This is a genomic window from Spirillospora sp. CA-108201 (genome assembly GCF_050936235.1).
GTDB lineage: Bacteria > Actinomycetota > Actinomycetes > Streptosporangiales > Streptosporangiaceae > Spirillospora.
Genome location: NZ_JBNJNE010000001.1, coordinates 1,843,725 through 1,899,498 on the forward strand (window position 1 = coordinate 1,843,725; position 55,774 = coordinate 1,899,498).

Annotated in this window: 51 protein-coding genes and 4 pseudogenes (2 of these 55 only partly in view); 16 read left to right on the forward strand and 39 right to left on the reverse strand. The window is 74.7% G+C overall.

Translation table 11 applies throughout. The features are described from left to right. From ACQEU6_RS09210 to ACQEU6_RS09220, 3 genes are all read right to left on the reverse strand, one after another. Positions 1-669: the 5' portion of an MIP/aquaporin family protein gene (locus ACQEU6_RS09210; protein WP_499330613.1), read on the reverse strand. It extends 174 nt beyond the left edge of the window; 669 of the gene's 843 nt are visible here — the first part of the coding sequence; it begins with the start codon at positions 667-669; its stop codon lies off the left edge, out of view. Between the two features lie 83 nt (positions 670-752). Continuing rightward, on the reverse strand, positions 753-2,432 hold the full coding sequence (locus ACQEU6_RS09215) for a thiamine pyrophosphate-binding protein (RefSeq protein ID WP_499330615.1): 1,680 nt from the start codon (positions 2,430-2,432) through the stop codon (positions 753-755). Next, entirely contained in the window at positions 2,429-3,202 is a 774-nt protein-coding gene (locus ACQEU6_RS09220; RefSeq protein WP_499330617.1) for a cyclase family protein, read from the reverse strand. Before ACQEU6_RS09220 ends, ACQEU6_RS09215 begins: the two co-directional genes overlap by 4 nt. Before the next feature lie 219 nt (positions 3,203-3,421). On the opposite strand from ACQEU6_RS09220, the gene ACQEU6_RS09225 reads away from it, so the two are divergent. Beyond that, positions 3,422-4,552 (forward strand): serine hydrolase domain-containing protein, encoded by a 1,131-nt coding sequence (locus ACQEU6_RS09225; protein WP_499330619.1) that lies wholly within the window; start codon positions 3,422-3,424, stop codon positions 4,550-4,552. An 86-nt stretch (positions 4,553-4,638) separates the two neighbouring features. After that, positions 4,639-5,484, forward strand: coding sequence for a siderophore-interacting protein (locus ACQEU6_RS09230; RefSeq protein ID WP_499330621.1), 846 nt, complete (start codon positions 4,639-4,641; stop codon positions 5,482-5,484). A gap of 12 nt (positions 5,485-5,496) precedes the next feature. Here the strand turns inward: ACQEU6_RS09230 and ACQEU6_RS09235 are convergent, their stop codons facing one another. Continuing rightward, a complete protein-coding gene (locus tag ACQEU6_RS09235) occupies positions 5,497-6,855 on the reverse strand; it encodes an ABC1 kinase family protein (RefSeq protein ID WP_499330622.1) in 1,359 nt (452 codons plus the stop codon). An 82-nt stretch (positions 6,856-6,937) separates the two neighbouring features. After that, complete coding sequence (locus tag ACQEU6_RS09240) at positions 6,938-7,588, reverse strand: TetR/AcrR family transcriptional regulator (protein ID WP_499330624.1); 651 nt, start codon at positions 7,586-7,588, stop codon at positions 6,938-6,940. A gap of 90 nt (positions 7,589-7,678) precedes the next feature. Between ACQEU6_RS09240 and ACQEU6_RS09245 the strand changes: the two genes are divergently transcribed. Further along, positions 7,679-8,512: a cyanophycinase gene (locus ACQEU6_RS09245; protein ID WP_499330626.1), complete on the forward strand. Its 834-nt coding sequence runs from the start codon at positions 7,679-7,681 to the stop codon at positions 8,510-8,512. Between the two features lie 2 nt (positions 8,513-8,514). Continuing rightward, positions 8,515-11,154 (forward strand): cyanophycin synthetase, encoded by a 2,640-nt coding sequence (gene cphA, locus ACQEU6_RS09250; RefSeq protein WP_499330628.1) that lies wholly within the window; start codon positions 8,515-8,517, stop codon positions 11,152-11,154. Here cphA and ACQEU6_RS09255 read toward each other — a convergent pair. From ACQEU6_RS09255 to ACQEU6_RS09330, 16 genes and pseudogenes are all read right to left on the reverse strand, one after another. Further along, a pseudogene (locus ACQEU6_RS09255) lies at positions 11,151-11,321 on the reverse strand (integrase core domain-containing protein); the annotation flags it as partial. The gene cphA and the pseudogene ACQEU6_RS09255 sit on opposite strands and share 4 nt — an antisense overlap. Before the next feature lie 110 nt (positions 11,322-11,431). Beyond that, a complete protein-coding gene (locus ACQEU6_RS09260; RefSeq protein ID WP_499330630.1) occupies positions 11,432-13,231 on the reverse strand; it encodes a reverse transcriptase/maturase family protein in 1,800 nt (599 codons plus the stop codon). 448 nt (positions 13,232-13,679) lie between these two features. Then, positions 13,680-14,600 (reverse strand): annotated as a pseudogene (locus ACQEU6_RS09265) (IS481 family transposase); the annotation flags it as partial. Between the two features lie 118 nt (positions 14,601-14,718). Then, positions 14,719-15,504 carry a phosphatase PAP2 family protein gene (locus ACQEU6_RS09270; protein WP_499330632.1) on the reverse strand — a complete coding sequence of 262 codons (786 nt, stop codon included), beginning with the start codon at positions 15,502-15,504 and terminating at the stop codon, positions 14,719-14,721. 274 nt (positions 15,505-15,778) lie between these two features. Next, the gene (locus ACQEU6_RS09275) at positions 15,779-16,936 is read right to left on the reverse strand and encodes a 4-hydroxybenzoate 3-monooxygenase (RefSeq protein WP_499330633.1); all 1,158 of its coding nucleotides are present in this window, start codon (positions 16,934-16,936) and stop codon (positions 15,779-15,781) included. A gap of 54 nt (positions 16,937-16,990) precedes the next feature. Beyond that, on the reverse strand, positions 16,991-17,833 hold the full coding sequence (locus ACQEU6_RS09280) for an IclR family transcriptional regulator (RefSeq protein WP_499330636.1): 843 nt from the start codon (positions 17,831-17,833) through the stop codon (positions 16,991-16,993). Between the two features lie 28 nt (positions 17,834-17,861). Further along, positions 17,862-18,251 carry a 4-carboxymuconolactone decarboxylase gene (gene pcaC, locus ACQEU6_RS09285; RefSeq protein WP_499330637.1) on the reverse strand — a complete coding sequence of 130 codons (390 nt, stop codon included), beginning with the start codon at positions 18,249-18,251 and terminating at the stop codon, positions 17,862-17,864. Continuing rightward, entirely contained in the window at positions 18,248-19,021 is a 774-nt protein-coding gene (pcaD, locus tag ACQEU6_RS09290; RefSeq protein ID WP_499330638.1) for a 3-oxoadipate enol-lactonase, read from the reverse strand. The genes pcaC and pcaD overlap by 4 nt, the downstream gene beginning before the upstream one ends. Continuing rightward, on the reverse strand, positions 19,018-20,238 hold the full coding sequence (pcaB, locus tag ACQEU6_RS09295; protein ID WP_499330640.1) for a 3-carboxy-cis,cis-muconate cycloisomerase: 1,221 nt from the start codon (positions 20,236-20,238) through the stop codon (positions 19,018-19,020). Before pcaB ends, pcaD begins: the two co-directional genes overlap by 4 nt. Further along, complete coding sequence (gene pcaG, locus ACQEU6_RS09300; RefSeq protein ID WP_499330642.1) at positions 20,228-20,791, reverse strand: protocatechuate 3,4-dioxygenase subunit alpha; 564 nt, start codon at positions 20,789-20,791, stop codon at positions 20,228-20,230. Before pcaG ends, pcaB begins: the two co-directional genes overlap by 11 nt. Next, positions 20,791-21,456, reverse strand: coding sequence for a protocatechuate 3,4-dioxygenase subunit beta (pcaH, locus tag ACQEU6_RS09305; RefSeq protein ID WP_499330645.1), 666 nt, complete (start codon positions 21,454-21,456; stop codon positions 20,791-20,793). Before pcaH ends, pcaG begins: the two co-directional genes overlap by 1 nt. After that, on the reverse strand, positions 21,453-22,121 hold the full coding sequence (locus ACQEU6_RS09310; protein WP_499330648.1) for a CoA transferase subunit B: 669 nt from the start codon (positions 22,119-22,121) through the stop codon (positions 21,453-21,455). Before ACQEU6_RS09310 ends, pcaH begins: the two co-directional genes overlap by 4 nt. Beyond that, entirely contained in the window at positions 22,121-22,888 is a 768-nt protein-coding gene (locus ACQEU6_RS09315; protein WP_499330649.1) for a CoA transferase subunit A, read from the reverse strand. The genes ACQEU6_RS09310 and ACQEU6_RS09315 overlap by 1 nt, the downstream gene beginning before the upstream one ends. Before the next feature lie 121 nt (positions 22,889-23,009). Then, positions 23,010-23,996 carry a sigma-70 family RNA polymerase sigma factor gene (locus ACQEU6_RS09320; protein ID WP_499330651.1) on the reverse strand — a complete coding sequence of 329 codons (987 nt, stop codon included), beginning with the start codon at positions 23,994-23,996 and terminating at the stop codon, positions 23,010-23,012. Positions 23,997-24,107: 111 nt separating this feature from the next. Then, a complete protein-coding gene (locus ACQEU6_RS09325) occupies positions 24,108-25,202 on the reverse strand; it encodes a zinc-binding dehydrogenase (protein ID WP_499330653.1) in 1,095 nt (364 codons plus the stop codon). Next, positions 25,202-25,699: an XdhC family protein gene (locus tag ACQEU6_RS09330; RefSeq protein WP_499330654.1), complete on the reverse strand. Its 498-nt coding sequence runs from the start codon at positions 25,697-25,699 to the stop codon at positions 25,202-25,204. Before ACQEU6_RS09330 ends, ACQEU6_RS09325 begins: the two co-directional genes overlap by 1 nt. Positions 25,700-25,856: 157 nt before the next feature. On the opposite strand from ACQEU6_RS09330, the gene ACQEU6_RS09335 reads away from it, so the two are divergent. Genes ACQEU6_RS09335 through ACQEU6_RS09345 form a run of 3 tightly spaced genes read left to right on the forward strand, consistent with a single transcriptional unit; the run spans position 25,857 to position 27,949 of the window. Next, complete coding sequence (locus ACQEU6_RS09335) at positions 25,857-26,411, forward strand: universal stress protein (protein WP_499330656.1); 555 nt, start codon at positions 25,857-25,859, stop codon at positions 26,409-26,411. Between the two features lie 27 nt (positions 26,412-26,438). Continuing rightward, positions 26,439-27,080 carry an adenylate kinase family protein gene (locus tag ACQEU6_RS09340; protein WP_499330658.1) on the forward strand — a complete coding sequence of 214 codons (642 nt, stop codon included), beginning with the start codon at positions 26,439-26,441 and terminating at the stop codon, positions 27,078-27,080. 41 nt (positions 27,081-27,121) lie between these two features. Beyond that, entirely contained in the window at positions 27,122-27,949 is an 828-nt protein-coding gene (locus ACQEU6_RS09345; RefSeq protein ID WP_499330660.1) for a 1-aminocyclopropane-1-carboxylate deaminase/D-cysteine desulfhydrase, read from the forward strand. A gap of 33 nt (positions 27,950-27,982) precedes the next feature. On the opposite strand, the gene ACQEU6_RS09350 is transcribed toward ACQEU6_RS09345, so the two are convergent. From ACQEU6_RS09350 to ACQEU6_RS09365, 4 genes are all read right to left on the reverse strand, one after another. After that, positions 27,983-29,056, reverse strand: a complete 1,074-nt coding sequence (locus ACQEU6_RS09350; RefSeq protein WP_499330662.1) for an acyl-CoA dehydrogenase family protein — start codon at positions 29,054-29,056, stop codon at positions 27,983-27,985. Then, positions 29,053-30,246: an acyl-CoA dehydrogenase family protein gene (locus tag ACQEU6_RS09355; RefSeq protein ID WP_499330664.1), complete on the reverse strand. Its 1,194-nt coding sequence runs from the start codon at positions 30,244-30,246 to the stop codon at positions 29,053-29,055. Before ACQEU6_RS09355 ends, ACQEU6_RS09350 begins: the two co-directional genes overlap by 4 nt. 139 nt (positions 30,247-30,385) lie before the next feature. Beyond that, positions 30,386-30,802: a nuclear transport factor 2 family protein gene (locus tag ACQEU6_RS09360; RefSeq protein ID WP_499330665.1), complete on the reverse strand. Its 417-nt coding sequence runs from the start codon at positions 30,800-30,802 to the stop codon at positions 30,386-30,388. After that, the gene (locus ACQEU6_RS09365; RefSeq protein WP_499330667.1) at positions 30,799-31,197 is read right to left on the reverse strand and encodes a nuclear transport factor 2 family protein; all 399 of its coding nucleotides are present in this window, start codon (positions 31,195-31,197) and stop codon (positions 30,799-30,801) included. Before ACQEU6_RS09365 ends, ACQEU6_RS09360 begins: the two co-directional genes overlap by 4 nt. Positions 31,198-31,278: 81 nt before the next feature. On the opposite strand from ACQEU6_RS09365, the gene ACQEU6_RS09370 reads away from it, so the two are divergent. After that, the gene (locus ACQEU6_RS09370) at positions 31,279-31,860 is read left to right on the forward strand and encodes a TetR/AcrR family transcriptional regulator (protein WP_499330668.1); all 582 of its coding nucleotides are present in this window, start codon (positions 31,279-31,281) and stop codon (positions 31,858-31,860) included. A gap of 8 nt (positions 31,861-31,868) precedes the next feature. Here the strand turns inward: ACQEU6_RS09370 and ACQEU6_RS09375 are convergent, their stop codons facing one another. Continuing rightward, positions 31,869-33,902 (reverse strand): HelD family protein, encoded by a 2,034-nt coding sequence (locus ACQEU6_RS09375; RefSeq protein ID WP_499330670.1) that lies wholly within the window; start codon positions 33,900-33,902, stop codon positions 31,869-31,871. A gap of 154 nt (positions 33,903-34,056) precedes the next feature. Here ACQEU6_RS09375 and ACQEU6_RS09380 point away from each other — a divergent pair, with 154 nt between their 5' ends. Both ACQEU6_RS09380 and ACQEU6_RS09385 read left to right on the forward strand, forming a co-directional pair. Further along, positions 34,057-34,863: an SDR family NAD(P)-dependent oxidoreductase gene (locus ACQEU6_RS09380; RefSeq protein WP_499330672.1), complete on the forward strand. Its 807-nt coding sequence runs from the start codon at positions 34,057-34,059 to the stop codon at positions 34,861-34,863. A 104-nt stretch (positions 34,864-34,967) separates the two neighbouring features. Continuing rightward, positions 34,968-35,813 (forward strand): ATP-binding cassette domain-containing protein, encoded by an 846-nt coding sequence (locus tag ACQEU6_RS09385; RefSeq protein WP_499330674.1) that lies wholly within the window; start codon positions 34,968-34,970, stop codon positions 35,811-35,813. Here ACQEU6_RS09385 and ACQEU6_RS09390 read toward each other — a convergent pair. The 6 genes and pseudogenes from ACQEU6_RS09390 to ACQEU6_RS09415 all read right to left on the reverse strand — a co-directional run bounded on the left by ACQEU6_RS09390 (position 35,746) and on the right by ACQEU6_RS09415 (position 43,600). After that, positions 35,746-38,961: an acetyl-CoA carboxylase family protein gene (locus ACQEU6_RS09390; RefSeq protein ID WP_499330676.1), complete on the reverse strand. Its 3,216-nt coding sequence runs from the start codon at positions 38,959-38,961 to the stop codon at positions 35,746-35,748. The genes ACQEU6_RS09385 and ACQEU6_RS09390 overlap by 68 nt on opposite strands. Positions 38,962-38,995: 34 nt before the next feature. Next, positions 38,996-40,375 carry a GH1 family beta-glucosidase gene (locus ACQEU6_RS09395; protein WP_499330678.1) on the reverse strand — a complete coding sequence of 460 codons (1,380 nt, stop codon included), beginning with the start codon at positions 40,373-40,375 and terminating at the stop codon, positions 38,996-38,998. A 28-nt stretch (positions 40,376-40,403) separates the two neighbouring features. Then, positions 40,404-41,069, reverse strand: a complete 666-nt coding sequence (locus ACQEU6_RS09400) for a carbohydrate ABC transporter permease (protein ID WP_499330680.1) — start codon at positions 41,067-41,069, stop codon at positions 40,404-40,406. Positions 41,070-41,075: 6 nt separating this feature from the next. After that, positions 41,076-41,282 (reverse strand): hypothetical protein, encoded by a 207-nt coding sequence (locus ACQEU6_RS09405; RefSeq protein WP_499330683.1) that lies wholly within the window; start codon positions 41,280-41,282, stop codon positions 41,076-41,078. After that, positions 41,275-42,285 carry a carbohydrate ABC transporter permease gene (locus ACQEU6_RS09410; protein ID WP_499330687.1) on the reverse strand — a complete coding sequence of 337 codons (1,011 nt, stop codon included), beginning with the start codon at positions 42,283-42,285 and terminating at the stop codon, positions 41,275-41,277. The genes ACQEU6_RS09405 and ACQEU6_RS09410 overlap by 8 nt, the downstream gene beginning before the upstream one ends. 4 nt (positions 42,286-42,289) lie before the next feature. Further along, positions 42,290-43,600: pseudogene (locus ACQEU6_RS09415) on the reverse strand (ABC transporter substrate-binding protein). A 156-nt stretch (positions 43,601-43,756) separates the two neighbouring features. On the opposite strand from ACQEU6_RS09415, the gene ACQEU6_RS09420 reads away from it, so the two are divergent. Further along, positions 43,757-44,992, forward strand: a complete 1,236-nt coding sequence (locus tag ACQEU6_RS09420; RefSeq protein WP_499330691.1) for an ROK family transcriptional regulator — start codon at positions 43,757-43,759, stop codon at positions 44,990-44,992. Between the two features lie 25 nt (positions 44,993-45,017). Continuing rightward, positions 45,018-45,611 carry a TetR/AcrR family transcriptional regulator gene (locus tag ACQEU6_RS09425; RefSeq protein WP_499330694.1) on the forward strand — a complete coding sequence of 198 codons (594 nt, stop codon included), beginning with the start codon at positions 45,018-45,020 and terminating at the stop codon, positions 45,609-45,611. A 3-nt stretch (positions 45,612-45,614) separates the two neighbouring features. Here ACQEU6_RS09425 and ACQEU6_RS09430 read toward each other — a convergent pair. Further along, positions 45,615-46,969: pseudogene (locus ACQEU6_RS09430) on the reverse strand (aldehyde dehydrogenase family protein). A 77-nt stretch (positions 46,970-47,046) separates the two neighbouring features. Here ACQEU6_RS09430 and ACQEU6_RS09435 point away from each other — a divergent pair. Then, on the forward strand, positions 47,047-48,228 hold the full coding sequence (locus ACQEU6_RS09435) for an acyl-CoA dehydrogenase family protein (RefSeq protein ID WP_499330697.1): 1,182 nt from the start codon (positions 47,047-47,049) through the stop codon (positions 48,226-48,228). A gap of 44 nt (positions 48,229-48,272) precedes the next feature. Here ACQEU6_RS09435 and ACQEU6_RS09440 read toward each other — a convergent pair whose 3' ends face one another. The 3 genes from ACQEU6_RS09440 to ACQEU6_RS09450 form a co-directional block, all read right to left on the reverse strand. Beyond that, positions 48,273-49,064 carry an enoyl-CoA hydratase/isomerase family protein gene (locus tag ACQEU6_RS09440; RefSeq protein ID WP_499330700.1) on the reverse strand — a complete coding sequence of 264 codons (792 nt, stop codon included), beginning with the start codon at positions 49,062-49,064 and terminating at the stop codon, positions 48,273-48,275. Further along, complete coding sequence (locus tag ACQEU6_RS09445) at positions 49,061-50,026, reverse strand: alpha/beta hydrolase (protein ID WP_499330702.1); 966 nt, start codon at positions 50,024-50,026, stop codon at positions 49,061-49,063. Before ACQEU6_RS09445 ends, ACQEU6_RS09440 begins: the two co-directional genes overlap by 4 nt. Before the next feature lie 77 nt (positions 50,027-50,103). Continuing rightward, positions 50,104-50,853, reverse strand: a complete 750-nt coding sequence (locus ACQEU6_RS09450; protein WP_499330703.1) for a gamma-glutamyl-gamma-aminobutyrate hydrolase family protein — start codon at positions 50,851-50,853, stop codon at positions 50,104-50,106. A 611-nt stretch (positions 50,854-51,464) separates the two neighbouring features. On the opposite strand from ACQEU6_RS09450, the gene ACQEU6_RS09455 reads away from it, so the two are divergent. After that, positions 51,465-52,520, forward strand: a complete 1,056-nt coding sequence (locus ACQEU6_RS09455; protein ID WP_499330706.1) for a globin domain-containing protein — start codon at positions 51,465-51,467, stop codon at positions 52,518-52,520. Positions 52,521-52,526: 6 nt separating this feature from the next. On the opposite strand, the gene ACQEU6_RS09460 is transcribed toward ACQEU6_RS09455, so the two are convergent. Then, a complete protein-coding gene (locus tag ACQEU6_RS09460) occupies positions 52,527-53,339 on the reverse strand; it encodes a helix-turn-helix domain-containing protein (RefSeq protein ID WP_499340118.1) in 813 nt (270 codons plus the stop codon). Positions 53,340-53,462: 123 nt separating this feature from the next. On the opposite strand from ACQEU6_RS09460, the gene ACQEU6_RS09465 reads away from it, so the two are divergent. Continuing rightward, positions 53,463-53,876 (forward strand): PaaI family thioesterase, encoded by a 414-nt coding sequence (locus tag ACQEU6_RS09465; RefSeq protein ID WP_499330708.1) that lies wholly within the window; start codon positions 53,463-53,465, stop codon positions 53,874-53,876. A 14-nt stretch (positions 53,877-53,890) separates the two neighbouring features. Here ACQEU6_RS09465 and ACQEU6_RS09470 read toward each other — a convergent pair whose 3' ends face one another. Beyond that, positions 53,891-54,613, reverse strand: a complete 723-nt coding sequence (locus tag ACQEU6_RS09470; protein WP_499330710.1) for a dienelactone hydrolase family protein — start codon at positions 54,611-54,613, stop codon at positions 53,891-53,893. 61 nt (positions 54,614-54,674) lie between these two features. Next, positions 54,675-55,472, reverse strand: a complete 798-nt coding sequence (gene thyX, locus ACQEU6_RS09475) for an FAD-dependent thymidylate synthase (protein WP_499330714.1) — start codon at positions 55,470-55,472, stop codon at positions 54,675-54,677. Between the two features lie 159 nt (positions 55,473-55,631). Between thyX and ACQEU6_RS09480 the strand changes: the two genes are divergently transcribed. Beyond that, positions 55,632-55,774: the beginning of a molybdopterin-containing oxidoreductase family protein gene (locus ACQEU6_RS09480; RefSeq protein WP_499330718.1), read on the forward strand. Its footprint extends 1,969 nt past the window's final position; the window shows 143 of its 2,112 coding nt (coding positions 1-143); it begins with the start codon at positions 55,632-55,634; its stop codon lies off the right edge, out of view.

A 55,774-nucleotide genomic window follows, 5' to 3' on the forward strand; every position in this document is an offset into this window, starting at 1 on the left:
GTATCCGGTGATGTACTGGGCGAGCCGCGGCCCGAAGTCGCGGGCCGGGTTGATCGCGTAGCCGGCGTCGGAGCCGAACGACATCCCGATCGCCACCACCACCAGGCCGATGATGAACGGCGCCAGGTTGGCCAGCGGCGGCGCGTTGCGCACGTCGGTGAGGGCCAGGATGAGGAACAGCAGGATGGCGGTGCCGATCACCTGGTCGCGGAACGCGCCCCAGGTGCCGACCGGGAGCGAGCCGTTGCCCGGCAGGGTGGAGAACACGAACTGCGACTTGAGGGTGTGGCCGGGGTCGAACTTCGCGAGGATCTCGCTGTAGTCCCACCGGACGATCAGCGCGGCCACGAAGGCGCCGAACACCTGCGCGAACCAGAACGGCAGGACCTTGCGCCAGGGAAACCCCTTGTACACCGCGAGTGCGAGCGTCACGGCGGGGTTGAGGTGCCCGCCGCTGGTCCGGGCCGCGACGTACACGCCGAGCGTGACGCCGATCCCCCAGGCCCAGGCGATGCTGTCGTGGCCGCCGAGGCTCTGCGGCGCGCCGAGCCCGCTCGCCGCCACGGCCTGGGCGACCACGCCGACGCCGAACAGGATCAGGATCAGCGTGCCGGCGAACTCCGCCGCCATCTGCCTGGCGAGTTCGGGCAGCCTCGGCCCTCGCGACATGTCTCCTCCTCGGGCGTGTGAACCGGGCCACGACGGCCGTGATCGTGATCGTTCCCAAAGAGGATTCGGCTACACAGAGTCAGCTAATGACCACGAAATGCTTCTTCCAGCCACCACGAGGGCCGGCCCCGCGTGACCTTGGCGTCCACGACCATCGGCCGGTCGCGCGGCCCCGCCAGCCAGCCGGCCACGGCCGCGAGGTCGTCCGGCGTCCGGACGGTCGCCGCCGCGCAGCCGAACCCGCGCCCGATCGCGGCCAGGTCCGCGGGCGGGAACGTGACGGCGTCCAGGGGATGCCCGTCCGGGCCGAAGTGGTGCACCTCCGCCCCGTACGCCTCGTCGTCGTAGACGAGCACGAGGAGGCCGAGCCCGAGCCGCACGGCCGTCTCCAGTTCCGCGACCGACATCAGCGCGCCGCCGTCGCCGAGCGCGGCGACGGTGAGCCGGTCCGGGCGGGCCACGGCCGCGCCGATGGCGGTCGCGAGGCCGAGCCCCACCGACTGGAACGCCTGCGTGAACACCAGGCCGTCGTCGTCGGGGACGTCCAGGAACATCGCCGGATAGCCCATGAAGTTGCCGGAGTCGACCGCGACCGTGCGCTCGCGGGGCAGCATGCCGTCCAGGGCGATCGTCAGCGTCCGCGGGTCGATGCGGGGGCCGTCGCCGCCGTCCTCGCCGGGGTGCTCGTCGTAGGGGACGTCCTGCCAGCGCCCTTCGCGGGCGAGCCGCTCCGCCACCTCGGGCGTGCGGTACCCCGTGGCCCGGTGGCCGCGCGCGCGGAGCTCGGCCGTGACCGCCCGCGCGGTCTCGGCGGCGTCGCCGATCAGGCCGAGGTCGACGGGGCGGTGCGCGCCGAGCGCGTGCGCCTCAACGTCGACCTGCACGACCGCGGCGTTCCGGCCGATGAGGGCGCCGTGCCGCGTCGTCCACATGTTCAGCGAGCAGCCCCAGGCGACGACCAGGTCGGCGCCGCGGATCAGCTCCGCCGCGGCGGGGGTGGCGAAGCCTCCGCTGACGTCCAGGGCGAACGGGTCGCCGGCGAACAGGCCGCGCGCCACCGCCGACGTCGCGGGCAGCGCCCCGCAGCGTCCGGCGAGCTCGGCGAGGGCGTCGCGGGCGCCCGACAGGCGCGCGCCGCGCCCCGCGACGAACACCGGCCGCCGCGCCGCCTGGAGCGTGTCGGCGAGGCCGGCGACCGCGGCGGGCGGCGGCACCGGCAGCGCCGGCACCCGCCCGGGCCGGGCGCGCGCGGGCGTCCGCGCCGGCGCGTCCGGCAGCTCGGCGGCCTGGACGTCCAGCGGCAACCCGAGCAGCACCGTGCGGCGCTCGGCGACCGCGGTCCGGCACGCGCGCGCCACGTCGGCCAGGGCGGTCTCCGGGGAGTGGACCCGCTCGGGGACGGCGCCCACCGCCGCCGCGATCGCCGCCTGGTCGACGCGGAAGTTGGAGCGGACCGCGGCGGCGGCCACCTCTCCCGCGACCACCAGCAGCGGAGTCCGGCTCTTGGCGGCCTCCGCCATGCCCGTGACCGCGTTGGTGAGGCCGGGCCCCTGGTGGACGGTCACAACGCCGAGGCCGCGGCTCACCCGCGCGTACGCGTCGGCCATCGTCACCGCGCCGCCCTCGTGGCGGGCGGCGACGAACCGGGCGCCGGCCGCCGCGAGGGCGTTGGTGACGTGGAAGTTGCCGCTGCCGACGACGCCGAAGACGGTTCCGGCCCCGAACCGCGCGAGGGTGTGCCCGACCGCCTCGGCGACGTTCACCGCTCGGTCAGCGCGAGCACGCGGGCGGGGCTGCCCGAGCCGCCGACGATCGGCAGCGGCGAGGCGAGCAGCACGGCGCCGCGGGCCGGGAGCCGGTCGAGGCCGCGCAGCTGGGTGAGGCCGTACTTGCCGGCGCCGAGGAAGTAGGAGTGGCACGGGAACGGCGGGTCGAAGCCGTGCGCGGCGCCCGCGTCGGTGCCGACGGTCTCCACGCCGAGACCGAGCAGCGGCGTCTCCTCGGCCAGCCACCGGGCGCACTCGGCCGAGATCCCGGGGGTGTGCGGGCCGTTCTCGTCGGCGTTGAGGAAGGCCTCCTGGTCGCCGGCGCGGGCGTCCCAGCCCGTCCGGTAGAGGAGCCAGCCGCCGTCCGGGAGCGGGCCGTGCGCCCGCTCCCAGTCGCGGACGTGGTCGATCTCCAGCAGGAAGTCGGGATCGGCGGCGGCGCGCCCGGAGGCGTCCAGCACCGCGGCGGGCGCGACGAGCCGGGCGGGCGGGACCTGCGAGACGTCCTCGCCGTCGCGGCCGGTGGCCCAGTGCACGGGGGCGTCGAAGTGGGTGCCGACGTGCTCGCCCGTCTCGATGTCGTTCCAGTACCAGGCGGGTCCGCGGTCGTCGTAGCGGCTGATCTCCCTCAGCCGGAACGGGACGGTGTTGGCGAACGGCTCCGGCAGGTGGAGGATCGGGGTCCGCTCCGACAGCGGCGCCGTCAGGTCGACGATCTCCACGGAGCCGTCGGCGACGGCGGCGAGCAGCTGGGCGAGCACGGACATCGTTCCTCCGGCGGCACGGGCGGCTGAGCGGGACGCGGATCCGACGAACGTACCGCAGGCGGGCCCGCCCGGAGCGCCGCCGGACGCGGCCCCGGAGCCCTTTTGTGCCACGACGACATGTCCGCCGCCGGATTTCGTCGCCCCGCACCATGGACGCGGCGCCGCCGCACGATCACCATCGGTGAGGAACCCGGCCGATCCCGCCCCCACGGAGGTCCGATGCGCCGCAGGCCCTGGACGCTCGCACTCGCCGCAGCCGCCGTCACCGTCGCCCTCGCCGCTCCCCCGGCGCACGCCGCCCCGCCGGCGCCGTCTCCGCCGTCCGCCGGCGTCACCGAGGCCGCGCGCGGCTTCGACCCCCTGATCCCCTCGTCCGACCCCGTCGCCCTGCGCGACGCGCACCGGCCGCTCGCGGTGACCTACACCTACGAAGGCCGGAAGCACACCCTCGACGACTACCTCGCCCGGACCGGGACCCAGGGGTTCGTCGTGCTGGACCGCAGCGACGTCGTCTTCGAGCGCTACGCCGCCGCCGGCCGCGACACCCTGTTCCAGTCGTGGTCGATGGCGAAGTCGTTCACCTCGGCCGCGATCGGCGTCGCGCTCGGCGAGGGCTTCATCGACTCGATCGACGACCCGGTCACCCGGTACGTCCCTGAGCTGAAGGGGTCGGGGTTCGACGGCGTCTCGCTGCGCGACCTGCTGCGGATGTCGTCGGGCGTCCAGTGGACGGAGACCTACGACGTGCCGTTCGTGCACGTCGCCGCGAGCCTCGGGTATCCGCTGACCGAAATGGCCAAGCAGCGCAAGCGGGGATGGGAGCCGGGGACGAGGTTCGAGTACACGAGCATGAACTCGTTCGTCCTCTCGTGGGTCGTGGCCAAGGCGACCGGGGTCCCGTACCACGCCTACGTCCAGAAGAAGATCTGGGAACCGGCGGGTATGGCGTCCAAGGCGTACCTCGGCAACGACTCCAACGGCAACAGCATGGGGTACTGCTGCTACTACGCGACCGACCGCGACTTCGCGCGGTTCGGCCTTCTCTACCTGAACGGCGGCAGGGCGAACGGGCGCCAGGTCGTTCCCGCCTCCTGGGTGGCGGAGTCGACGCGGCCGTCCGCCGCGTTCAACGGCGGGTACGGCCTTCAGTGGTGGCTCGGCGAGAACGGCGACTTCTCGGCCAACGGCCTCGCCGGCCAGCTCATCTGGGTCTCGCCCCGGTACGGCGTCGTCATCGTGAAGTCGACGCTGGCGACCGTCCTGGCCGCGGAGGAGACCGACGCCGCGTTCGAGGCGATCGCCGCCGAGGTCGCGCGGACCCGCGCGGCCCGTCCGGCCGCGCCGCGCTGACCGCCGGGCCCGCCGGGGAACATTCCGGATCCAGTAGAGGTTAGGGTTCCCTAAGTACTGTGATCCGGATCATCGGAGGGGACCGTATGGCGACGGAACCGGCACGCAAGGGACGCAGGCTCCACCGGGGGACGGTGCTGCGCACCGAGCGCCTCACACCGCACATGATCCGCGTGGTCCTCGGCGGCGACGGGCTCTCGGACTTCGGCGCGGGAGAGTTCACCGACCACTACGTGAAGCTGCTGTTCCCCCGGCCGGGCGTCGCCTACCCCGAGCCGTTCGACATGGAGCGGGTGCGCGCCGAGCTGCCGCGCGAGCAGTGGCCGAGCACCCGCACCTACACCGTGCGCGCGTGGGACCCCGGCGCGGGCGAGCTGACGATCGACTTCGTCCACCACGGCGACAAGGGGCTCGCCGGGCCGTGGGCGGCGGGCGTCCGGCCGGGCGAGGAGATCCTCTTCAACGGCCCGGGCGGCGGCTACGCGCCCCGCGCCGGCGCCGGCTGGCACCTGCTCGCCGGCGACGAGAGCGCCCTGCCCGCGATCGCGGCCTCCCTGGAGCGCCTCCCGGACGGCGCCCCCGCCCGCGTGCTCGTCGAGGTCGCGGGGCCCGAGGAGGAGCAGGACCTGCGCACGCCCGGCGACGCGGAGATCGTCTGGCTGCACCGGGGCGGCGGCGAGGTCGGCGACCTGCTGGTCGAGGCCGTCCAGAAGCTCGACTTCCCGGACGGGGAGGTGCACGCCTTCGTGCACGGCGAGGCCACCTTCGTCAAGGCCCTCCGCCGCCACCTGCGCGTCGAGCGGGGCCTTCCCCTGGACCGGCTGTCGATCTCCGGTTACTGGCGGCGCGGCCGCGACGAGGACGGGTGGCAGTCCGGCAAGCGCGAATGGAACCGGCAGGTGGAGCAGGAGGAGGCGCAGGCCCTCGCCTGACCCCCCGCGTGTTCAGGCGGTGACCTGCGTCTGGTCGTCGAGGTCGGGATCGGTGTCGGTGGAGAAGCCGGGGAGCCAGCGCACGGCTTCGGCGCGGTACTCGCCCTCGGCCTCCAGCTGGCACAGGACGCCGCCGCACCCGGACAGGGCGCGGCTGACGGCGAGGTATTGCGGCGGCAGGCGGAACGCGCGGGCGAGCGCGCCGGGACGCAGGTCGGAGGCCAGTCCGAGGCCGCGGGCCGTCTGCTCGCGCAGCCACTCGCGGGAGTAGCGGAAGCGCTCCACGGCGAACGGGGCGGCGTGCGGGGCGACGAGCGCGGCGACCTCCTCGGGGTCCACCTCGGCGTCCCCGAGCAGGAAGCCCTCCTCGAACAGCGCGTCCACGATGTCGTCGGGGTCGCCGAGGGTGCCGATGCGCAGCAGCCGCCCGATCGACCACTGGAGCTCGGCGGGGACGCGGGCGGCCCCGCCGAAGTCCATGACGCCGAGGCGGCCGTCGTCCAGCAGCCGGAAGTTGCCCGGGTGCGGATCGATGTGGATCATCTCGCAGCGGGCGGGGCCGGACAGCAGGAAGCGGAACAGCATCAGCCCGGCGCGGTTCCGGGCCTCCTGGTCGCCCTCGGCGATGACCCGCGCGAGCGGGGTGCCCTCCAGCCACTCGGTGACCAGCACGTTGCCCGACTGGGCGACGACGGCGGGGACGGCGAAGTCCGGGTCGCCGTCGTAGGCGTCGTGGAAGGCGGTCTGGGCGCGGGCCTCGTCGACGTAGTCGAGCTCCTTCTCCAGGCGGCGCTTGAGGTCGGCGACGACCGGCTTGACCTCCACGCCGGGGAACAGGGGCGTGACGAGGCGGCTCAGGCGGGAGATCTGGTTGAAGTCGCTCATGAGGGCCTGGGCGGCGCCGGGGTACTGGACCTTGACCGCGACCGTCCGGCCGTCGCGCCAGACGGCCTTGTGGACCTGGCCGATGGACGCGGCGGCGGCGGGGCGGTCGTCGAACTCGGCGAACATCGCGCGCCAGTCCTCGCCGAGCCCTTCGGCCAGGACGCGGTGCGTCGTCGCGGCGGGCATGGGCGGCGCCGCCTCCTGCAGGCGGGTCAGGCTGGCGCGGAACGGGCCGGCGACCTCCTCGGGCAGCCCGGCCTCGAAGATCGAGAGGAGCTGGCCGACCTTCATGGCGCCGCCCTTCAGCTCGCCGAGCACGGCGAACAGCTGCTCGGCGGTGCGGCGCTGGACCTCCAGCGCCACGGCCTCGGCGGGACGGCCGATGGTCCGCTTGCCGAGACCGAGGGCGGTGCGCCCGGCGAAGCCCAGCGGAAGGGTCGCCAGCTTGGCGGTTCGCGTCACCGCACGGCGGGGGATGTCGCTCACGGCCCCTCTTTCGACGATGCGTCCAATGACTTTCAGCCTCTCACGGGGAGCAATGCCACGAAACGGTCACGTCCCGACATATTCAGCGTCCGGTCGCGCCCGGGGATTCCCCGCCGCCCGGGCAGGGCCGCAGCAGCAGCTCGACGACCTCCAGCGCCTGGTCGATCTCCGGCCGGTTCCCGCCCAGGTAGTGGGCGTACATGAAGGAGTCGGCGACCCGGACGATCGCCTGCGCGAGCGTCCGGGTCGGCAGCGGGGTGCGGAGCGCGCCGCGGTCGATCTCCGCCTGGAGCTCGGCGGTGAGCAGCTCGGTGGCGCGGTCCTCGATGGTGCCGGGCATGGTGGCCAGCCTGATGAACAGCCGGGGCTCGCGCTCGGTGAACGCCTTCAGCGGCCCGGCGTCCACCACCGCGCGCATGAACCGCTCCAGCAGGGCGAGGATCCGCTCGGCGCCGGCGCCGCCGACGCCCCGCGCCGCGACGCGGTAGGTGCGCTCGGTCATCTCCCCGAGCAGGGCGGCCAGGAGCTGCTCGCGGCTGCCGACCCACCGGTAGAGGGTGGCGCGCCCGACCCCGAGCTCGGCGGCGAGCGCCGACATGTCGATCGGGTCGCCCCGCAGGTAGTGGGCGGAGGCGGCGGCCAGCGCGGCGGAGCGGCCGCTCCGCCGCGGGGAGGTGCGGCCCGCGCCGGACGGCGGCCGGACGGCGTCGTCCGCGGGAACGGGGCCGCTCATCAGCACAGCATGGCACAGCGCCGCGCACGCCATCCCATGACTTGTCGCGTTCGCGCGACTACAGGCGGTTATCGGGGGTAGCAAGCAGAGGTGAACCACAAACACGGGGGCGCCGGACGCAAGGGCCGGCTGCTGATCATCGGTGGCGCGGAGAACCGGACCTGCGGCTCCGGCCCGCTGGAGACGTTCGTCGAGCTGGCGGGCGACGAGGACGCGCGGATCGTCGTCATCACCACGGCGACGGAGGTGCCCGAGGAGGTCGCCGACGAGTACACCGCCGTGTTCGGGCGGCTCGGCGTGTCCTCGGTGCGCGAGCTGCGGCTGCTCGGCCGGGCGGCGGCCGACGACGCGGCGACGCTGCGGGCCCTGGAGACCGCGACGGGGGTGCTGTTCAGCGGCGGCGACCAGTCCCGGATCCGCACCCTGGTCGGTTCGAGGACCAACGAGCTGCTCAAGCGCCGGCTCGACCAGGAGGGCCTGGTGATCGCCGGGACGAGCGCGGGCGCCACCGCCATGGGCCACTGGATGATCCTCGGCGGCCGCGGCCACGACGTCGCCGCCTCCACCGTGAAGGTCGGCCCGGGGCTCGGCCTGCTCGACAACGTGCTGATCGACATGCACTTCAACGAGCGGGGGCGGCTGCCGCGGCTGATGAGCGGGATCGCGCTGGACACCCGGCTGCTCGGCGTCGGGATCGACGAGGACACGGCGATCGTGGTCGGCGACGGGCGGTTCGAGGTGGTCGGGACGGGCGTGGTCACGGTCGTGGACGCCGGGCAGGCCACGGTCGCCTACGCCGCCTCCGACCACGAGCCGATGGCGATGCTCGACGTGTCGCTGCACCTGCTGCCGGCCGGCTGCGCGTTCCAGATGAACGACCGGCTCCCGGCGATCGGCAACATGCGCGGCCCGGAGGAGGGATAGCGGTGCGACTCGATCATGTGCGCCGCCTCGGCGGCCCGAACGTCTACCTGCCCCGGCCGGTCGCGATCGCGCGGCTGGACCTGCAGGGCCTGACCGGCCACGAGACCACCGACCACCCCGGCTTCGCCGAGCGGCTCGTCGACGCCCTGCCCGGACTGGCCGACCACCACTGCTCGGCGGGCCGTCCGGGCGGGCTGCTGGAGGCGATGGCGCGCGGCACCTACTTCGGCCACGTCACCGAGCACGTCACGCTGGAGCTGTCCGGACTGATCGGCCGCGAGGTGTTCTTCGGCCGCACCGTGCGCGCGGGCGGGCCCTCCGAGTACGACGTGATCCTGGAGTGCCCGCCCGACGAGCCGTCCGCGAGCCCGGTGGTGGAGCGGCTGATCACCCTGGCGGTGCGGATCGTGAACGGGGCGCTCGCCGGGCTCGTCCCGGACACCTCCGCCGACCTGGCCCGCGTCGCGGCCGTCCACGAGGAGGAGCGGCTCGGGGTGAGCACGGCGGCACTGGCGCGGGCGGCGCGCGAACGGGGCGTGCCGGTGCGCCGGGTCGGCGGCCTCAACCTGCTGCGCCTGGGGTCAGGGCGGTACCGCCGGACGGTCTGGGCGGCGATGACCGACGCCACCTCGGCGATCGGGATGGAGGTCGCGGGCGACAAGCGGCTCGCGCACCGCCTGCTCGCCGACGCCGGCCTGCCCGTGCCGGAGGGCCGGGTCGCGGCGTCCCCGGGCGAGGCGCTGGAGGCGCTGCGCGCCGTCGGCGGCCCGGTGGTCGTCAAGCCGCTGTCGGGGCACCAGGGCGAGGGCGTGCACATCGAGCTGACCACGCCGCCGGAGGTGGTGGCCGCGTTCGCGTCGGCCGCCGGGGACGGCGGCGAGGCCCTCGTCGAGAGCTACATCCCGGGCAGGGACTACCGGGTGCTGGTGGTCGGCGGCCGGGTCGCGGCGGCGGCCGAGCTGACCGCCGCGTGCGTGACCGGCGACGGGACGGCCCAGGTCGCGGCGCTGGTGGACCGGGTCAACGCCGACCCGGCCCGCGGCGAGGGCCACGACCGGCCGCTGACCAGGCTCGTCCTCGGTCCCACCGAGATGGCGCTGCTGGAGCGGCAGGGGCACGGCCCGCGGTCGGTGCCCGCCGACGGGGAGCGGGTGTGGCTGCGCCGCAACGCCAACCTGTCCACCGGCGGCACCAGCCGGGACGTGACCGCCGACGTCCACCCGGAGGTCGCCGCGATGTGCGTGCGGGCCGCCGCGGCCGTCGGCATGGACGTGTGCGGCATCGACCTGCGGCTGCCCGACGCCGCCGCCCCGCCGCCCGCCGAGCGCGGCGCCGCCGGGATCCTGGAGGTCAACGCCGCGCCGGGCCTGCGGATGCACCTGGCGCCGCACCAGGGGGCGGGGCGCGACGTCGCCGGCGACATCATCGGCCTGATGTACCCGGAGGGGACGCCGTCGCGGGTGCCGGTCGTGTCGGTCACCGGCACCAACGGCAAGACCACGACCGTCCGGATGATCGCGCACATGCTGGAGCTGGACGGCCGCCTGACCGGCATGACCAGCACCGAGGGCGTGTACGTCGGCGGGCGCCTGGTGCACCGGTCCGACGCGTCCGGGCCGCGCTCGGCGGAGATGGTGCTCGGCGACCGGTCGGTGGAGGCGGCCGTGCTGGAGACCGCGCGGGGCGGGATCGTGCGGCGCGGCCTCGGCTACGACCGCGCCGACGTCGCGGTCGTCACCAACATCACCCGCGACCATCTCGGCGTCGACGACACCGAGTCCGTGGACGACCTGGTCGACATCAAGTCGCTGGTCGCCGAGGAGATCCGGCACGGCGGCCACGTGGTCCTCAACGCCGAGGACGAGGCGTCGGCGGGCCTGGCCGGGCGGCCGGGGGTCCGCGAGCGCGACCCGGTGGTCCGCTACTTCGCCCTGACCCCCGCCGCCCCCGTCCTCGCCGGCCACCTGCGCCGCGGCGGCGTCGCCTACAGCGTCAGGGAAGGGTGGCTGACCGAGGCGCGCGGCGACCGCCGGACCCCGATCCTTCCCGCCGCGCAGGTGGCGGGCTCGTTCGGCGGGCACGCCCGCCACGTGCTCGCCAACGCGCTCGCCGCGGCGGCCGCCGCCCGCGCCCTCGGCGTGCCGGTGGAGGTGGTGGCGCGGGCGCTGCGCTCGTTCGACCCGCACACGCGCAACCCCGGCCGCGGCTGCGTCTACCAGGTGGGCGCCAACCCCGTGCTGGTCGACTACGCGCACAACCCGGCGGCGGTCGGGGCGATGGGGGCGTTCGTCGAGGGGCGCTGGGGCGGCGCCGGGGTCGCGGCGGTGACGCTGCCGGGCGACCGCTCCGACGAGCTGGTGGGCGAGACCGCCCGGGCGCTGGCGGGCTCGTTCGGCCGCGTCGTCGTCTACGAGGACGAGGACCTGCGCGGGCGCCGCTCGGGCGAGATGACCCGGCTGATCGTCCAGGGGCTGCGGGAGGTCCGCCCGGACGTGCGCCACCACCCGGCCGGCGACCTGAAGGGCGCGCTGGCCTCGGCGCTGGACATGGCGGAGCCGGGCGAGCCCGTCCTGCTGCTGTACGAGAAGCTGCAGCCGGTCACCGAGCTGCTGGAGACGCTGGGGGCGGAGCCCGCCGGCTAGCTGTTCTGTCCCGTGAGGTTGGGGACGCGGCTGGCGGGTGGGTGGCCGTCGAGTGCGGTGTGGCCGCGGTGGTGATTGTAGGTGTGGAGCCATTGCGGGAGTGCTCGGCGGCGTTCGGCTTCGCTGGTGTAGGGCTGGTTGTAGGCCCATTCGTCGGTCAGGGTGCGGGTAGGGTCGGCCGAACGGCGAGGTGCCAGCCCGTAGGGCTGGTCCTTTTCCGTTCGGCCTCCCTCCGAACCGGGCGGACCCGTTTCCGAGTACCCGGCTCTCCAGCGATCTACTGCGTGAGCGGTGTTGCAGAGTGCCCGTGGATAAGGTCGTGGCAGTTCCCGCAGACCACGAGGGCCTTCCTGCGGATCTTGGCCATGGCCGTGGCCCAGGCGGGCTGCGGCTGTCCGGCCCTTCCGAGGTCGGCGAGTTGGCGGACGTGGTGCACTTGGATATCGTCCGTTCGCTCGCAGAGCTCGCATCGCCCTTTCAGCAGCCGGGTGACCAGCTGCCGGTTGGGATAGACGGGGCCGGTGTGCTGGCGGTCGGTGAGGACCGCGTTCTTCTGCCGCTTCAGGGGGATGCCGCCGAACCAGGCGACCAGCGGTTTCCTGCCCTCGCGCTCGACCTTGGCCTCGAACCGCGTGCGCAGCCCGTGCGGTGTCTCGACCTTCGCCTTGTGACGGGCAGCGGTCTTCGTCACCGTCGAGCGGTGCTTCCTGGCCAGGGTGTGGAGCATGGAGGTCTCCATGACCCAACGCAGCCGGTGCAGTCGGAAGACGTCACTGGCGAGCAGGTAGTACTGGACGATGCCCCGGTACTCGGCCCCGAATCTGGCGACGATGTTGTAGTCGCTCTCGTTGACCATCGGATTCCGGCACGCGGGTTTTCCGCGTGACAAGTACGGGGCGGACTTGGCCTTGACCACCGAAGCGGGAACGTGCAGGACGACCGTCCCGTTGAGCGACCGGCGGTTGCGCCCGTCGCTCTTGGACGGTCTTCGTGTCCTGGTCGCGCTGCTCGCGACGGCGATCTCATAGCCGAGGAACCTGGCCCGCTGGGTGCGGGCATGGGTGATCAGTGTCTTGTCTGGCGAGAGCTCCAGCTTGAGGTCGTCACGCAGGAACTCCGTCAGACGCTGCTTGATCTGTTCGGCTTCGGCCTTGGGCCCGGCGAACCCGAGCAGGGTGTCGTCGGCGTATCGGCAGTACCTCAGTCTCCGGTAGCCGGGATCACGGGAGTCCTGGCTGGGGAGGCTGTGGAGCCGCCGATAGAGGTCCCGCACTTGTGTGCGGTCGCCTTTGCGGCGGGCTCTGACGATCGCTCCCTCCACTGCCCGGTACTCCGGGTTGCGTGCCCGGAGCTTTCCCAGAGTGAACTCGGGGATCAGAGTCTTCTCGATGAAGACGTCCAACTTGTGCAGGTAGATGTTCGACAGGATCGGGGACGCGATGCCGCCCTGCGGGACTCCGCTGAGCGTTGCGTTCCAGGTCCAGTCCTCCAGATACCCGGCTGTCAGCATGTTGCGCAGCAGCCGCAGGAACCGGTTGTCGTGGATCTTCTCGGCCAGGATCCCGACCATCACCTGATGATCGAGCGATCCGAAGCAGTCGGAGATGTCCCCCTCGACGAACCATGTGGTTCCGGTCCAGGTGTTGGCCACCTCGCGCAGTGCGGTGTGGCAGCCTCGGCCGGGCCGGAACCCGTGGGACCGGTCGGAGAACGTCGGCTCGTAGTAGGCCTCCAGCAGGAGGCGGACCACCTCGCCGACGAGCTTGTCCGACCAGGTCGGCATGCCCAACGGGCGCGTCTTTCCGTTCCTCTTCGGGATGTGCGTCCGCCGGACCGGCCGGAACCGGTAGCGCTCGTGGCGCATCGCGGTGACGATCCGGTCGATCCTCTTCGTCGACATGCCGTCCGCGGTCTCCCGCGTGACCCCCGGCGTCATCGCGCCCTTGTTGGCGTAGATGCGGCCGTAGGCCAACAGATACAACTGCGGGTTGAACATCTGCCGATACAGCTCTTCCAGCGGCAGGCCGCGCCTGCCGCGCTCACGCAGGACACCCAGCACCGTTTCGGCGCTCTGCATTACGCATACCTCCCGACTCTCGGTGTCCCGATCACCTGGCCCCCTTCGCCCTGCGGACGGCTTTCCCGTCCTCCTTGGCCGGTCGTGACTCCGGCGACTACTACGAGGCCTCCGTCGCCCTGGGGCTCGCGCCCGGTAGGCGATCCCACGTTCGTCACGGTCGTACGTATCAGCGTGATTTAGGCGTCCCGTTCGTCTCCTTCAACACCCTCACTGGGCGTCGCTCCTGGCCCCGAAGGTTGCGAATTCGTTCTTCAACCCACGTCGCAGGGCCGGCACCGGTTTCAGTCGCCTTTCCGGTGGATGTGAACTTCCATCTTCTGGATACTGGGATTCAGGCAATCCAGCTTTCGCCATGTCACACGGGTCCCCCAGAGCACCGTCCCTGACGCTGAGCCCGGTCTCTGGTTTCCTGGCATGCTCTTGTCCCCATAAGCCTTTCGGCGCTGGGTAAGCCATCAGACCCAGGAACCTCCCTTCGAGTTCCTCCCGGATGATCCAGGGATACGACCATGCGCCTCGTGGCGCACTTGTAGCGTTCGACCTTGCCATTGGTCTGGGGCCGGTAGGGGCGGGTGCGCTTGTGGGTGATGCCGGCTCCGGTGAAGGTGTCGCGCCACAGGTGTGAGCGGTAGCAGGCGCCGATGTCGGTCAGCACGCGGGCCACGGTGATCCCGGCGGTGCTGAAGAACGCCTGCGCCCGCTGCCAGAACGCCGCCGCTGAGTGCTTGGTCTCGTCGGGGAGGATTTCGGTGTAGGCCAGGCGGGAGTGGTCGTCGACGGCGTTGTGCAGGTAGCCGTAGCCCAGGTTGGGGTGCCTGCTGGTGGTGTGGGGGCGGGCCGGGTCGCGGTGCGCGGAGCTGTTGCGGGTGCCGGTGGCGCGGCCGTGGATGCGGTGGCCGCCGCCGTCGGGGATGTTGCCGAGTTTCTTGATGTCGACGTGGACCAGGTCGCCGGGCGCGGCGTGCTCGTAGCGGCGGACGGTGCGGCGGACGGCGCGGCCGGTCGCTCGGTCCAGGTCCCGCAGGCGGGCCAGGCGGTAGCGGGTCAGCACGCGGTGCACCGTGGAGGGATGGACGCCCAGCAGGTAGCCGATGCGGGCCGGTCCCCACCGGCGCAGCACCCGCACCTTGATGATGCGTCGCTCAAGGCGGGTGGGGGTGCGGCGCGGACTGTGATGCGGACGGCTGGAGCGGTCGGCCATCCCGGCCTCGCCCAACTGCCGGTACCGGGCCGCCCACCGGCCGGCGGTGGTGGGCGAGGCCTGGAACCGTTCGGCCGCCCGCCGCAGCGGCCACCCGTCATCGACAACGCAGCGGGCCAGGCGCAGGCGTCCGGTCTCGGTCAGCGGGGCGTTACGGTGGGGCATGAGGGCCTCCTGCGGTGCCGGTGCAGATGTCGCAATCCACACCGAACCCGGAGGCCCTCCCTCATTCCAAGATCATCCGGCTGTGTCCCCGCGTTCACAACCTCCGTGGGCAGTACAGCTAGCCGGCGGGCTCGTCCGCGGGCGGCGGGCGCAGCAGCAGGACGGTGACCGTCAGCAGCGCCAGCACGACGATCCCGTCCAGCCAGTAGTGGTTGGCGGTGCCGACCACGACCGCGACCGTCGCGATCGGGTGCAGGAGCCACATCCACCGCCACCGCGTCCGGGACGTGACGACGAGCCCGAGCGCGATGACGGCCGCCCACCCGATGTGCAGGGAGGGCATGGCCGCGTACTGGTTGGCGATCGTGTCGGTCTGCGGCGCCCCGTACACCGAGGGCCCGTACCGGGCGGCGGTGTCGACGAGCCCCGTCGCGGGCAGCATGCGCGGGGGCGCCAGCGGCACGAGCAGGTGCAGGACGAGCGCCGCCGCGGTGAGCGCCACGAGCACCCGGCGCACCCACCGGTAGTGGACGGGCCGCCGCAGGTAGATCCAGAGCAGGAACAGCACGGCCGCAGGGAAGTGCACGTAGGCGTAGTAGGAGTTGGCCGCGTGCACGAGGAACTGGCTGTGCAGCAGGCCGTGCTGGACGCCCGCCTCGTCCGGCAGGCCGAGGACGCCCTCCAGGCGCAGGACGCGGTGGGCGTTGTCGAACGCCTCGCTCACCCGCCCGTCCGCCAGCAGCCGCCCGAGCTTGTAGGCGGCGAACAGCACGATGATCAGCAGGAGCTCGCGGACGGGCCGCGGCCGGCCGCCGGGGCGTCCCGCGGCCGCGCCGGCCCGTCCCGGCCTGCGCAGTCGTGATAACGCGCCGGCCTGGCGGGGCGGCTGGTCGAGGAGGCTCACTGCGCTGTCCTTCGCATCGTGTTCTGCTCCGGTCAGGGCCGGGCGGGGGCGGGCTCGCGGCCGCCGCCGGACCGGGCCGGGCGGCGACGTCGAGCAGATGCCGAAGCCTTTCACCTTCTGCGTCCGCGTGGGGCACGGCACGCGCCGGCGGCCGCCGGGCCGGGGGCGCGGCGCCGCCACAGGACTCACCGTAGACCGAACTTGCCTATGTGGCAAAATTTCAGGGGCTGCCAGATTCGGTGACGTGCGTCTCACCGCCGCGAGCCAGCCGCGGCTAGGCGAGGGGGAGGCCGGTGTAGTTCTCGGCCAGGGAGGTCTGGGCCGCCTCCGAAGAGGCCACGTAGTCCAGATGGGAGCGCTGGAGCCGGCGCTCGAAGCCGGTCGCGGCCGGATCGGTGTGCAGCAGCGCGGTCATCCAGTACGAGAAGTGCTCCGCCCGCCACACCCGCCGCAGGGACGCGTCGGAGTAGCCGTCCAGCAGCGTGCGCGATCCCGAGGCGTAACGCTCGGCGAACGCCCGCGCCAGGACGGTCACGTCGGACACCGCGAGGTTGAGCCCCTTCGCCCCGGTCGGGGGGACGATGTGCCCCGCGTCCCCGGCGAGGAAGAGCCGGTCGTGCCGCAGCGGCTCGGCCACGAAGCTGCGCATCGGCGTGATCGACCTGTCCGTGACCGGGCCCTCGCGCAGCTCCCAGCCGTCGTCGGTCGCGAACCGCGCCGCCAGCTCGTCCCAGATCCGGGCGTCGGGCCACGCGGCGATGTCCTCGTCCGGCCGCACCTGGAGGTAGAGGCGGCTGACCCGCGGGGACCGCAGGCTGTGCAGCGCGAACCCGCGCTCGTGGTGGGCGTAGATCAGCTCGTCGGTGGAGGGCGGGACGTCGGCGAGGATCCCGAGCCACGCGAACGGGTACTCGCGCTCGAACGTCCGCAGACCCGGCACCGCCGCGCGGGCGACGCCGTGGAACCCATCGCAGCCGGCGACGTAGTCGCAGTCCAGGGTGCGGGTCCGGCCGCCCTCGCGGAAGGTCACGCTCGGCGCGGAGGCGTCCAGGGCGACGGCCTCCGCCTCGAACCGCACGTCGCCGCCGTCGGCCAGCCGCCGGGCGACGAGGTCCTTGACGATCTCGGTCTGGGCGTAGACGGTCACCGTCCGCCCGGTGAGGCCGGTCAGCGGGACCCGGTGCCCGGCGCCGCCGAACCGCAGCTCCAGCCCGTGGTGGACCAGGCCCTCCCGGTCCAGCCGCTCGCCCGCGCCGCTCTCGCGCAGGACGTCGGTGGTGCCCTGCTCCAGCATCCCCGCCCGCTGCCGGTGCTCCACGTAGGCGCGGTCGCGGCTCTCCAGGACCACCGAGTCGATCCCCTGGAGATGGAGCAGATGCGACAGCAGCAGGCCCGCCGGCCCGCCGCCGATGATCGCGACCTGGGTCCGCATCGATCCTCCTCGTGCCGTGTCCGCCCGCCGATGGTCGCGCGCGTCCCCGCAGGTTCAGGCCCCGGTGTTCCGCTCAGCGGAAAACAGGCCGGGACCGCCGCGCCAGTGCGCCGCCACGTCCCGGGACAGGGCGCGCACCGCCGTCGTCAGCGGCGGGAGCAGCCGCCGCAGGTCGGCGGCGCGGGTGCCCGACACCAGCGACAGCGCCGCGACCACGTCGCCCGCACCGTCGCGCACGGGGGCGCCGACGGACGCCGCGCCGAGCGTCATCTCGTCGCGGGTCACCGCGTAGCCGGAGCGGCGGACCTGCTCGACGCAGCGCCGCAGCTCGCCGGGGTCGGTGATGGTGCGCGCCGCGTGCCGGGGCAGCTCGCCGGCCAGGACCGCCTCCCGCACCCGCGGCGGCGCGAAGGCCAGCAGCACCTTCCCGACGCCGGTGGTGTGCAGCGGCAGCGTCGCGCCGACCTGGGTCACGACCGGCACCGACCGCGTCCCGCGCAGCCGCTCCACGATCAGCACCCGGTCGTCGCGGAGCACGCCGAGCTGGACGTTGTCGTGGGTGGCCTCGTAGAGGTCCTCCATGTGCGGGAGGGCGAGCTCCCGCAGCCCGGTGACCGCCGGGGCCTGGCTCCCGATGCGCCACAGCCGGGTGCCGATGCGGTACGTGCCGTCCGGCACCCGCTCCAGGAACCCGCCGCCGACGAGCTCCCCGACGAGCCGGTGGCCGGTCGCCAGCGGCAGCCCGGCGCGGCGGCAGATCTCGCTCAGGTTGAGGCGGACGCCGCCCTGCGCGAAGGCGTTCAGGATGGCCATGACCTTGCCCGTCACGCTGACCGGCCGGGCGCGCTCCGCCCCGCCCCCTTCCGCGGGGTCCCCTCTCCCGGTGTGCCCTCCCACGTGGCTCCTCCGCCCGGGCCCGCGCCCGTCACTCCTGTTCGGTGAGTACCCGCTGGGCGACGGCGAACGCCGAGTTCGCGGCGGGCACCCCACAATAGATCGCCGTCTGCAGGAGCACCTCCCCGATCTCGTCGGGGGTCAGCCCGTTGCGGAGCGCCGCGCGCACGTGCATGGCGAGCTCGTCCAGATGGCCGCCCGCGACCATGGCGGCCAGCGTGATGCAGCTGCGGGTCCTGCGGTCCAGGCCCGGCCGGCTCCAGACCTCGCCCCACGCGTAGCGGGTGATCAGGTCCTGGAAGTCGGCGGTGAAGCCGTCCTTGCGGGCCTCGGCGCGGTCGACGTGCGCGTCGCCGAGCACCTCGCGCCGCGTCGCCATGCCCCGCGCGCGCCGTTCCCCGTCGGACATGCGCTCGCTCATCGGCGGCGTCCCTTCCATGTGCGGTCCAGGTGCGCGGTGATCGCCCCGGTGACCTCGGCCGGGCGTTCGGCGTTCGCCAGGTGCCCGGCGCCCTCGACCACCGCCAGGCGGGCGTCCGGGATCCCGGCGGCGAGCCGGTCGGCGTGGCCGCGCGGCGGGGTCGGGACGTCCCGCGCCCCGGCGACCACCAGGGCCGGCGCGCGGATCCCGGCCAGGCGCGCCGTCGCGTCGAACGAGGCCAGCGCGTCGCAGCAGCCCGCGTAGCCCTCGGGGTCGGTCGACCGGAGCATCTCCACGTAGGGGTCCGCGCCGGTGAAGGACGGCGTGAACCAGCGTGCCGCCGCGCCGTCCGCGACCGGGCCGACCCCCTCGCGGCGGACGAGCTCGGCGCGTTCGCGCCAGGGCCCCGGGTCGCCGAAGCGCGGGGACGTGCAGCACAAGATCAAGCTGGCGACGCGCTCCGGTGCGCGCAGGGCGAGGGCCGTCCCGACCGCGCCTCCGAGCGACACCCCTGCGTAGGCGGCCCGGTCGACGCCGAGGACGTCCAGCAGGGCGGCGATCCCGTCGGCGAGGTCGTCGACGGTGAACGGGCCGTCCGGCGAGGGCGCGCCGCCGTGGCCGGGCAGGTCGTAGCGCAGCACGCGCCAGGCGCGCGTCAGCGCGGGCAGCTGCGGAAGCCACAGGTCCATGGAGGTGCCGAGGGACGGTCCGAGCACGACGACGGGCGCGCCGTCCGGCCCGTCCAGGCGGTGCCGCGGCGCGGCGGTCACGTCCGGCTCCTGCGGTAGGCGTCGAGGGCCCGGCCGACGAGGGCGGCGGCGGCGCCGGTGCCCGGGTCGTCGCCGAGGACGTCCAGGAGGTCGTCGAGGTCGGCGCGCATCAGCTCGGGGGACACCTCCAGGCCGTCCAGCAGCTCGGCGGCCGTCTCGGCGGCGCCGCCGGTCAGCCGCAGGCACTCGCGCAGCGGCTGCCACTCGGCGTGCCACTCCCCCGCCGGCCGCTCGTGCGGCGCGGCCTGCGCGGCGAGGATCACCTGGACCTGCGCCGGGACCTGGAGGGCGGCGGAGCGGACCAGCGCGGACAGCGCCGGGTTGCGCTTGTGCGGCATCGACGACGAGCCGCCCCGGCCCGCGCCCCCGGCCTCCGCGACCTCGCCGACCTCGCTCTGCGCCAGCAGCCACACATCGGTGGCGACCTTGCCGAGGGCGCCCGCGGCGACCGCCAGCGCCGCCGCGAGGCCGGCGACCGGCGCGCGGCGGGTGTGCCAGGGCAGGACGGGGCGCGCCAGCCCGGTCTCCTCCGCGTAGGCCGCGACGAGGTCGAAGGCCCGGTCGCCGAAGGCGTCCAGGGTCCCGGCGGGGCCGCCGAGCTGGGCGGGCAGCGGCACGGCGGCGAGGCCCTCCCGCGCCTCCAGGCAGCCCATGAGCCAGCCCGCGGCCTTGGCGCCGAACGTCGTCGGCAGGGCCTGCCGGCCGAGCGTCCGGGCCGGCATCGGGGTGTCGCGGTACCGCGCCGCGAGCCCGGCCAGCGCGTCCAGTGCCCGGTCGAGGTGGGCGAGGACGACGCGCCTGGCGCGGGCCGCGACGAGCATGGCGCCGGTGTCGGCGATGTCCTGGCTCGTGGCGCCCCGGTGGACGTGCTCGCCCGCGGCGCCCGCGAGCACGCGCAGATCGGCGACCAGCGGCACGACGGGATTGCCGGAGCCGCGGGCGCGGCGGGCGATGCCGGGCAGGTCGAACCGGCCGGCGTCCGCGGCGGCGGTGATCGCCTCCGCCGCGGAGGCCGGGACGAGGCCGAGCCGGGCCTGCGCCCGGGCGAGCGCCGCCTCCGCGTCGAGCATGGCGGTCAGGTAGGCGAGGTCGCTGGTGGCGGCCTCGGCCTCCGTCCCCGCCCGGACGGGCGACAGCAGCCCCGCGTCCGGCGCCGGGCCGCGCTCCCGTGCGGACCCGCGCCCGCCGGGCGGCGGACCGTGCTCGTCAGAAGGCAAGGAACACCGTCTCCCCTTCTCCCTGCAGGCGGACGTCGAACCGGTACTCCCGCTCGCCCTCGCGTTCGGCGATCAGCGTCGCGCGCCGCTCCCGCGGGACGGCGCCGAGGAGCGGGTCGCCCGCGTGGGCCGCCGCGTCCTCGGGGAAGTAGAGCCGCGTGAAGACCGGCTTGAGCAGGCCGCGGGCGAACACCAGCACGGCGATGTAGGGCGCGCTCCCGCCGGCCTCGCCGGGCTTGACGGTGCTGAACCAGTAGCCGCCGTCGGCGTCGGTGCCGCACCGGCCGAAGCCGGAGAAGCCGTGCCCGGCGCGCACGATGCCGCCGGGGCGCCGCGGGACCTCGCCGTTCCCGTCGGCCTGCCAGATCTCCAGCAGCGCGTCCGGCACCGGCTGCCCCGCGCCGTCCAGAACGCGCCCGCGCACCCGGATCGCGTCGGGCCGCCACGGCGGGACCACCTCCGGGCCCGCCTCGTACGGCAGCGCGTAGCCGAAGAAGGGGCCGACCGTCTGCGACGGCGTCATGCCCGGGCGCGCCGGGGAGGGCGTGCTCATCAGGCCTCCGCCGGGGTGTCGCCGAGGACGATGTCCCACCGGTAGCCGAGCGCCCACTCCGGCGTGGTGGTCTCCATGTCGAACCGGGAGACCAGCTTCTCGCGGTCCCGCTCGTCGGGGATCGACTGGAAGATCGGGTCGTGGGCGAACAGCGGGTCGCCCGGGAAGTACATCTGGGTGACGAGCCGCTGGGTGAACGCCGCGCCGAACACGGAGAAGTGGATGTGGGCGGGCCGCCACGCGTTGTGGTGGTTGCCCCACGGGTAGGCGCCCGGCTTGATCGTGACGAACCGGTAGCGGCCGTCGCCGTCGGTCAGGCAGCGCCCCGCGCCGGTGAAGTTGGGGTCGAGCGGCGCCGGGTGGAGGTCGCCCAGGTGGCGGTACCGGCCCGCCGCGTTGGCCTGCCAGACCTCCACGAGCGCGCCGCGCACCGGGCGGCCCGCGCCGTCGAGCACGCGGCCGGTCACGACGATCCGCTCGCCGAGCGGCTCGCCGGCGTGCTGGACGGTGAGGTCGTGGTCCCTCCGCCCCAGTTCCCGGTGCCCGAAGACCGGGGAGGTCAGCTCGACGCTGTCCGGGCCCAGCTTCGGCATGACCAGGTCCTGCGACGGGGCGCGGAGCACGGTGCTCCGGTAGCCCGGGTACAGGTACGGCGGGTGGGTCATGGCCTCGTCCCTTCCTGGTCGCCTTCCACCGGGGCGCGCAGGGCCAGCCGCGCCCCGGTCGCCGCCCGGACCTGGCCGGCGGTGACGCCGGGAGCCGTCTCGGCCAGCACGAGGCCGTCGCCGGTGACGTCCACGACGCCGAGGTCGCTGATGATCCGGTCGACGCAGCGCCGGCCGGTGAGCGGCAGCGCACACTCCTCGACGATCTTGGGTTCGCCGTCGCGGGTGGTGTGGCTCATCACGACGATCAGCCGGCGGGCGCCGTGCACGAGGTCCATCGCCCCGCCCATGCCCTTGATCATCTTGCCGGGCACCGACCAGTTGGCGAGGTCGCCGCGGGCCGAGACCTGCATCGCGCCGAGCACGGCGATGTCGATGTGGCCGCCGCGGATCATGCCGAACGAGAGGGCGGAGTCGAAGCAGGACGCGCCTGGCAGGACGGTCACCGTCTCCTTGCCCGCGTTGATCAGGTCCGGGTCGACCTCGTCCTCGGCGGGATACGGGCCGACGCCGAGGACGCCGTTCTCGGCGTGCAGGGTCACCTGGCGGCCCTCCGGGACGAACCCGGGGATCAGCGTGGGCAGCCCGATGCCGAGGTTGACGTAGGCGCCGTCGGGCAGCTCGGCGGCGGCGCGGGCGGCGATCTCGTCGCGGGACCAGGGCATCAGGCGCCGCCTCCCCCGCGCAGCGTGCGCGTCTCGATCGGCTTGTCGGCGGCCTGCTCGGGGGTCAGCTCCACCACGCGCTGGACGAACACGCCCGGCAGGTGCACGGCGTCGGGATCGATCTCGCCGGGCTCCACGAGCCGCTCGACCTCGGCCAGCGTCACCCGCCCGGCCATCGCCGCGAGCGGGTTGAAGTTGCGGGCGGCCTTGTCGAAGACCAGGTTGCCGTGCCGGTCGCCGACCGCCGCGCGGACGAGCGCGAAGTCGGTGGTGATGCCCTCCTCCAGCACGTACTCCCGCCCGGCGAACTCGCGGACCTCCTTGGCGGGCGAGGCGACGGCGACCGTGCCGTCGGGCGCGTACCGCCACGGCAGCCCGCCGTCGGCGACCATCGTGCCGACCCCGGCCGGGGTGAAGAACGCCGCGATCCCGGCGCCGCCCGCGCGCAGCCGCTCGGCGAGGGTGCCCTGCGGCATCAGCTCGACCTCGATCTCGCCCGCGAGGTACTGCCGCGCGAACTCCTTGTTCGCGCCGACGTAGGAGCCCATGGCGCGGGCGATGCGGCCCGCCGCGAGCAGCTGCCCGAGGCCCCGGCCGTCCAGCCCGCAGTTGTTCGACACGACCGTGAGGCCGCCCGCGCCCCGCCCGTGGAGGGCGGCGATGAGGACGGCCGGCACCCCGCAGAGCCCGAATCCGCCGACGGCCAGGGACGATCCGTCGCCGATGTCGGCGACGGCGTCCGCCGCCGAGGCCGCGACCTTGTCCATATGCCTCCCATTCCCGCTCGGCGGGAGGCCGTCGCGGCGCTCCCGCCCGGCCACCACCCTCGCAGCCGGCGCGGCGCGCGCCCCGCGCCTGTTTCCGCCCAGCGGAAGAACGGGAGCCCGATCAGAGGCTTTCGGCCAGCCCGAACACCGGGAAGAGGGTCGTGTCGAAGAACACCGAGACGTGCGCGACGCCGTCGCCGGTGATGCTCAGCACCTGGATCTGGTAGGGGCGGTGCACGCCGTCGTCGCCGCGCATGTAGAGCCCGAACGCCGGCTGCCCGTTCGCGGCGGCCGGGACCATCCGGATGTCGCCGGGAGTGGGGCCGCACTGGGCCAGGATGAGCCGGACGACGTGGTCGGCGCCGACGAACCACTGCGGGAACGGCGGCATCTCCCAGACGACGTCCTGCTTGAACAGCTCGATCAGGCTCGCGATGTCAGCGGTCTCGAACGCCTTCGCGTAGCGCTCCAGGAGGTCGCGCTGGCCGGGGTCGGTCGGCTCGACCAGCTCGTCGCGCAGGGGGGCGTTCTCCTCCAGCTGCGCGCGCGCCCGCTGCAGGGCGCTGTTGACGGCGGCGGTGGAGGTGTCGAGCAGCTCGGCGACCTCGGCGGCCCGCCACTTCAGCACGTCCCGCAGGATCAGCACGACCCGCTGCTTGGCGGGCAGGTGCTGCAGGGCCGCGACGAACGCCAGCCGGGTGCTCTCGCGCGCGGTGACGATGGTCGCCGGGTCGGCGGCGTCGGCGCCGAGCACGACGTCGGGGGCGGGCTCCAGCCACGGCACCTCGTCGGAGGCGACGACGGGCCGCTCCGGCTCCTCGCTCGGCGCCCCGAGCCCGGACGGCATGGGCCGGTTGCCGCGCTGGTCGATCGCGGTCAGGCACACGTTCGTGGCGATGCGGTACAGCCAGGTGCGCAGCGAGGAGCGGCCCTCGAAGTTGCCGTAGGAGCGCCATGCCCGCAGGTAGGTCTCCTGCACCAGGTCCTCGGCGTCGTGGATGGAGCCGAGCATCCGGTAGCAGTGCGCCAGCAGCTCCCGCCGGTACGGGTCGGCCAGCGCCTGGAAGTCACGGTCTGTCTCGATGGTGTTCGGCATGGTGTCGGGCATGGTGGTCGTCACCTCTGCTGGGCGGCCTCGCCGGTGCGGCGAGGGCGGCGGGCGCCGTCGCCTCCGACCGTAGACGAGCCCACCGACAGAACACGGGCGGCACTTCAGATCCTACGCCCGCGCCCCCTGGACGCGACCGGAGCCGTCGCCGGGGGGCCGCCGGCGCTGAGGTTCGATCACCGTGATCCCGGCGCCGGACATCGCGGCGAGGGCGGCCGGCGCGTCGTCCAGGGCCAGGACCCGCCCGACCAGCAGGTCGGGACGCAGCGTCCCGGCGCGGACCAGCTCCATCATCGGGCCGTAGGCGTGGGCGGCCATCCCGTGGCTGCCGACGATCTCCAGCTCCCAGCCGATCACCCGGTCCATCGGCAGGTCGGCGCGGCCCGCGCCGGGCGGCAGCAGCCCGACCTGGACGTGCCGGCCGCGGCGGCGCAGGGACTCGACCGAGGCGCGGGCGGTGGCCGGGCTGCCGAGCGCGTCCAGCGAGACGTGGGCGCCGCCGCGGGCCGCCTCGCGCACGGCCCCGGCCACGTCGTCGTGGGCCGCGGCGTCGACGACGGCGGACGCGCCGCAGCGGCGCGCCAGCTCCAGCGCCTGCGGCGACACGTCGACCGCCACGACCCGCGCGCCGGCCGCCGCGGCGACCATGACGGCGGAAAGCCCGACGCCGCCGCAGCCGTGCACCGCCGCCCACTCGCCCGCGCGGACCCGGCCCTGCGCGAGGACGGCGCGGAACGCGGTGGCGAACCGGCAGCCGAGCGCGGCCGCGGTCGTGAAGGCCATCTCGTCGGGCAGGCGCACCAGGTTCACCTCGGCGGCCTCGATCGCCACGAGGTGGGCGAAGGAGCCCCAGTGCGTGAAACCGGGCTGGGTCTGGGCCTCGCAGACCTGCTGGTCGCCCGCCTGGCAGGACGGGCAGCGGCCGCAGGCGCACACGAACGGGACGGTCACGCGGTCTCCGGGCCGCACGCCGGCGACGCCGGCGACGCCGGCGCCGACCTCCTCGACCGTGCCCGCCAGCTCGTGGCCGGGGACGTGCGGGAAGGCGCGGATGTCGGGGTCGTGGCCCTGCCAGCCGTGCCAGTCGCTGCGGCACACGCCCGTCGCCTCGACCCGGATCACCGCGCCGCCGGGCGGCACCCGCGGGTCGGGCAGCTCCCGGATCTCCAGCGGTCCGGCGAAGGCGTCGTAGGCGACCGCCAGCACTAGAACTCGAAGCCGCCGGGGCGGCCGTTGCGGTCGGCGATCAGGCCGGCCAGGGTCGCCACGGCGATCTCGGCGGGGGTCCGGGAGCCGATGTTGAGCCCGATCGGGCGGTGCACGCGGGCGATGTCGGCCGCGGGGACGCCGAGTTCGGTGAGGGCCGGGATGTGCGGGGCGGGGTGCCGCGGGTTGCCCATGACGCCGACCCACCGGACGGGCTGCGTCAGCACGTCGCGCAGGACCGGCCCGAGCTCGGGCCGGTGGTGGTCGGTGACGACCACGTCGGCGCCGGCGTCCAGGGGCGGCAGCTCGGCCGTGCCGTCGCGTTCCTTGTCGGGGTCGACGAGGAACGTGCGGTAGCCGAGGTCGGCGGCGTAGCGCAGCAGGTGGTCGGCGACGGGGCCGGCGAACACCGCGACCAGCGTCCGCTCCCCCGTCTCGGGCTGGACGTCGCCGTGCGCGACGGCGCAGGAGGAGTCGTGCTCGTGCGGTGCGGCCATACCGGAAGTCTGCCCAACGCGGCGCCGGGCGGTCCAGCGGCCACGCCCGCGCCGCGGGTTCGCCGCGAACCTCTGCCCCCGGAACCTGGAACTCTCGCGTAGGAACGGGTATGCCTTCTGTCTAGACTGCTGTCACCCGGCGGCCACAGGAGGGACCGTGATCGCGAGACCGGACGGCGGGCCCCGCGTGGTGGTGGGGGTGGACGACTCCGCGGGTGCGCGCTGCGCGCTCTCCTGGGCGATCGGCGAGGCCCGGCTGCGCCGGCTGCCGCTGCTGGTCGCCCACGCCGCGCCGCTGCCCCCGCACGTGTCGGCGGCGGGCCAGCTCGGCTGCGGCATCACCGAGGCGCTGCGCGGCTCCGGGGCCGAGCTCATCGCCCGGCTGCTGGCGGAGGTGTCCGGCGGCCCGCCCGAGGGCGTGGAGATGACGGCGCTGGCGCTCGTCGGGGAACCGGGCGCGACGCTCGTACGGCTGGCGGGCGACGACGACATCCTGGTTGTCGGGCGCGGCGAGCGGGGCCCGTTCTCGCGGCTGCTGCGGCCCTCGGTGCGGCTGCACTGCGCCCGCAGGGCCCGCGCGACGCTGGTGTGCGTCCGGCCGCCCGCGTTCGACACGCTGCTGGAGAACCTGACGGTGCGGGGCGAGTCGCCCGAGACCGCCCCCGACTCCCGCTTCCGGAGGCTGGGCCGCCGCCTGCGCCTCCCCCTCTGACCGGGACGGCGCGCATAGGCTCTCCCCATGCGCAAGTACGTCATCATCGGCGCTGTCGGCAGCGGCAAGGGCACGCAGGCCGGGCTGCTCGCGCGCGATCTGGACATCGTCCACATCAGCGTCGGCGACATCTTCCGCTGGCACGTCAAGAACCACACCAAGCTCGGGGCGCAGGTGCGGCGCATCATGGCGTCCGGCGAGCTGGTCGGGGACGATCTCGCGGAGAACGTCGTGCGGGACCGGCTCGCCCAGCACGACTGGAACTACGGGTTCGTCATCGACGGGTTCCCGCGCAGCCGGCGGCAGACGGAGTTCTTCCTGGAGAGCTACGACATCGACGGCGTGATCCATCTGGACCTGCCGGACGAGGAGGTCCGCCGGCGGGTGCTGGCCCGCCGGCTGTGCGACGGGTGCGGGATGGACTACAACCTGATCGCGGACCGCCCGACGCAGGAGGGCCGCTGCGACGTGTGCGGGGGCGAGCTGATGTCCCGCGAGGACGACACGGAGGAGGCGCTCGCGGGGCGGCTGCGCGACTACCACGAGCGGACCGACCCGATCCTGGAGCTGTTCGGCCGCAAGGAGTACGTCGTCACCGTCGACGCGCGGCCGGGAATCGACGAGGTGCAGCGGACGCTGCGCGGAAGGCTCGGGCTGCCGCCCGCATGACGCCCTCTCCCGAGAGGCCCTCTCCCGAGGCGGCCTCGCCCGTGGTGGAGCTGGCGGACGAGCGGGCGGCGCGCCGGGGGCTCCGGCTGTTCCTGAAGCGGGACGACCTGATCCACCCGGAGCTGCCGGGCAACAAGTGGCGCAAGCTCCGGCACAACATCGGGCCCGCGCGCGAGCACGGGACGCTCCTGACGTTCGGCGGCGCCTACTCCAACCACATCCGTGCCGTGGCGGCGGCGGGCAGGATCCACGGGTTCGCGACCATCGGCGTGATCCGCGGCGAGGAGCACCTGCCGCTGAACGGCGCCCTCGCGCACGCCGAGCGCATGGGCATGCGGCTCGCCTACATGGACCGGGCGACCTACCGCCGCAAGCACGAGCCGGACGTGGTCGAGGCGTTGCGGGAGCAGTGGGGCGGCTTCTACCTCCTGCCGGAGGGCGGCAGCAACGCGGCGGCCGTCCGGGGCTGCGCCGAGCTGGGCGCGGAGCTCGCGGGCTTCGACGTGGTCTGCTGCCCCTGCGGGACGGGCGGGACGCTGGCCGGCCTCGCCGCCGGCCTGGCCCCGCGGCAGCGCGCTGTCGGGTTCTCCGTGCTGAAGGGCGGCTTCCTGACCGGTGAGGTGGCGCGCCTCCAGCGCGAGACCTACGGCGAGCGGCGCGGCGACTGGAGCGTCGAGGACGGCTTCCACTTCGGGGGCTACGCGAAGACCACCCCCGAACTGGACGCGTTCGCCGACGACTTCGCCGGCCGGCACGGGATCGTCCTCGACCGGATCTACACGGCGAAGATGATGTTCGGCGTCCTCGCCCTGGCCGAGCGCGGCGCGTTCCCCGAGGGCGCCCGGGTCCTGGCGGTCATCACCGGATAGCCGGTGACGACTGCCCTCCCCCGGGCCGGGCCGTCAGGCCGGAGGCAGGTCCACCAGCGAGGCGAGGGCCGTCCGGTGCCGGTCGGGGGTGCCGAGGGCGATGGAGTCGGCCTTGGCGCGCTTCAGGTAGAGGTGCGCCGGGTGCTCCCAGGTGAAGCCGGTGCCGCCGTGCATCTGCACGCACTCCTCCGCGGCCTTCAGCGCGACCGCCGAGCAGTGCGCCTGCGCCACGGCGACGGCGATCGCCGTGTCCTCGTCGCCGGCGGCCGCGCAGGACGCGGCGTGGCGGGCGACGGCGCGGGCCTGGGTGATCGAGGTCCACAGGTCGGCGAGCCGGTGCTTGAGGCCCTGGTAGGAGCCGACCGGACGGCCGAACTGGTAGCGCGTCTTCACATGGGCGACGGTGTCGTCGAGGCAGCGCTCGGCGAGCCCGAGCTGCTCGGACGCCAGCATCGCGGCGCCGGTCCGCAGCGCGTCCCGCACCGCGCGGGGCCCCTCGGCGACGCGCCGGGCCGGGGCGGCGGAGAAGACGAGGTCGGCGAGCCTGCGGGTCATGTCGAGCGAGGTCGCGGCGGTGCGGCGGGCGTCGGCGGCGTCCACCGCGTACAGCCCGTCCGCGGCCGGGACGAGGAGCACGTCGGCGGCCATGCCGTCGGCGACGCTGGTGACCTCGCCGGTCAGCGCGCCGCCCGCGACGCGGACCGTCGCGGGGACGTCGCCCGGTCCGGCGCTGAACGGCACCGCCAGGACCGCGATCCGCTCCCCGGCGGCCAGCCGCGGGAGGAGCTCGCGCTCCCCGGCGGCCAGCAGCGCCGCCGTCGCGATCACGGCGCTGGTCAGGAAGGGCACGGGCGCGGTGAACCGGCCCAGCTCCTCCATCACGACGGCGGTCTCGCGCCAGGTGGCCCCGGCGCCGCCGAGCTCCTCGGGGACCGGCAGGCCCGCGCAGCCGAGCCCGCCGGCGACCGCCCGCCACAGGGACGCGTCGTAGGGCTCGTCCCTCTCGGTGCCGGCGAGGACGGCGGGCCAGGGCGCCTTGTCGCCCAGCACCTCGCGGACGCTCGCCCGCAGGTCGTTCTCGATCTCGCCGTACAGCAGGTCGCTCATCGGGGCAGGTCCTTCCACGCCACGTCCTTGTCGACGCGGATCTCGCCGGGCAGGCCGAGGACGCGCTCGGCGATGATGTTGCGCAGGATCTCCGAGGTGCCGCCCTCGATGGAGTTGCCCTTGGCGCGCAGGTAGCGGTAGCCGGGCGAGCGGCGGGTGAAGTCGACCTCGGTGGGGCGCCGCATCGTCCAGTCGTCGTAGCGCAGGCCCTCCTCGCCGAGCAGCTCCAGCTCCAGGCCGGACACCTCCTGGTTGAGCCTGGCGAACGCGAGCTTGGCGCCGGAGCCCTCGGGGCCGGGCTGCCCCGCGGTGAGCTGCTGGCGCAGCCGCGCCCCGGTGAGCCGGGCCGCCTCGGTCTCCACCCACGCGCGCAGCAGGGCGTCGTGCAGGGCGGGGGTGCGCAGCTCGGGGCGGTCCCGCCAGAGCGCGGCGACAACGCCGATCATGCCGCTCTCGCGCGGCGCGGCGCCGCCGCCGATCGCGACCCGCTCGTTCATCAGCGTCGTGGTGGAGACCCGCCAGCCCTCCCCGACCTCGCCGAGACGGTGCTCGTCGGGGATCCGCACGTCGGTGAGGAACACCTCGTTGAACTCGGCCTCGCCGGTGATCTGGCGCAGCGGGCGCACCTCGACGCCCGGCGCGGTCATGTCGCAGACGAAGTAGGTCATGCCGCGGTGCTTGGGGACGTCCGGGTCGGTGCGGGTGACGAGGATCGCCCACCGCGCCTCGTGCGCCATGGACGTCCACACCTTCTGGCCGTTGACCGTCCAGGCGTCGCCGTCGCGGACGGCGCGGGTGGCGAGCGCCGCGAGGTCGGAGCCGGCGCCGGGCTCGCTGAACAGCTGGCACCACAGCTCCTCGCCGGTCCACAGCGGGCGCAGGAAGCGGCGCTTCTGCTCCTCGGTGCCGAAGGCGAGGATCGTCGGGGCCGCCATGCCGAGCCCGATGCCGTTGCGCTCGGGGTGGTTGGCCGGGGCGCCCGCCTCGGCGAACCGGCGGTCGACGGCGGACTGCAGGTGCCGCGGGGCGCCGAGCCCGCCGAGGCCCTCGGGGTAGTGCACCCAGGCGAGCCCGGCGTCGAACCGGGCCCGCAGGAACTCCCGGGGCGCGGTCGCCGCGGGGTCGTGGCCGGCGAGGAACTCGCCGACCCGCCTGCTCAGCTCGTCGGCGTCGGGCGGTGCTGTGCTCACGGGGCCTCCGCGCGGGGCGTGGGTGGCGGCGGCCACCCGGAACGGGGCATACCAACCGGTCGGTATGCCGACGTCCACCCTAGGAACGGCCGGGACGGCCAGTCAACCGCCCGCGCCCGGCGCCCCGGACCGTCCGCGATCAGCCGTCCCGCATCGCCCGCGCGAAGCCCGGATGGTCGTGGTAGTCGCGGGTCTCGGCGATCAGCCCGTCGCGCACCCGCAGCACCTGGATGTTGGCGACGCGGAACGCGCGGCCCGAGGGCGCCGCCCGCCCGTCGTAGCCGAACTCCGCGACGATCACCTCCGGGTCGCCGGTCTCGTGCACCACCACGTCGCGGGCGCGCAGCCGCAGGGGCCCGCGCGCGGCGGCGCGGAAGTGCCGGTCGATCTCCGCGCGGCCCTCCACCCGCGGCGGCGCGGGCGGGAGGGCGAAGGGCTGCTCGACGACCGCGTCCTCGGCGTAGAGGGCGGCGAGCTCGTGCCAGCGGCCGGCCGAGATGCCCTCGCTGAGCAGCGCGAACACCTCGCGGGGCGACCGGGCGGGCGGAGGCGTCACGCCATCGCCTCGTCGAACGCGCGGTGGTGGGCGTAGTCGCGGGACTCCACGATGTGCCCGTCGCGCACCCGCAGGACGAAGATGTTGGGCACGACGAACTCCCGCCCGTTCTCGGTGTTGCGCCCCGCGTACTCGAACTCGGTGACGATCAGCTCGGGGTCGGCGGTCTCGTGCACGACGACGTTGCGCGCCTTCATCTCCACCGGCAGCGTCTCCAGCAGGGCGAAGTGCCGGCGCAGCGCCTCGCGGCCCTCCAGGCGCGAGGCCGGGTGGGCGAACGGGTGCACGACCACCGCGTCCTCCGCGTAGAGCTGCGGCAGGCCCTCCGGCCGCAGCGCGGTGATCCCGTCGATCAGCCGCTGGAAGACGGCCCGGGGGCTGGCGAACTCTGACATGCGATCTCCCCTAGAGTCGGAGTACGTGCTCCGCATGAGAAAATACGGAGTCAAGACTCCGATTGTCAACGGAAGGCCGCGATGACATCACCCGCCTCCGGCAGGCCGCTGCGCGCCGACGCCCTCCGCAACCGCGCCAAGGTGCTCGCCTCGGCCGAGGAGGTCTTCGCCGTCCAGGGAACCTCCGCCTCCACCGAGGAGGTCGCGCGCAAGGCGGGAGTCGGCATCGGCACGGTGTTCCGGCACTTCCCCACCAAGGAGTCGCTGCTGGAGGCCGTGCTCGTCGCGCTGCTCGAACGGCTGGCGGCCGAGGCGCGGGACCTGCGGTCCGCGGACGACCCGGGCGCGGCGTTCTTCGGCTTCTTCGGCCGGGTGGTCTCGCAGGCAACGACCAAGCAGGCCGTGACCGAGGCACTGGCCGAGGCCGGGGTCGACGCCCGGGAGGCCACCGGGCGCGCCGGCCCGGACCTGAGGGCCGCCATCGGGGTGCTGCTCGGGCGGGCGCAGGAGGCCGGCGCCGTCCGCGCCGACGTCGGGCCGGGCGAGGTCATGGCGCTGCTGGCCGGCATGTCCTACGCCGCCGGGCGCGCCGGGGCCCGCGAGGACGTCCTGCGGATCGCCTTCGACGGGCTGCGCCCGGCCCGGGCGGGCGCGCCCGGGTAGGGCCCCGGCTACGGCGCCGCCAGCTCGGCGGGCAGGTCGTCCTCGTGGAGCACGGTGAGCGTGGTGACGGCGCGGGTCAGCACGACGTACAGGCGGGCGAGGCCGCGCGCCTCGGCGGCGGCGATGGCGGCGGGCTCGGCGACGATCACGTGGTCGTACTCCAGGCCCTTGGCGAGGGTCGCGGGGATGACGAGGAGCCGCCCGGCGCCGGCCGACTCCGGCCCGAGGACCTCGTGCTCCAGCCCGGCGGCCTCCAGGGCGGACGCGTGCGCGCCCGCCCGCGCGTCCGGGACGATCAGGCCGACCGAACCGGGGCGGGCGAGGGCGGCGCGGGCGGCCTCGACCGTCGCGGCGGCCAGGTCGGGGACGCGCCGCACGGCGAGCGCCCCGGCGCCGGGGCGCAGCGAGCGCGGCCGCTCCAGGCCGGGCGCGACGTGCGGGAGCAGGCGGGCGGCGAAGTCGAGCACGGTGCCCGGAACGCGGAACCCGAGGGTCAGCTCGGTGACCTCCCCGTCCTGCCCGAGATGGGCGAGGACCTCCTTCCACGTGCGGGCCGACCACGCGGTCGTGCCCTGCGCGAGGTCGCCGAGGACGGTCGCCGAGCCCGTCGCGCAGCGGCGTCCCAGCGCCCGCAGCTGCATGGCGGAAAGGTCCTGCGCCTCGTCCACCACCAGGTGGCCCAGCGATGCGGTGCGCTCGATGAGGTCGTTCAGCTCGTCCAGGAGGGCCCGGTCGGCGGCGGTCCACTTGGCGGAGCGGTGCGAGCGGGCGGGCCTCACCGGCAGCAGGGCGGCCCGCTCGTCCTCGTCGAGCACGCCCTTCGACGCCGCGCGCAGGAGATCGGCGTCCGACAGCAGCCGGTGCAGGACCTGCTCGGCGCTCACCTTCGGCCAGACCGCGTCGAGGACCTGCCTGACCGGCCTGCTCCGCGCGACCTGGTCCTGGACGCGGTCGTCGGGGGCCTCGCCGCGCCGTTCCATCCGGACGAGGATCTGGTGCGCGAGCCGCTGCGCGAACGCGGCGCGTCCGCTGCCGTACCGGGTGGCGCCGCGCAGCGCGGCGGCGATCTCGCGGATCTCGTGGTCGGCGAGCCGGTAGCGCGCCGCGCCCCGCGTGACGACGAGGCCCTCCTCCGGTTTGCGGACGTGCAGCCACAGCGCCCTGCGCAGCACGTCCGCCATCCGGGGGTCGCCCTTGAGGGCGGCCGCGTCCGCGGGCTCGTCGGCCAGCGGCGGGCCGAGCAGGTCGTCGATGGTGGCCTGCTCGACCCGGACCTCGCCGAGCGCGGGCAGCACCGCCGAGATGTAGGCGAGGAACGCGCGGTTCGGCCCGACGATGAGCACGCCGGACCGCGACAGCCGCTCCCGGTGCGTGAACAGCAGGTAGGCGGCGCGGTGCAGGCCGACGGCCGTCTTGCCGGTGCCGGGCGCGCCCTGGACGCAGACGCTGCGGGGCAGGTCGGCGCGGACGATCACGTCCTGCTCGGGCTGGATGGTGGCGACGATGTCGCGCATCGGCCCCGTCCGGGGGCGCTCGATCTCCTCGGTCAGGATCCGGGACGCGGCCGCCCCCGGCCGCGCGTCGCCGCCGTCGAGGGGCTCGTCCTCGAACGCGGTCAGCTCCCCGGCCCGGAACCCGAAGCGCCGCCGCAGCCGCCAGCCCATCGGGTCCGCGGGCCCGGCCTGGTAGAACGCCCGCGAGACGGGGGCGCGCCAGTCCAGCACGAGCGGGCGGCCCTCGTCGCCGTCGTGGACGTGCCGCCGCCCGACGTACATGACGGCGGGCAGGTCGGGGCCGGCCGCGCCGTCGCGGTCCATGCGGCCGAAGAACAGCGGGGTGTCGGGGTGGTCGGCGAGCGCCTCGATCCGCTGGTCGAGCAGCGACTCCAGGAACTGCTTGGAGACCCAGTCGGCGGCGACGTCGGCGGACAGGCCGGCGGCGTGCTCGCGCATCCGGCGCAGGGCGGCGCGGGACTCGGCGAGGTGGGCGCGTTCGGCTGCGAGGACCGCGGGTTCGGAAGGGGCGGCGGACTCGGCGGGCATGCGGACAGACCTCCGGCTGCGAGGGTGGTGGGGGCGAAACCCACGACCTTACCGACACGGCGCGGGCGGCGCCGGACATTTCGCGGCCCCGCCTTTCCGGAGGCGGCGGCGGTGCGCCTTGCCGGTGGGGCCGGGGTGTGTGACGTTGGTCCGCATGGCGACTCTCACCGGACGGTCCGCTCTGGTCACGGGGGCCTCGTCGGGCATCGGCGCCGTGGTGGCGGAGGCGCTCGCCGCCGCCGGGGCGCGGGTCGGCCTGGTGGCGCGGCGCAAGGACAGGCTCGCGGAGGTGCTCTCCCGGTGCCGGGCGCACTCCCCGGACTCGGCGATGTGGGCGGCCGACCTCGCCGACCTCGACGCGGTGGCCGACCTCGCCGCCGAGGCGGAGCGCGAGCTCGGCGGCGTCGACGTGCTGGTCAACAACGCGGGGATGCCGAAGCGCCGCCGCGTCCAGGACCTGGCCCCCGCCGAGGCCGACGAGGTGATGCGGCTCAACTACCTGTCCCCGGTGCGGCTCACGTTGGCGCTGCTGCCCGGCATGGTCGCGCGCGGGCGCGGGCACCTGGTCGCGGTGGGCTCGGTCGCGGCGCGGCTCGGTCCGCCGCACGAGGCCGCCTACTCCGCGTCCAAGGCCGCTCTCACGGCGTTCTGGGAGAGCATGGCGGTCGACCTGGACGGCACGGGCGTGCAGGCCCACGTGGTCCAGCCCGCCCTCATCGCCGGGACGGAGCTGTTCACCCTGCCCGGCAACGAGCCGCCTCTCAGCGACGTGTCGGAAGCCCTGCCGCCGCAGGAGGTGGCCGCGGCCGTGCTGGAGGTCCTGGAGAGCGGGCGGTTCGAGCAGTACGTGCCGGGCTGGTTCGGCGAGATGGCCTCCGGCAAGGCCGCCGACGTCGAGGCGTTCGTCGCCGGGGTCAAGGAGTGGACCCGCGACCGGCTCGCGCCGCCGGCGGCGCCCTGACCGTCCCCCGGCCTCCCGCCGGTCCGTTGCCGCCGCCCACGCGCCTCAGTAGGGTGTGGACCCGCCGGTGACCCACATCACACGAGGCGCGGAGGGGCGGTGCCATGGCCGCTGCGGAGGGCCTGCGGGTACGGGACGTGACGGTCCGTTTCGGCCCGCTGACGGCGGTCGACGGGGCCGGGCTGACCGCTCCGCCCGGCGCGGTCACCGGGCTGGTCGGCCCGAGCGGCGCGGGCAAGACGACGCTGTGCGACGTGATCACGGGGCTGCGGCGGCCGGCGGCGGGCGCCGTCCTGCTGGACGACGCCGACCTGACGCGCAGCGCGGCGCGGGAACGGGCCCGGCGGGGCATCGCCCGCACGTTCCAGCGGGCGGGCGCGGGCGGTTCGACGACCGTCCGGGAGGCCGTCCAGGCCGCCGCGGCCAGGCACGCGATGACGCGCGAGCAGCCGGGCCGCACGGCGCGGGACCGGTGGCGGCGGCGCTTCGAGGCGCGCCGCGACGCGGGCGCCGCCGCCGACGCGCTCCTCGCCCGGGTCGGAATCCAGGAACACGCCGAGCGGCCCCTGCGGGACGCGCCGCCCGGCGTCGCCGGGCTGATGGACCTGGCGCGGGCCCTGGCCACCGAACCGGCCGTGCTCGTCCTGGACGAGCCGCGGGCGGGCCTTCCCGTGCGGCGCGCGCGGGCGCTGGAGGTCCTGCTGCGGGACCTGGCCGCGGAGGGGCTGGCGGTGCTCGTCGTCGAGGACGAGATCGAGCCCGTGCTCGGCGTCTGCGACGTCCTGCACGTCCTGGACGACGGCAAGGTGATCGCCGCCGGGCCCCCGGCGGAGGTGCGGGCCGATCCCCGGGTGCGCGACGCCTACCGCGCGGGCCCGCCCGTCACCCTGTGTCGATCCACGGCCGGGGCCGGTCGCCGGCCGGCGGGGCGGCGGCCAGCACGGCGGTGATCCAGCGCCGCGTGTCGGCGGGGTCGATGACGTCGTCCAGCTCGAACACGGTGGCCGCGTGGAGCGCCTTGCCGTGCTCGTAGGCGGCGGCGACCATCTGGTCGAACATCGCGCGCGGGTCCTCGGCGGCCTCCAGCTCCTTGCGGAACCCGAGCCGGACGGCGCCCTCCAGCCCCATGCCGCCGATCTCGCCGGTGGGCCAGGCGAGGGTCGCGAGCGGCGCCGTGAACCCCCCGCCCGCCATGGCCTGCGCGCCGAGCCCGTAGCCCTTGCGCAGCACGATCGTGACGATCGGGACGCGCAGGTTGGCGCCGATGACGAACAGGCGGCTGAAGTGCCGGACGGTGCCGGTCCGCTCGGCGTCCGGGCCGACCATGAAGCCGGGGGTGTCGCACAGGGACACCACGGGCAGGCCGTGCGCGTCGCACAGCTGCAGGAAGCGGGCGGCCTTGTCGGCGGCGTCGCGGTCGATGGCGCCGCCGAGGTGCGCCGGGTTGCTGGCGATCAGGCCCATCGGGCGGCCCTCGACCCGGACCAGCGCCGTGATGATCCCGACCCCGAACGCGCGGCGCAGCTCCAGCACCGACCCGGTGTCGGCGAGGTGGGCGACGGCGCGCCGGACGTCGTAGGCGCGCAGCCGGTTCTCCGGGACGAGGTGGCGCAGGATCCGCTGGTCGTCGCAGGTCCAGCCGTCCGACGGGCCCCGGAAGTAGGACAGGTAGCGGCGGGCCGCCCGGACCGCCTCGGCCTCGTCGTCCACCACCACGTCGATGACGCCGTTCGGCTCCTGGTCGGCGACCGGGCCGATCTCCTCGGGCGTGAAGGCGCCGAGGCCGCCGCCCTCGATCATGGCGGGGCCGCCCATGCCGATGTTGGCGTCCCGGGTGGCGATGATGACGTCGCAGCAGCCGAGCAGGGCGGCGTTCCCGGCGAAGCAGCGCCCGCTCGCGATGCCGGCGGACGGGACGGCGCCGCTGAGCCGCCCCATGGCGTGGAACGTCGTCACGTCCAGGCCGGAGACGGCGGTGGAGTCGGTGTCGCCGGGACGGCCCCCGCCGCCCTCGGCGAACAGCACCACCGGCAGGCGGCGGCGCTGCGCGATGTCGAGCGTGCGGTCGGTCTTGCGGTGGTTCAGGTGGCCCTGCGTCCCGGCGAGGACCGTGTAGTCGTAGGACAGGACGACGGCCTGCGCGCCGTCGACGTCCCCGATGCCGCAGACCATGCCGTCGCCGGGAGTGCGCTCGATGAGGTCGTCGAGGGAGCGGCGCCGCCGCTGCGCGGCGACGGCGAGCGCGCCGTACTCGACGAAGGTGCCGGCGTCGCACAGGTCGCCGATGTTCTCCCGCGCCGTGCGGCGGCCGCGCGCGTGCCGCCCGGCCACCGCCTCGGGGCGGGCCGCGTCGAGTCCGATCTCGTGCCGGCGCAGCGTCTCGGCGAGGTCGGCGCGGATCAGGTCGAGGTCGGCCGCCTCGTCCTCGGCGGCGTGGTCGCCGCCACCCTCGGCGGGCTCGGCGAACAGCAGCGGCGCACCCTCGGCGACGGTGTCGCCGGGCGAGGCGGCCAGGGCCCGGACGATGCCCGCCCCGTCCGCGCGGACGACGTGCTCCATCTTCATCGCTTCGAGGATCAGCACCGGCGCCCCCGCCCGGACGAGGTCGCCCTCGGCCACCTCGACGCTCACGACCGTCCCCTGCGTCGGCGCGGGGATCGCGACCGTGCCGGGCGGCGCGTCCGGGGCGGGTGCGGGCCCGGGCTCGGCGGCGCCCGGCGTCGACTCGGCGTAGTACCGGCGGTGCTCGCTCGCCAGCAGCTCGGGCAGGTGGTCGTCGACGAAGGACGTGCCGGCGCCGCCGGAGACGAAGCCGGGATGGCGCAGCACGCCCTGCAGCAGCGGGATGCTCGTGGCGACGCCCGCGATCGCGAACTCGCCGAGGGCGCCGTGCGCGCGGGCGGCGGCGGACGGCAGGTCCTGCGCGCGGGCGACGACCTTGGCGAGCAGCGGGTCGTAGCGCGGGCTCACGTGGAGGCCCGCGTACCCGTGGGTGTCGACGCGGACGCCGGGCCCGGACGGCGGCGCGAACGCGGTGAGCGTCCCGGCGCTCGGGCGCGGCGCGCCGTCCGCGCCGATCGTCTCTGCGTTGACCCGCACCTGGACGGCGCAGCCGGACGCCCGCGGAGGCTCGGCCAGGCCCACCCCGGCGAGGTCCTCCCCCATGGCCAGCCCGAGCTGCGCCCTCACCAGGTCGACGCCGGTGATCTCCTCGGTCACGGTGTGCTCGACCTGGAGCCGGGGGTTGGCCTCCAGGAACCAGAACCCCTCGCCGCCGACGAGGAACTCGAAGGTGCCGAGGCCCTCGTAGCGGACCCGGGCCGCCATGCGCAGGGCGGCGTCCAGCAGCGCGTCCCTGACGGCTCCGGGCAGCGCGGGCGCGGGGGCGATCTCGATCAGCTTCTGGTGGCGGCGCTGGACACTGCAGTCGCGCTCCCACAGGTGGGTGACGGCGCCGGAGCCGTCGCCCGCGACCTGGACCTCGATGTGGCGGGCCCCGGGGACGTGCTTCTCGGCGTACAGCTCGCCGCCGCCGAAGGAGGCGAGCGCCTCCGACCGGCACCGCTCGTAGGCGTCCGGCACGGCGGCGGGCCCGGAGACGACGCGCATGCCGCGGCCGCCGCCGCCCGCCAGCGCCTTGATCACGACGGTGCCGTGCTCGCGGGCGAACGCCTCGGCCTCGGCGAGGCTCGCCGCGCCGGGCGTGCCGGGCGTCACGGGCACGCCCGCATCCCGGGCCAGGCCGCGCGCCCTGGTCTTGTCGCCGAACAGCTCCAGCAGCTCCGGGCGCGGGCCGACGAAGGCCAGCCCGGCCGCGGCGCAGGCGGCGGCGAAGCCCGCGTTCTCGCTCAGGAAGCCGTACCCGGGGTGGACGGCATCCGCGCCGGCGTCCTTCGCGGCGGCGACGAGCGCGTCCGCGTCGAGGTAGCCGGCGGCGCCCTCGCCGGGCAGGACGCGCGTCTCGTCGGCGCGCCGGGTGTGCGCCGAGGCGGCGTCGTCGCGGGTGCGCACGGCGACCGTCCGCAGGCCCAGCTCGGACGCGGCCCGGACGACCCGCAGCGCGATCTCTCCCCGGTTGGCCACAAGGATCCCGCCCACCCGGCCTCCTCACCTCGCCCGCGCCGGTCGGCCCTCACTCTAGAGAGCGGGACGCCAGGGGCCGCGCCCGGAGGTCCCGGTGCGCGCGGATGATCTCCGCGTACCGGCGGCCGCTGTCCTTGACGCGGCGCTCCTGGGTGGCGAAGTCGACGTGGACGAGCCCGAACCGCTGCGCGTACCCGTAGGCCCACTCGAAGTTGTCCAGCAGCGACCAGGCGAAGTAGCCGTCCAGGGGGACGCCCGCGCGGATCGCGGACGCGCACGCCGACAGGTGCGCCTCCAGGTAGGCGGTGCGCTCGGCGTCGTGGACGGCCCCGCCGGGCGCCACGGTGTCGGCGTAGGCGGCGCCGTTCTCGGTGACCATGACGCTGCGCGGCGCGTACTCCTCGGTGACGCGGACGAGGATCTTCGCCAGCCGGTCCGGGTGGATCTCCCAGTCCATGCCGGTGCGCGGCGTCCCGGCCGGGGTGATCTGCCGGGTGCGCGGCGGCGGGCCGCCCGGGTCGGCGACGGTGACGGACCGGCGGTAGTAGTTGACGCCGAGCCAGTCCAGCGGCGCGGCGATCGCCTCCAGGTCGCCGGGCCGCACCGGCGGCTCCACCCCGTACACCTCGATCATGTCGGCGGGCAGCCCGCGGCCGTGGAGGGGGTCGAGCCACCAGCGGTTGTGGTGGCCGTCCTCGCGCCGCGCCGCCGCCGCGTCCTCCTCGCCGTCGCCGCCCGGCTCGCAGTCGGTGAGCAGGTTGACGATGCCGACCCGGGCTCCGGGGGCGGCGGCGCGCACCGCCTGCGCGCCGAGGCCGTGCGCCAGCAGCAGGTGGTACGCGGCGGGCACGGCCGCGCGGACGTCGGCGACGCCGGGCGCCATCGCCCCCTGCAGATGCCCGATCCAGGCCGCGCACACCGGCTCGTTCAGCGTCGCCCACGAGGTGACCCGGTCCCCCAGCGCGGCGGCGACGACGGAGGCGTACTCGGCGAACCGCTCGGCGGTGTCGCGGGCCGGCCAGCCGCCGCGGTCCTGCAGCGCCTGCGGCAGGTCCCAGTGGTAGAGGGTCGGGTGCGGCTCGATCCCGGCCGCGAGCAGGGCGTCCACGAGCCGGTCGTAGAAGGCGAGCCCCGCCGCGTTGACCGGGCCGCCGCCGGCGGGCAGCACCCGCGGCCAGGCGATCGAGAACCGGTAGGCGCGCAGCCCGAGCTCCGCCATCAGCGCGAGGTCCGCGGGCCAGCGGTGGTAGTGGTCGCAGGCGACGTCGCCGGTGTCGCCCCCGGCGATCGCGCCCGGGACGCGGCAGAACGCGTCCCAGATGGAGGGGGCGCGGCCGTCCTCCGCGACGGCCCCCTCGACCTGGTAGGCGGAGGTGGCCGCCCCCCAGGCGAAGTCGGGGCCGAACGCGGTCAGGTCGTCGATGGGCACGGGTCTCCCTCGGGGTCGTCGAGACGGGTCACTTGACGGAGCCGGCGGTCAGCCCCGCCACCAGGAAGCGCTGGAGCAGCAGGAACCCGGCGACGACGGGGACGCTCACCACGAGGGAGGCGGCCATCACCTGGTTCCAGTAGACCTCGTGCTGCGTGGAGTAGCCCTGCAGGCCGATCGCGAGCGTGCGGGTCTGGTCGCTGGTCATGACCGAGGCGAACAGGACCTCGCCCCAGGCCGTCATGAACGCGTAGACGGTGACCGCGACGATGCCGGGCAGCGACGCCGGGACGATCACCCGCAGCAGCGCGCCGACCGGCCCGCAGCCGTCCACCCGGGCCGCCTCGTCCAGCTCCCGCGGGATCGACTCGAAGTAGCCGGCGAGCATCCAGATCGAGAACGGCAGCGAGAACGTCAGGTAGGTCAGGATGAGCGCCCCGCGGCTGCCGTAGAGGGCCACGCCGGTCGCGTTCCCCGCGTTCACGAAGATCAGGAACAGCGGGAGCAGGAACAGGATCCCCGGGAACATCTGCGTGGACAGCACCGTCACCGTGAACGCCCGGCGGCCGGCGAACCGGTACCGGCCGACGGCGTACGCCGCGCCGATCGCGATCGCCACGGACGCCAGCGTCGCGCCGCCCGCGACGATCACGCTGTTGGCGAAGTAGCGGGCCAGCGGGACGGTCGACCACATGTCGACTTAGGGGCGGACCGTCGGCCGCGACGGGATCCACCGGAACCCGCGCTGCACGTCCTCCAGCGGCTTCAGCGACGAGCTCGCCATCGCGTAGACCGGCAGGAGGGTGAACGCGGCCAGCAGGGCCAGCACGATCCGCCGCGTCCAGGCGAAGGAGGCGGGCGGGTCGGTCGGCGCGCGGCGCCTGCGGGCGGGACGCGTGTCAGCCATGCGCGGGCCTCCTCCTGGACGTGGCGAGCAGGTACGCCGCCGTGGCCAGCAGCAGGAACAGCAGGAGCAGCACCGACATCGCCGAGCCCGTCCCGAAGTTCCAGGTGACGAACGAGGCGTGGTAGATGTGCGCCGACACCAGGTCGCCGCCGTCCGGGGCGGCCTTGCCGAACAGGACGAACGGCGTGTTGAAGTCGTTGAACGTCCACAGGAACAACACCAGGACGAGCACCTGGTTGACGGGCCGGAGCGCCGGAAGCGTGATGTGCCGGATCTGCCGCCACACGCCCGCGCCGTCCAGCGCCGAGGCCTCGTACAGGTCGCGGGAGATGCTCTGCATCCCGGCGGTCAGCACCAGGAAGGCGAACGGCCACGACCGCCACACGACGACGGTGACCAGCGCCCAGAAGCTGTTGCCGCCGATCAGCCAGAACGGCCGGCCGCCGCCGGTCAGGTGCAGCTGGTCGGCCAGCACGTGGTTCACCAGGCCGTTGTCGCGCTGGAACATGAAAGCCCAGGTCATCACGGCGGCGTAGACCGGCAGCGCGTACGGGACGAGGAAGAGCGCGCGCAGCGGCCCGCGCCCCGCGAAGCGGCCCTGCATGAGGATCGCCGCTGCGGCGCCGAACAGCCACGACAGGGCGACCGCCAGGAGCGTGACGGCGAGCGTGACCAGGAACGAGCGGAGCAGGTCCGCGCCGATCGCGCCGTCGACGTCCACCGCCACGCGGTAGTTGCCGAGTCCCCTGCCGGGCGCCTTCGACCAGTCGCGGATGTAGAAGAGCGTGAGCTCCCTGAAGCTCATCCAGATCCCGACGGCGATCGGGACCACGTGGACGACCAGCTCGGCGACGACCGCGGGCGCGAGCAGCAGGTACGGGAGCGCGCCCGGAGGCAGCCGCGGCCGCCTCCCCCGCCCCCGCCCGCCGGTTCCGGTCTCCTGCGTCCGCGCCGTCCCCTCCCCGGCGGGGACGGCGGCGGCCGAGACGTCGGCGGAGGCCATGCGCCTACCCGCCCATCTGCTGCTGGGCGGCGGCGAGCCGCTCCCGCACCCTGGCCTCGGTGACCGGGCGTCCGGCGGCGGCGTCGGCGAACAGCTCCTTCATCGCGGTCCCGACGGCCGTCTCGAACCGGCTCTCCTGCGGGACCTGCGGCAGCGGCGCCGCGCTCGTGGCGAGGACGCTCTTGAAGACCTTGAGGTCGGCGGTGTCGAAGGCCGGGTCGTCCTGCGCGGAGACGACCGAGGGCAGGGATCCGTACGCCCTGTTGAGGATCTTCTGCTCCTCGTCGCCGGTCATGAACTTCACGAACTTCAGCGCCCCGCCGCGGTTGCCGGTGTTCCTGAAGACCGCGATGTTGATGCCGGCGACCATGGAGGTGACGTTCCGGCCGCCCGGCGGCGCCGGAGACGGTTGGGGGACCGGCACGACGCCCCAGGCGCCGGGCTTCATGCCGAGGTTGGTGAGCCCGCTGGTGGTGGCCTGCCACAGCAGCATCGCGGCCTTGCCGGTGGCGAAGTCGTTCAGCGACTGGTTGGCCGAGTACTCGGCGTTGCCCGGCGCGGCGATCTTCTCCTCGCCGAGCAGGTCGACGTAGGACTTGACCGCCGCGACGGCCTGCGGGGTGGCGAACTGCGGCTTTCCGTCCGGTGTGAAGAAGTCGGCGCCGTGCATCTGGCCGAGGGTGAACGCCTGGTGGACGTTCTCGGGGATGCTGGCGCCCTCGATCGCGATGCCCTACCTGCCGTCCCGGGTGAGCCGGCGGCCGGCGTCGATCAGTTCCCGCCACGTCCCGGGCGGTTCCAGGTTCGCGTCCGCGAACGTCTTCTTGTTGTAGTAGAGCCCGTAGGCGAGGGAGTAGAGCGGGACGGCGGCCGGGGCCCTGCCCTTGGCGCCCGCGGCGGCGAGCGCGGCGGGCACGAACCGCCGCGCGCCGCCGACCTCGGCCATCGCGGCGGAGTCGAACGGCAGCAGCCCGCCGGTCGCCTGGAGCGACGCCGACCAGGTGTTGCCGATGTTGAGCACGTCCGGCCCCTGGCCGGAGGTGGTGGCGGCGAGGATGCGGTTGAGCAGGTCGGTCCAGGGGACGACCTCCAGCTTCACCTTGATGCCGGTCTGCTTCTCGAACTTGGCCAGCTCGGGGGCCAGCACCTTCCGGTCGGCCGCGAGGTCGGTGCCCTGGTTGCTGGCCCAGTAGGTCAGCGTCTTCGGGTCGCCGCTCCCGCCGCCGGACGTGGTGCCGCCGCCGCAGGCCGCCGCGGCGGTGGCCAGGAGCCCGGCCGCGAGGACGGCGAGGGTCCGCGAGGGGGTAGGACGCATCGGCTCGGCCTTCCGATCATGTGACGGGGGTCACTCGGAGAGTTAGATCACACCTTATTTCACGTCGTGATCTAAGCAGTGACATAATGGCGGGGTCAAGACCTGAGAACCTGCGGGGGACGCGGCCCGGCCCGGGCCGCGGGAGGAGGGGGGCCGATGCCGGAACGGCGCCGGAGGACCGTGCGCGACCTGCGCCGCACCAACCGGTCGGTGCTGCTGAGGCGGCTGCACTTCGACGGGCCGCTCAGCCGCCAGGACCTGGCCCGCGAGACCGGCCTCAGCCCCGCGTCGGTGAGCAACGTGGTGAGCGAGCTGATCGAGGCCGGGCTCGTCGTGGAGGCGGGCAGCGTCGAGTCCGACGGCGGTCGGCCGCGCGTGCTGCTGAAGACCGCGGCCGGTTACGGCCACCTCGTCGGCGTGGACGTCGGCGAGACGCGGGTGATGGTCGAGCTGTTCGACCTGGAGCTGACCCAGCTCGCCAAGGCCGACCTGCCCCTCGGCGACGGCGGCCACGACGAGCGCGCCGTCGTCCGGCACATCCTGGACGGCCTGCCGGCGGTCATCGAGGGCGCGTCGGTCGACCCGGCGTCCATCGTCGGCGTCGGCGTCGGCGTCCCCGGCGTGATCGAGCACGGCCCGGAGGCGGTCGTGCACTGCCAGACCATCGGCTGGGACGGCGTGCCGCTGGAGCGGATGCTGCGCGAGGGCACCCGCCTGCCGCTGTTCGTCGACAACGGCGCGACGGCGCTCGGCCAGGCCGAGATGTGGTTCGGCGCCGGGCGCGGGCACCGGGGCGCCGTCGTCGCGCTCATCGGATCCGGCGTCGGCGCCGCCGTGATGATCGACGGCTCGCCGTACCGGGGCGCGGCCGGCAGCGCGGGCGAGTGGGGGCACACCACGTCCCGGGTCGGCGGCGCGCCGTGCCGGTGCGGGTCCCGCGGCTGCCTGGAGTCCTACGTCGGCGCGACCGCCCTGCTGGAACGCTACAGGGCCGCGGGCGCCCCGGCCGGGACGGACGAGGAGGCGGCCCTCGCCGGGCTGCTGGCCGACCCGTCCGAGGCGGCGGCCGCCCTGCGCGACGACATCGCCGAGCACCTCGGCGCGGGCATCGCCGACCTGGTCAACCTGTTCAGCCCCGAGAAGATCATCATCGGGGGCTGGGCGGGGCTGCTGATCGGCGGCCGGATGCTGGACCGGATCGTCGCGGCCACCGCCGCCTACGCGCTGCGGCAGCCGTTCGCCCAGACCTCGATCGAGCTGTGCCACCTCGGGCCGGAGGCGGTCGCCGTGGGCGCGGCCACCCTGCCGCTCGCGCACCTGCTCGACAGCGGCGGCGACCCGGCGGGCGCGCGATGGCCCGGCGGAGGCCCCCGGGGGATAATGGGGTACTGACCCGCATCCTGGAGGGCGACGACACATGGGCACCGCCGGCCGTTCCGTGCGCGAATCCCTGCTGGACGCCGCGGCCGACCTCCTGGTGGAGCGCGGCTACCGGGCCGTCCGGATGCGGGACGTCGCGGCCGCCGCCGGGGTGAGCCGGCAGACCGTCTACAACGAGTTCGGCGACAAGTGGGGCCTGGCGCAGGCGGTCGTGATCCGCGACAACGAGCGCTACCTCGACGGCATCGACGCGGTGCTGTCCGAGCACGCCGACCTGTACTCGGCGGTGGTCGCCGCGGTGACGTTCACCCTGGAGACCTCCGCCGACGACCAGCTGAAGAAGGCGGTGCTGACGGGCGCGGGCGGCGACGAGATGCTGCCCCTGCTCACCACGCGGGCCGAGCCGGTGCTGTTCTCCGCCAGCGCCCGCATCGCCGAGCACGCCCTGCGCCAGTGGCCGGATCTGGACCGCGACGCGCTCACCGAGATCGCCGACGCTGCGGTGCGCCTGACGATGAGCCACATCATGCTCCCGTCCGGGCCCCCGGAGGTCTTCGCCCACTTCGTCGCCCGCATGGTGACCCGCTACATGGCCGCCGCCGCGGGAGCCCGCGGACCCGGCGCCGGGTGAGGTTCAGGCGACGGCGCTCTGGATGTGGACGGCCTTGACGGCCGTCATCTCGTCCAGGAACTCGGGCCCGTGGCCGGAGTCGCGGCCGCCCGCGCGGCACGGAACCGCGGCCCCTCCCGGGGCGCCGCCGAACACCGCGTTGATCTTCACGGCGCCGGCCTCCAGCGTGCGCCAGGCGGCCTGGGCGTGCGCCATGTCGCGGGTCAGGACGGTCGCGGCGAGGCCGCGGCGGGAGCGGTTCGCGGCCTCCAGCGCCTGCTCGAACCCGGCCACGGTGCGGACGGGCGCGACGGGGCCGAAGGTCTCCTCCGCCATGATCGCCATGTGGTCGGCGCAGCCGGCCAGGACGGTGGCCGGGTAGAAGCAGCCGGGGCCCTCCGGCAGGCGCGCGCCGGTCAGCGCCCGCGCCCCGTCCGCGAGGGCCTTCTCCACCTGCCGGTGGACCCTGGACCGGTGGCGCTCGTCGACGAGGGGCCCGAGCTCGGTGGACGGATCGGCGCCCGGCCCCGCGCGCAGGTCCCGGGCCTGGGCGGCGAGCGCGTCCAGGAACGGCTCGGCGACGGCCTCGTGCACGTAGACGCGCTCGACCGAGGCGCAGGTCTGCCCGGCGTTCGCGAAGCACCCGAGTGCGGCCTGCCCGGCGGCCCAGGACGGGTCGACCCCCGCGTCCACGATCATCGGGTCGGCGCCGCCGTTCCCCAGCACGGTCCTCGCCCCGGTCCGCGCGGCCAGCTCGGCGACACGGCGGCCGGCGCGGGCGGAGCCGACGTGCGCGACGACGTCCGCGCCCGGGTGTCCGGCGAGGGCCTCGCCGGCCGCGCCGCCGCCGGTGACCATGTTCAGGACCCCGTCCGGCAGGCACCCGGCGACCAGCTCGGCGAGCATCGCGCCGGTGTGGGGCGTCCGCTCGGACGGCTTGAGGACGACGGCGTTGCCCGTCGCCACGGCCGCGCCGACCAGACCGCAGGCGATCGCGACCGGATCGTTCCACGGCGTGAGGGCGGCGACGCCCCCCACGGCTCGCGGACCGTGAAGTCGGCCGCGGCCCGCCCGCCCTGGAGGCCGCGCCCGCCGCGAAGCGGCCCCAGCTCGGCGTACTGGCGCAGGGCGCCGATCCCGGCCTCCACGCCGCCGAGCGCGTCACCGGTCGGCCTGCCCATCTCCGCAGTAATCAGGGCGGCGAGCTCGTCGATGCGCTCCTCGGCCGCGCGCGCTGCGGCGCGCAGGGCCGCGCCCCGTTCGGCCTGTCGCGCGGCCGCATGGCCTCCCCTTCCGCGTCGGCCCTGCCCGTCCGGCCCCCGTGCCGAGGTCTCCGAGCCGAAGTCCCCCTGTCGCCTACCCGGGGAGGCCCGCTTCAACGGCCCACCCCGCGTCAGTGAGTACTTACTTCCGTCGGCTACCGTGAACCCACGGGAGAACGTTCGAGGGAGGCGCGATGGACTTCGACCTGCCGGAGGGCGCGGCCGCGGTGCGCGAGGGCGTGCTGGCGGTCGCCGGGAAGTACGACCAGGACTACTGGGGGCGGTGCGACGCGGACAAGCGCTGGCCCGAGGAGGTCTGGCGGGAGCTCGTCGACGGCGGCTGGCACAGCCTGGCGATCCCCGAGGAGTACGGCGGCGGGGGCCAGGGGCTGCTGGAGCTGGCGGTGGCCCTGGAGTCCCTCGCCGAGGGAGGCGCCGGCGGCGCCGCGTCCTTCCTGTACCTGCTGACGCCCGCGTTCGGCGGCCTCACCATCGCCCGGCACGGCACCGCCGGGCAGAAGCGCGAGCTCCTGCCGAAGATCGCCTCCGGCGAGATCGAGACGTGCTTCGCGATCACCGAGCCGGACGCGGGCAGCAACGCCCTCAACATCTCCACCCAGGCGCACCGCGACGGCGACTCCTTCGTCGTCAGCGGCCAGAAGATCTGGATCTCCGGCGTCGAGCGCGCCGAGTTCCTCGTCCTGGTCGCCCGGACGATCCCGGCCGCGCAGGCCCGCCCCCGCACCGCGGGCTTCACCGTCCTGCTGGTGGACGTCAAGGAGGCCGTGGCCGAGGGCACGCTGACCTACCGGCCGATCCCGAAGCTCGGCACCAACACCGTCGCCTCCAGCATGGTCTTCCTGGACGGCGTGCGCGTGCCCGCCGACCGGGTCCTCGGCGAGCCCGACCAGGGCTTCGCCGTCCTGTGGGACATCCTCAACCCCGAGCGGATCCTGGCCGCCGCGGGCGGCGTCGGGTCCGGCGGCCTGGTGCTGAGGATCGCCTGCGAGTACGCCGGCGAGCGCGCCCCGTTCGGCACGCCGATCGGGGCGAACCAGGCCGTCGCGTTCCCGCTCGCGCGGATCAGGGCGCAGCTGGAGCTGGCCCGGCTCATGACCTACAAGGCCGCCTGGCTGTGGGACCGCGGACGGCCCTGCGGCTCGGAGGCCAACATCGCCAAGCTCACCGCGGCGGACGCGGCCTGGCAGGCGGCCGACCGGGCGTTCCAGACCTACGGCGGCATGGCGTACTCCCTGGAGTACCCGGTCGCCCGGATGTTCCGGGACGCCCGCATCGCCAAGAACATCCCGGTCGCCGAGGAGCTCGTCCTCGCCCACATCGCCCAGCACGAACTGGGGCTCCCCAAGTCGTACTGACCCGGGCCGCGCGGCGCGCGGCCCGGGTCAGCGCGGGCCGCGCCTCAGCCGAACCGGGGCGGGCGCTTCTCCCGGAGCGCCGCGACGCCCTCGCGCACGTCCGGGCCGGTGAACCCGAAGAACTCCATCGCCAGGGAGGCGTCGAACGTCGGCCCGGCGAGGCGCAGCCAGTTGTTCAGCGCGTGCTTGGTGAACGACAGCGCCTCGGCGGGGCCGGCGGCGAGCCGCCCGGCGATCTCCAGCGCGCGCTCGTGCACCAGCGCGTCGTCCACGCACACCGAGACCAGCCCGATCCGCTCGGCCTCCTCGCCGGTGAGGACGTCGTTGAGCAGCAGGTAGTACTTGGCCTTCGCGAGCCCGCACAGCAGCGGCCACACGATCGCCGCGTGGTCGCCGGCGGCCACGCCCAGCCGCGTGTGCCCATCGATGATCTTCGCGGTGCGGCCCGCGACGGAGATGTCGGCCAGCAGCGCGACCGCGAGCCCCGCCCCCACCGCCGGGCCCTGGACGGCGCTGACCACCGGCTTGGAGCAGTTCACCACGTTCATCACGATGTCGCGGGCCTCGCGCATGATCCGGCGGCGGGCGGCGTGGTCGGTCATCATCTCCTCGATCATGGCGAGGTCCCCGCCGGCCGAGAACGCCGTCCCCTCCCCCCGCACGAGCACCACGCGCGCCGCGTCGTCGGCGTCGGCGTCCCGCCAGATCTCCACCAGCTCGCGGTGCCCGGTGGCGTCGACCGCGTTCAGCCTGCCCGGCGTGCTGATCGTGACCCGCAGGACCCCGTCCGCCGCCCAGTCGATCTTCAGCCGCTCGTACGCGTCGTACCGCGTCATGCCGCACTCCCCTGCCGCGCGTGGTCGTCGAATGCCGCGCGCAATCGTCGCACAGCGAACTCCACCGCCTCGGCGCCGGCGTCGAAGACCTCGGGCAGCAGGAAGAAGGAGTGCACGACGCCGTCGTAGCGGCGCAGCTCCACCGGCACGCCGGCCGCGGCGAGGCGGCGCGCGTAGTGCTCGGCCTCGTCGCGCAGGATGTCGCACTCGGCGGTGATCACGGTGGCGGGCGCGGCTCCGGCGAGGTCCGGGGCGCGCAGCGGGGCGAGCCGCGCGTCGGACGGATCGGCGCCGTCCCGGTAGAGGCCCATGAACCGGCGGAGCGACCCGGCGTCCAGCCCGTAGCCCGTCCCGTACTCCCGCCAGCTCGGGGTGTCCGTCGCCGTGTCGGTCACCGGGTAGACGAGCAGCTGGTGGACGAGGGGCAGTCCGGCGTCCCTGGCCAGCAGAGCGGCGACCGCGGCGAGGTTCCCTCCGGCGCTGTCGCCGGCGACCGCCGCGGCCCCGCGCAGCGCGCCGTACCGGCCGGGCTCGCGCGCCACCGAGGACACCACGGCCCAGGCGTCGTCCACCGCGGCGGGGAACGGGTGCTCGGGGGCCAGCCGGTAGCCGACGTTCAGCACGACGCACTCCGCCGCGGCCGCCAGGTCGCGGCAGAAGGCGTCCACGTTGTCGACGCCGCCGAGTACCCATCCCCCGCCGTGCAGGTACACGACGGCCGGCAGCGGCCCCCGCTCGGGCGGCGCCGGGCGGTACAGGCGCACCGGCACGGCCCCGTCCGGTCCGGGCACCTCGATGTCGCGGACCCGCGGGAGCTCGCGCCGCACCACCGGGAAGGCCGCCCCGATCCGCTCCCGCATCTCCGCGATCGTGGGCTCGGCGGGCCCGTCCCGTCCCGGCGGGGCGGCGGTCCACGAGGCGAGCTGCTCCAGAAAGCTCACGGTCTGCGGGTGCAGGGGCATGCGGCGGCCTCCGGTGGGGGCGTCGGCGAGATCCACCCGTCGGCCTGCCCGGTGCCCGGACCTCCAATCCCCCTGCGTCAGCGTCCGGCCGCCTCGGCGACGAGCGCCTGGAAGAGCCGCCGGTCGTCGCCCTCCTCCGGGTGCCACTGGACGGCGACCCCGAAACGGTGCCCCTGCAACTCCAGCGCCTCCACCACCTGGTCCTCGGCCCACGCGACGGCGGTCAGGCCCTTGCCGAGCCGGCTCACCGCCTGATGGTGGTAGGTGGGAACGTCGGACGAGGCGCCGAGGATCCCGCCGATCAGGCTCCCCTCGCTGATCCGCACCCGGTGCGAGCCGACGAGCCCGGCCTGCGGGGCGTGCCCCCGGTGGCCCACCGCTTCCGGCAGGTGCTGGACGAGGGCGCCGCCGCGCGCGACGTTCAGCACCTGCATGCCCCGGCAGATCCCCAGGAACGGCAGGTCGGCGTCGACGGCGGCGCGGACGAGCGCCAGCTCGAACCGGTCGCGCTGCGGCTGCGGCGGCCCGGTCTCGTGGTGCCGGACGGCGCCGTACAGTTCCGGGTCGAGATCGCCGCCGCCCGCCAGGACGAGGCCGTCCAGCCGGGCGACCAGGGTGTCCAGCCCGCGCAGGGTCGCGGCCGGGGGCAGCAGGACCGGGACGCCGCCGGCCCGCTCGACCGAGCGCGCGTACGGCACGGGCAGCAGCGCGGCCTCGCGCACCCAGACCCCCCAGCGCGCCGGCTCCTGGTAGGTGGTGATCCCGATGAGCGGCGGCCCGCCCTCACCGGCCGCCGGATGCGGCGCTCCCAGCCCGGCTCCTGACATGCGTGTCTCCCCCCTGTGCTGGACCCCGGCCCGGGGCGGCCGCCGGTACGGGTGATCCGCCTGCCGGCCGCACGTCACCGTGCGTCACCCGGTCCCTCGCGCCGTCCGCCCCCGGCCCTCCTCCCGGCCAGCTTGCCGCACGGCGCGGATCCCCGCCGCTGGAAGCGGCGAGATCGGCGCACGGCGGTGCCGGGGGCAGAGCTCCGCCCCCGCGGCGGCGCGGAGCGGGAAACACCGAAGAATTCTGAAATCTTCTTCCCTGATGCAGGTTCTTCCTCCCCTTCCGGATGGTTCTTCCCTAACGTTCCCTCCCTGATCGGATACCGATCAGTATGCGTCGGCCGTGTCACTTACCGACAGTCACACGAAATTGACCGCCCATCACCATGCGTAGCGATCACACGTCCCCGCGGAGGCGGAGGCTTGAGTACCTGCGGAGATGGGTGAGAGAATCTCACCAACTCGGGCAGCACGCATGCCCGGATCATCCGTCAGCCCTGCCGTCCGACCGCCGAAACAGCCCGATGGGGGAGGCGAGCCGACCAATGTCGCCGGAAACTCGCGTTGTCAAAGAATGCTTCGCACGCCTTGAAGCCGATCCCTCCGGCGCCATGCGCTATTTCTACGGCCGCCTTTTCGCGGCGCATCCGCGGCTGCGCACCCTGTTCCCGCCCGCGATGGGCGGCCAGCAGGACAGGTTCTTCCACGCGCTCGGCCGGATCGTCTGGAGCCAGGACAACCCCGAGGAGCTCGCCCGCCACCTGAAGGGCCTCGGCCGCGGCCACCGCAAGTACGGGGTGCTGCGCGAGCACTATCCGGCCGTCGAGGAGGCCCTGACCGCGACGCTGCGCGCCTTCGCCGCCGACGTCTGGACGGCCGAGGCCGAGGCCGCCTGGCGCGCCGCCTACCGCTCCGCGGCCGACGCCATGGCGGACGCGGCGGAGCGGGACGCCGCGGACGCGCCGCCGTGGTGGGTCGCCGAGGTCGTGCGGCACGAGCGCCGCGCCTTGGACGTCGCCGTCCTCACGCTGCGTCCCGAGCGTCCCCTGCCGTTCGCGCCCGGGCAGCACGTGAGCGTGCAGGCGGCCCGCTGGCCCCGGGTCTGGCGGCCGTACTCCATCGCGAACGCGCCCCGCCGGGACGGGACGATCTGCCTGCACGTCCGGGCCCGTCCCGCCGGGTGGGTGAGCGGCGCGCTGGTCCGGCACACCGGTCCGGGCGACAGCGTCCTGCTGGGCCCGCCGGACGGCGCGATGACCCTCGACCCGGACTCGGGCCGCCCGCTCCTGCTGATCGGCGGCGGCACCGGCCTGGCCCCGGTGAAGGCGCTGGCCGAGCAGGCCCTCGCCGCCGGCGCGGACCGCGACGTCCTGCTCGTCGCCGCGGCCCGCTCCGAGAACGACCTCTACGACCTTCCCGCCCTGCGGCGGCTGGAGGCCGCGCACCCCCGGCTCCGGATCGTCCCCGTGGTGTCCCGCGAACCCGCCGCCGGCGCCCTCAACGGGCGTGTGCCGGACGTCCTGCCGCAACTCCTGGACGGGGCGGCCGGCCACGACGCCTACGCGGCCGGGCCCGCCCCGCTCGTCCGCGCGACGGTCACCGCCCTGCAGCGGATCGGCGTGCCGCTGACGCGCGTCCATCACGACCTGCTCGCCGCCGGGGACTGACGCCCCTCACCAGCCGGCGCGCTCCCGCAGGAACTCGGTCGTCCCGGCGTCCGCCGGGTAGAACGACTCGATCGCCAGTTCCGCCACCGTGATGTCGACCGGCGTCCCGAAGGTCGCGATCGTGCTGAAGAACGACAGTTCCCGGCCGTCCACCCGCATCCGCAGCGGGACGAACACCTCGTGGCTCGCGGGCGGGGCCATCGCCTCCCCCACGTCGCCGGGGAAGCTCCGCAGCTCCCGGTACAGCTGGGCGAGCGCCGCGTCCGCGGTCAGGGCCACGTGCCGCCGGACGCGGTCGATCATGTGGGCGCGCCACTCCGCCAGGTTCAGGATGTTCTTGGCCATCCCGTCCGGGTGCATGCTGAGCCGCAGCACGTTCAGCGGCGGTTCCAGCAGCTCCGGCGGCGCGCCCTCCATGAAGAACGCCGCCGCCCGGTTGGCGTCGATCAGGTTCCAGAACCGGTCCACGACCACGGCCGGATAGGGCTCGTGGCCCCCCAGCACCTGCCGGAGCGCCGCGCGGACCGTGTCCATCTTCGGTTCCTCGATCGGCGTCTCGTCGAACACCGGCGCGTATCCCGCCGCCACCAGCAGCAGGTTGCGGTCGCGCAGCGGCACGTCCAGGTGCTCGGCCAGCCGCAGCACCATCTCCCGGCTCGGCGCCGAGCGGCCCGTCTCCACGAAACTGAGGTGCCGCGTCGACACGTCCGCCTCCGACGCCAGCTCCAGCTGGCTCAGCCTGCGCCGCTGCCGCCACGCCCGGAGCTGCTCTCCGATCGGCCGCACGTCGCTCAACCCCGTCGTCATCGCCATCGTCATCGTCGTCACGCCATGACGGTAGCGGCAGGCGGGTCAGGGCCACGATTACGTGCGGGGTAATGGACGCGGTGAGGCCGGGCGGCGAGGGTGTGGTCCCGACACGCCCTCGCCGCAGGAGGCTCCATGACGACCGGGCCCACCCCCGACCAGCTGACCGACGCCATGCCGTTCGCCCGCGCGCTCGGCATGGAGATCGACACCGCGGGGCCCGGAGAGGTCGCCGGCCATTTGGACTGGGCCCCCGACCGCTGCACCGCCGGCGGCCTCATGCACGGCGGCGCCCTCATGGCCCTGGCCGACACGCTCGGCGCGGCGTGCGCGTTCCTCAACCTCCCGCCGGACACCTCCACCTCGACGCTGGAGTCCAAGACCAACTTCTTCCGCGGGGTCGGGGAGGGGCGCGTCCGGGGCGTCTCCCGCCCGCTGCACACCGGCCGGACCTCCATCGTCGTCCAGACCGACCTGTTCGACGCGGACGGGCGCCGTGTCGCCCAGGTGACCCAGACCCAGGCCGTGCTCCGGCCCCGGTCCGGCTGAACCGCCGAACGCCTTTACGTTGTAGATTTTTTGGCGACGTGCTCGGAGAAGAAGGCGAGGATGCGCTCCCAGCCGTCCGGGGCGTTCTCGCGGCCCTTCCCGAAGCCCATGACGATCTTCGCGACGGGGCCGAACGGGGGCGGCGGCGTGAGGTCGGTGAGGAACCCGTGCCCGGTGCCCGGGTACTCCTTCACGTCATGCGTCACGCCGGCGGCCGTGAGGGCGCGCTCCAGCCTGCCGGCGGCTCCCCGCAGCGACGGGTCGGCGGCGCCGTAGCTCCCGACGACCGGGCACGCGCCCCGCAGGGACTCCTCCGGCCGGCGCGGCAGGATCCCGTAGTTGGCCGCGGCGGCCTGGAAGTCGTACTTCGCCGCCGCGACCAGCGCGAACCCGCCGCCCATGCAGAATCCGCACACCCCGACGCCGCCGGTGCAGTCGTCCCGGCCGGCGAGCCAGGCGCGGGCCGCCTCGATGTGGTCGTAGGTCGGCCCGCGCTGGGCGCGCATGTCGCGCATCGCCTTGGCGACGCAGCGCAGCCAGGGCGCCCCGCCGTAGAGGTCGGGCAGCACGGCGAGGTACCCGTGGGCGGCGAACCGGTCGGCCTGGGCGCGCATGTCGTCGTTCGCGCCCATCGCCTCGAACACGATCACGACGCCCGGCCAGGGCCCCTCCCCCTCGGGGACGGCGAGGTAGCCCGGCAGCGCGCGGGACCCCACCGGAATGGTGATGTCAGACATACCGTCCAATAATTCCCCAGGGAGGCCGGGCGCGCCTGGGCCCAATACGGGTCGCGCGGGTTCAGACCTTGCGCCACCGCGGCACCCACGAGCCGTCCTCGACGACGTAGTCGCCGAACAGGTCCGGGGCCTCCGTGCGCATCACCTCGCCGATCTTTCCGAACAGCAGCCGGATCTCCTCCTCGGCGCCGGGCGCGGTGCGGTTCTCCAGGGTGTGGCGCAGGGTGCGCACGTTGGCCGTCCACACCAGGCCCGTGCCGACGCCCTCGGGAGCGAAGCGGCGCATGAACGAGGTCTTGTGCTTCTTCTCCTTGAACGGCACGCCCTCGTCGTCCAGGCCGAAGTGGGCGGCCATCCACCCCTGGAACTCCTCCATCTGCTCCAGCATGGCGGCGGCGCGCTTCATCAGCTCGGCGTCCTCGCGGGCCCACTCCGGGAACCAGAACGGGATGTCCTGGAGCCGGACGAACCGCAGCGACTCCTGCGAGATGGCCACGCCCGGGCGGTGCCGGACGAGCTCGTGGGTCAGCACCCGGCTCACGTTGTGCAGGACGAAGCTGAAGCTGACGTGCTCCAGCACCGAGCCGTGCAGGCTGCGCAGGATGTTCTCCAGGTACTGGCCGGAGTCGGTGCGGATCTTGGTGACGTTGGGGTTGAGGCCCGGCTCCCAGGACCGGTAGCAGAGCCGGCCCGCGAACTCGGCGAGGTTCTGCGGGTCGTTCAGCTCGTCGTCGAGCTGGCCGCGGTCGAGCCGCTCCAGCCAGCTCTCCCCGCCCACGTCCCGCAGGTACCGGGCGACCTCGTCGTAGTCCAGTTCGGGCCGCGCAACGAGGAACACCTCGGGCTCGACGCTCTTCACTCTCGTTCCCCCTACAGCTCGTTTCCGTCGCCCCTTAGGAAACCACCCCGCAATCCCGGCCGCGAGCCAGGGCACGGGTTTCGGAGGTAATGAACGTCCTGGACGACGCTCGTGGTGTCATGACGCAGACTAGAGGGGTTCGTCCAGCTAGGGGGGTCCATGCCATCGGAACTGACGGTGCTGGGGGCCTGTCCGCTGGACTGCCCCGACGGCTGCTCCTGGGTCGTCACCGTGCGGGACGGGGCCGCGGTCCGGCTGCGGGGCAACCCCGACCACCCCTACACGCGCGGGGCGCTGTGCGC

Coding starts and splice junctions, on each gene's coding strand:
- ACQEU6_RS09315 (WP_499330649.1), bottom strand. CDS start 22,888: ATGGACAAGGTCGCGGCCTCGGCGGCGGACGCCGTCGCCGACATCGGC.
- ACQEU6_RS09240 (WP_499330624.1), bottom strand. CDS start 7,588: ATGAGCGGCCCCGTTCCCGCGGACGACGCCGTCCGGCCGCCGTCCGGC.
- ACQEU6_RS09445 (WP_499330702.1), bottom strand. CDS start 50,026: ATGCCCCTGCACCCGCAGACCGTGAGCTTTCTGGAGCAGCTCGCCTCG.
- ACQEU6_RS09370 (WP_499330668.1), top strand. CDS start 31,279: ATGACATCACCCGCCTCCGGCAGGCCGCTGCGCGCCGACGCCCTCCGC.
- ACQEU6_RS09365 (WP_499330667.1), bottom strand. CDS start 31,197: ATGTCAGAGTTCGCCAGCCCCCGGGCCGTCTTCCAGCGGCTGATCGAC.
- ACQEU6_RS09230 (WP_499330621.1), top strand. CDS start 4,639: ATGGCGACGGAACCGGCACGCAAGGGACGCAGGCTCCACCGGGGGACG.
- ACQEU6_RS09450 (WP_499330703.1), bottom strand. CDS start 50,853: ATGTCAGGAGCCGGGCTGGGAGCGCCGCATCCGGCGGCCGGTGAGGGC.
- ACQEU6_RS09425 (WP_499330694.1), top strand. CDS start 45,018: ATGGGCACCGCCGGCCGTTCCGTGCGCGAATCCCTGCTGGACGCCGCG.
- ACQEU6_RS09440 (WP_499330700.1), bottom strand. CDS start 49,064: ATGACGCGGTACGACGCGTACGAGCGGCTGAAGATCGACTGGGCGGCG.
- ACQEU6_RS09375 (WP_499330670.1), bottom strand. CDS start 33,902: ATGCCCGCCGAGTCCGCCGCCCCTTCCGAACCCGCGGTCCTCGCAGCC.
- ACQEU6_RS09350 (WP_499330662.1), bottom strand. CDS start 29,056: ATGAGCGACCTGCTGTACGGCGAGATCGAGAACGACCTGCGGGCGAGC.
- ACQEU6_RS09460 (WP_499340118.1), bottom strand. CDS start 53,339: ATGACGATGGCGATGACGACGGGGTTGAGCGACGTGCGGCCGATCGGA.
- ACQEU6_RS09260 (WP_499330630.1), bottom strand. CDS start 13,231: ATGCAGAGCGCCGAAACGGTGCTGGGTGTCCTGCGTGAGCGCGGCAGG.
- ACQEU6_RS09410 (WP_499330687.1), bottom strand. CDS start 42,285: ATGGCCTCCGCCGACGTCTCGGCCGCCGCCGTCCCCGCCGGGGAGGGG.
- ACQEU6_RS09220 (WP_499330617.1), bottom strand. CDS start 3,202: ATGTCCGTGCTCGCCCAGCTGCTCGCCGCCGTCGCCGACGGCTCCGTG.
- ACQEU6_RS09435 (WP_499330697.1), top strand. CDS start 47,047: ATGGACTTCGACCTGCCGGAGGGCGCGGCCGCGGTGCGCGAGGGCGTG.
- ACQEU6_RS09405 (WP_499330683.1), bottom strand. CDS start 41,282: ATGGCTGACACGCGTCCCGCCCGCAGGCGCCGCGCGCCGACCGACCCG.
- ACQEU6_RS09320 (WP_499330651.1), bottom strand. CDS start 23,996: ATGCCCGACACCATGCCGAACACCATCGAGACAGACCGTGACTTCCAG.
- ACQEU6_RS09310 (WP_499330648.1), bottom strand. CDS start 22,121: ATGCCCTGGTCCCGCGACGAGATCGCCGCCCGCGCCGCCGCCGAGCTG.
- pcaG (WP_499330642.1), bottom strand. CDS start 20,791: ATGAGCACGCCCTCCCCGGCGCGCCCGGGCATGACGCCGTCGCAGACG.
- ACQEU6_RS09380 (WP_499330672.1), top strand. CDS start 34,057: ATGGCGACTCTCACCGGACGGTCCGCTCTGGTCACGGGGGCCTCGTCG.
- ACQEU6_RS09275 (WP_499330633.1), bottom strand. CDS start 16,936: ATGCGGACCCAGGTCGCGATCATCGGCGGCGGGCCGGCGGGCCTGCTG.
- ACQEU6_RS09400 (WP_499330680.1), bottom strand. CDS start 41,069: ATGTGGTCGACCGTCCCGCTGGCCCGCTACTTCGCCAACAGCGTGATC.
- ACQEU6_RS09455 (WP_499330706.1), top strand. CDS start 51,465: ATGCGCTATTTCTACGGCCGCCTTTTCGCGGCGCATCCGCGGCTGCGC.
- ACQEU6_RS09465 (WP_499330708.1), top strand. CDS start 53,463: ATGACGACCGGGCCCACCCCCGACCAGCTGACCGACGCCATGCCGTTC.
- pcaC (WP_499330637.1), bottom strand. CDS start 18,251: ATGAGCGAGCGCATGTCCGACGGGGAACGGCGCGCGCGGGGCATGGCG.
- ACQEU6_RS09420 (WP_499330691.1), top strand. CDS start 43,757: ATGCCGGAACGGCGCCGGAGGACCGTGCGCGACCTGCGCCGCACCAAC.
- ACQEU6_RS09385 (WP_499330674.1), top strand. CDS start 34,968: ATGGCCGCTGCGGAGGGCCTGCGGGTACGGGACGTGACGGTCCGTTTC.
- ACQEU6_RS09330 (WP_499330654.1), bottom strand. CDS start 25,699: ATGGCCGCACCGCACGAGCACGACTCCTCCTGCGCCGTCGCGCACGGC.
- ACQEU6_RS09470 (WP_499330710.1), bottom strand. CDS start 54,613: ATGTCTGACATCACCATTCCGGTGGGGTCCCGCGCGCTGCCGGGCTAC.
- ACQEU6_RS09225 (WP_499330619.1), top strand. CDS start 3,422: ATGCGCCGCAGGCCCTGGACGCTCGCACTCGCCGCAGCCGCCGTCACC.
- ACQEU6_RS09340 (WP_499330658.1), top strand. CDS start 26,439: ATGCGCAAGTACGTCATCATCGGCGCTGTCGGCAGCGGCAAGGGCACG.
- pcaH (WP_499330645.1), bottom strand. CDS start 21,456: ATGACCCACCCGCCGTACCTGTACCCGGGCTACCGGAGCACCGTGCTC.